At 62.9% G+C, this 57237-nt stretch carries 51 protein-coding genes and 1 tRNA gene (2 of these 52 running past the window's edge); 21 read left to right on the top strand and 31 right to left on the bottom strand.

The genetic code is table 11. From position 1 onward, the window contains the following. On the top strand, window positions 1-1381 hold the 3' portion of the coding sequence (locus AQ12_RS15280; RefSeq protein ID WP_193387988.1) for a 4-hydroxyphenylacetate 3-hydroxylase N-terminal domain-containing protein. 194 nt of this gene lie to the left of the window's left edge; the window shows 1381 of its 1575 coding nt (coding positions 195-1575); the start codon falls outside the window, past its left edge; its stop codon occupies window positions 1379-1381. Here the strand turns inward: AQ12_RS15280 and AQ12_RS15285 are convergent. The 3 genes from AQ12_RS15285 to AQ12_RS22210 form a co-directional block, all read right to left on the bottom strand. Then, window positions 1378-2526: a GGDEF domain-containing protein gene (locus AQ12_RS15285; RefSeq protein WP_048440782.1), complete on the bottom strand. Its 1149-nt coding sequence runs from the start codon at window positions 2524-2526 to the stop codon at window positions 1378-1380. The genes AQ12_RS15280 and AQ12_RS15285 overlap by 4 nt on opposite strands. Window positions 2527-2635: 109 nt before the next feature. Continuing rightward, window positions 2636-3016 (bottom strand): response regulator, encoded by a 381-nt coding sequence (locus tag AQ12_RS15290; RefSeq protein ID WP_238587732.1) that lies wholly within the window; start codon window positions 3014-3016, stop codon window positions 2636-2638. After that, on the bottom strand, window positions 2985-5708 hold the full coding sequence (locus AQ12_RS22210; protein WP_152682822.1) for a PAS domain S-box protein: 2724 nt from the start codon (window positions 5706-5708) through the stop codon (window positions 2985-2987). Before AQ12_RS22210 ends, AQ12_RS15290 begins: the two co-directional genes overlap by 32 nt. Before the next feature lie 210 nt (window positions 5709-5918). Between AQ12_RS22210 and AQ12_RS15300 the strand changes: the two genes are divergently transcribed. Continuing rightward, window positions 5919-7010, top strand: a complete 1092-nt coding sequence (locus AQ12_RS15300; RefSeq protein WP_152682823.1) for a histidine kinase — start codon at window positions 5919-5921, stop codon at window positions 7008-7010. A gap of 31 nt (window positions 7011-7041) precedes the next feature. Continuing rightward, entirely contained in the window at window positions 7042-7689 is a 648-nt protein-coding gene (locus AQ12_RS15305; protein WP_048440785.1) for a response regulator transcription factor, read from the top strand. Window positions 7690-7702: 13 nt separating this feature from the next. On the opposite strand, the gene AQ12_RS15310 is transcribed toward AQ12_RS15305, so the two are convergent. After that, window positions 7703-8842, bottom strand: a complete 1140-nt coding sequence (locus AQ12_RS15310; RefSeq protein ID WP_082151635.1) for a PQQ-dependent sugar dehydrogenase — start codon at window positions 8840-8842, stop codon at window positions 7703-7705. A 137-nt stretch (window positions 8843-8979) separates the two neighbouring features. Between AQ12_RS15310 and AQ12_RS15315 the strand changes: the two genes are divergently transcribed. From AQ12_RS15315 to soxA, 7 genes are all read left to right on the top strand, one after another. Next, window positions 8980-9555, top strand: coding sequence for a C40 family peptidase (locus AQ12_RS15315; protein ID WP_048440786.1), 576 nt, complete (start codon window positions 8980-8982; stop codon window positions 9553-9555). 99 nt (window positions 9556-9654) lie between these two features. Beyond that, window positions 9655-10158: a (2Fe-2S)-binding protein gene (locus AQ12_RS15320; RefSeq protein WP_048440911.1), complete on the top strand. Its 504-nt coding sequence runs from the start codon at window positions 9655-9657 to the stop codon at window positions 10156-10158. Then, window positions 10155-12347 carry a xanthine dehydrogenase family protein molybdopterin-binding subunit gene (locus tag AQ12_RS15325; protein WP_048440787.1) on the top strand — a complete coding sequence of 731 codons (2193 nt, stop codon included), beginning with the start codon at window positions 10155-10157 and terminating at the stop codon, window positions 12345-12347. The genes AQ12_RS15320 and AQ12_RS15325 overlap by 4 nt, the downstream gene beginning before the upstream one ends. 115 nt (window positions 12348-12462) lie before the next feature. Continuing rightward, a complete protein-coding gene (soxX, locus tag AQ12_RS15330) occupies window positions 12463-12807 on the top strand; it encodes a sulfur oxidation c-type cytochrome SoxX (RefSeq protein ID WP_082151636.1) in 345 nt (114 codons plus the stop codon). Window positions 12808-12814: 7 nt separating this feature from the next. Continuing rightward, window positions 12815-13279, top strand: coding sequence for a SoxY-related AACIE arm protein (locus AQ12_RS15335; RefSeq protein ID WP_048440788.1), 465 nt, complete (start codon window positions 12815-12817; stop codon window positions 13277-13279). Then, entirely contained in the window at window positions 13279-13599 is a 321-nt protein-coding gene (gene soxZ, locus AQ12_RS15340; protein ID WP_048440789.1) for a thiosulfate oxidation carrier complex protein SoxZ, read from the top strand. The genes AQ12_RS15335 and soxZ overlap by 1 nt, the downstream gene beginning before the upstream one ends. Then, window positions 13596-14369, top strand: a complete 774-nt coding sequence (gene soxA, locus AQ12_RS15345; protein WP_048440790.1) for a sulfur oxidation c-type cytochrome SoxA — start codon at window positions 13596-13598, stop codon at window positions 14367-14369. The genes soxZ and soxA overlap by 4 nt, the downstream gene beginning before the upstream one ends. Window positions 14370-14415: 46 nt before the next feature. Here soxA and lpdA read toward each other — a convergent pair whose 3' ends face one another. Genes lpdA through aceE form a run of 4 tightly spaced genes read right to left on the bottom strand, consistent with a single transcriptional unit; the run spans window position 14416 to window position 21366 of the window. Further along, window positions 14416-16272, bottom strand: a complete 1857-nt coding sequence (gene lpdA / locus AQ12_RS15350) for a dihydrolipoyl dehydrogenase (protein WP_048440791.1) — start codon at window positions 16270-16272, stop codon at window positions 14416-14418. A 10-nt stretch (window positions 16273-16282) separates the two neighbouring features. Next, complete coding sequence (locus AQ12_RS15355) at window positions 16283-16864, bottom strand: MFS transporter (RefSeq protein ID WP_048440792.1); 582 nt, start codon at window positions 16862-16864, stop codon at window positions 16283-16285. Between the two features lie 22 nt (window positions 16865-16886). After that, window positions 16887-18611: a dihydrolipoyllysine-residue acetyltransferase gene (aceF, locus tag AQ12_RS15360; protein ID WP_048440793.1), complete on the bottom strand. Its 1725-nt coding sequence runs from the start codon at window positions 18609-18611 to the stop codon at window positions 16887-16889. Between the two features lie 43 nt (window positions 18612-18654). Further along, window positions 18655-21366 carry a pyruvate dehydrogenase (acetyl-transferring), homodimeric type gene (gene aceE, locus AQ12_RS15365; protein WP_048440794.1) on the bottom strand — a complete coding sequence of 904 codons (2712 nt, stop codon included), beginning with the start codon at window positions 21364-21366 and terminating at the stop codon, window positions 18655-18657. A 279-nt stretch (window positions 21367-21645) separates the two neighbouring features. Here aceE and AQ12_RS15370 point away from each other — a divergent pair, with 279 nt between their 5' ends. From AQ12_RS15370 to AQ12_RS15390, 5 genes are all read left to right on the top strand, one after another. Beyond that, window positions 21646-24183, top strand: coding sequence for a PAS domain-containing sensor histidine kinase (locus AQ12_RS15370; protein WP_048440795.1), 2538 nt, complete (start codon window positions 21646-21648; stop codon window positions 24181-24183). Continuing rightward, complete coding sequence (locus AQ12_RS15375) at window positions 24180-24806, top strand: response regulator transcription factor (RefSeq protein ID WP_048440796.1); 627 nt, start codon at window positions 24180-24182, stop codon at window positions 24804-24806. Before AQ12_RS15370 ends, AQ12_RS15375 begins: the two co-directional genes overlap by 4 nt. A 69-nt stretch (window positions 24807-24875) precedes the next feature. Further along, window positions 24876-25733 carry a bifunctional methylenetetrahydrofolate dehydrogenase/methenyltetrahydrofolate cyclohydrolase FolD gene (gene folD, locus AQ12_RS15380; RefSeq protein ID WP_048440797.1) on the top strand — a complete coding sequence of 286 codons (858 nt, stop codon included), beginning with the start codon at window positions 24876-24878 and terminating at the stop codon, window positions 25731-25733. 30 nt (window positions 25734-25763) lie between these two features. Beyond that, the gene (locus tag AQ12_RS15385; protein WP_048440798.1) at window positions 25764-27809 is read left to right on the top strand and encodes a M3 family metallopeptidase; all 2046 of its coding nucleotides are present in this window, start codon (window positions 25764-25766) and stop codon (window positions 27807-27809) included. A 34-nt stretch (window positions 27810-27843) separates the two neighbouring features. Continuing rightward, a complete protein-coding gene (locus AQ12_RS15390) occupies window positions 27844-28542 on the top strand; it encodes a glutaredoxin family protein (RefSeq protein WP_082151624.1) in 699 nt (232 codons plus the stop codon). Window positions 28543-28545: 3 nt separating this feature from the next. Here AQ12_RS15390 and rpiA read toward each other — a convergent pair whose 3' ends face one another. Next, on the bottom strand, window positions 28546-29217 hold the full coding sequence (rpiA, locus tag AQ12_RS15395) for a ribose-5-phosphate isomerase RpiA (RefSeq protein WP_048440799.1): 672 nt from the start codon (window positions 29215-29217) through the stop codon (window positions 28546-28548). Window positions 29218-29250: 33 nt separating this feature from the next. Here rpiA and AQ12_RS15400 point away from each other — a divergent pair, with 33 nt between their 5' ends. After that, the gene (locus tag AQ12_RS15400) at window positions 29251-30309 is read left to right on the top strand and encodes a quinone-dependent dihydroorotate dehydrogenase (protein ID WP_048440800.1); all 1059 of its coding nucleotides are present in this window, start codon (window positions 29251-29253) and stop codon (window positions 30307-30309) included. Here the strand turns inward: AQ12_RS15400 and AQ12_RS15405 are convergent, their stop codons facing one another. From AQ12_RS15405 to dnaQ, 4 genes are all read right to left on the bottom strand, one after another. Continuing rightward, window positions 30310-32439, bottom strand: a complete 2130-nt coding sequence (locus AQ12_RS15405) for a TonB-dependent receptor (RefSeq protein WP_048440801.1) — start codon at window positions 32437-32439, stop codon at window positions 30310-30312. Next, window positions 32436-33554 (bottom strand): NAD(P)/FAD-dependent oxidoreductase, encoded by a 1119-nt coding sequence (locus AQ12_RS15410; protein ID WP_048440802.1) that lies wholly within the window; start codon window positions 33552-33554, stop codon window positions 32436-32438. Before AQ12_RS15410 ends, AQ12_RS15405 begins: the two co-directional genes overlap by 4 nt. A 115-nt stretch (window positions 33555-33669) precedes the next feature. Next, window positions 33670-33744, bottom strand: a tRNA-Val gene (locus AQ12_RS15415). A gap of 49 nt (window positions 33745-33793) precedes the next feature. Then, window positions 33794-34510 (bottom strand): DNA polymerase III subunit epsilon, encoded by a 717-nt coding sequence (dnaQ, locus tag AQ12_RS15420; protein WP_048440803.1) that lies wholly within the window; start codon window positions 34508-34510, stop codon window positions 33794-33796. 44 nt (window positions 34511-34554) lie between these two features. On the opposite strand from dnaQ, the gene AQ12_RS15425 reads away from it, so the two are divergent. Beyond that, on the top strand, window positions 34555-35310 hold the full coding sequence (locus AQ12_RS15425) for an SDR family NAD(P)-dependent oxidoreductase (RefSeq protein WP_048440804.1): 756 nt from the start codon (window positions 34555-34557) through the stop codon (window positions 35308-35310). A gap of 126 nt (window positions 35311-35436) precedes the next feature. Here AQ12_RS15425 and fdx read toward each other — a convergent pair whose 3' ends face one another. The 8 genes from fdx to AQ12_RS15465 form a co-directional block, all read right to left on the bottom strand. Then, window positions 35437-35775 (bottom strand): ISC system 2Fe-2S type ferredoxin, encoded by a 339-nt coding sequence (gene fdx, locus AQ12_RS15430; RefSeq protein WP_048440805.1) that lies wholly within the window; start codon window positions 35773-35775, stop codon window positions 35437-35439. Beyond that, window positions 35775-37634 carry a Fe-S protein assembly chaperone HscA gene (gene hscA / locus AQ12_RS15435; protein WP_048440806.1) on the bottom strand — a complete coding sequence of 620 codons (1860 nt, stop codon included), beginning with the start codon at window positions 37632-37634 and terminating at the stop codon, window positions 35775-35777. The genes fdx and hscA overlap by 1 nt, the downstream gene beginning before the upstream one ends. A 47-nt stretch (window positions 37635-37681) precedes the next feature. Continuing rightward, the gene (gene hscB, locus AQ12_RS15440; RefSeq protein ID WP_048440807.1) at window positions 37682-38200 is read right to left on the bottom strand and encodes a Fe-S protein assembly co-chaperone HscB; all 519 of its coding nucleotides are present in this window, start codon (window positions 38198-38200) and stop codon (window positions 37682-37684) included. Further along, window positions 38197-38520 (bottom strand): iron-sulfur cluster assembly protein IscA, encoded by a 324-nt coding sequence (iscA, locus tag AQ12_RS15445; protein WP_048440808.1) that lies wholly within the window; start codon window positions 38518-38520, stop codon window positions 38197-38199. The genes hscB and iscA overlap by 4 nt, the downstream gene beginning before the upstream one ends. A gap of 5 nt (window positions 38521-38525) precedes the next feature. Further along, window positions 38526-38912, bottom strand: a complete 387-nt coding sequence (gene iscU, locus AQ12_RS15450; RefSeq protein WP_048440809.1) for a Fe-S cluster assembly scaffold IscU — start codon at window positions 38910-38912, stop codon at window positions 38526-38528. 45 nt (window positions 38913-38957) lie between these two features. Then, the gene (locus AQ12_RS15455; RefSeq protein WP_048440810.1) at window positions 38958-40178 is read right to left on the bottom strand and encodes an IscS subfamily cysteine desulfurase; all 1221 of its coding nucleotides are present in this window, start codon (window positions 40176-40178) and stop codon (window positions 38958-38960) included. Between the two features lie 60 nt (window positions 40179-40238). Continuing rightward, a complete protein-coding gene (gene iscR, locus AQ12_RS15460) occupies window positions 40239-40775 on the bottom strand; it encodes a Fe-S cluster assembly transcriptional regulator IscR (RefSeq protein ID WP_048440811.1) in 537 nt (178 codons plus the stop codon). Between the two features lie 200 nt (window positions 40776-40975). Then, window positions 40976-41695 (bottom strand): FkbM family methyltransferase, encoded by a 720-nt coding sequence (locus tag AQ12_RS15465; protein WP_053076756.1) that lies wholly within the window; start codon window positions 41693-41695, stop codon window positions 40976-40978. Between the two features lie 33 nt (window positions 41696-41728). Between AQ12_RS15465 and AQ12_RS15470 the strand changes: the two genes are divergently transcribed. Further along, the gene (locus AQ12_RS15470; protein WP_161799037.1) at window positions 41729-42868 is read left to right on the top strand and encodes an acyltransferase; all 1140 of its coding nucleotides are present in this window, start codon (window positions 41729-41731) and stop codon (window positions 42866-42868) included. A gap of 17 nt (window positions 42869-42885) precedes the next feature. Here the strand turns inward: AQ12_RS15470 and uvrB are convergent, their stop codons facing one another. After that, window positions 42886-44985, bottom strand: a complete 2100-nt coding sequence (gene uvrB / locus AQ12_RS15475; RefSeq protein ID WP_048440814.1) for an excinuclease ABC subunit UvrB — start codon at window positions 44983-44985, stop codon at window positions 42886-42888. A gap of 147 nt (window positions 44986-45132) precedes the next feature. Here uvrB and AQ12_RS15480 point away from each other — a divergent pair, with 147 nt between their 5' ends. Beyond that, window positions 45133-46329 carry an amino acid aminotransferase gene (locus AQ12_RS15480; RefSeq protein WP_048440815.1) on the top strand — a complete coding sequence of 399 codons (1197 nt, stop codon included), beginning with the start codon at window positions 45133-45135 and terminating at the stop codon, window positions 46327-46329. 56 nt (window positions 46330-46385) lie between these two features. Here the strand turns inward: AQ12_RS15480 and ygiD are convergent, their stop codons facing one another. After that, window positions 46386-47177, bottom strand: a complete 792-nt coding sequence (ygiD, locus tag AQ12_RS15485; protein WP_048440816.1) for a 4,5-DOPA dioxygenase extradiol — start codon at window positions 47175-47177, stop codon at window positions 46386-46388. 135 nt (window positions 47178-47312) lie between these two features. Here ygiD and AQ12_RS15490 point away from each other — a divergent pair, with 135 nt between their 5' ends. Beyond that, window positions 47313-48677 (top strand): polyhydroxyalkanoate depolymerase, encoded by a 1365-nt coding sequence (locus AQ12_RS15490; RefSeq protein WP_082151626.1) that lies wholly within the window; start codon window positions 47313-47315, stop codon window positions 48675-48677. 24 nt (window positions 48678-48701) lie between these two features. Beyond that, window positions 48702-49301 carry an electron transport complex subunit RsxB gene (locus AQ12_RS15495; protein WP_048440817.1) on the top strand — a complete coding sequence of 200 codons (600 nt, stop codon included), beginning with the start codon at window positions 48702-48704 and terminating at the stop codon, window positions 49299-49301. On the opposite strand, the gene AQ12_RS15500 is transcribed toward AQ12_RS15495, so the two are convergent. The 8 genes from AQ12_RS15500 to AQ12_RS15535 all read right to left on the bottom strand — a co-directional run. After that, window positions 49298-49738, bottom strand: coding sequence for a cyclic nucleotide-binding/CBS domain-containing protein (locus AQ12_RS15500; protein WP_048440818.1), 441 nt, complete (start codon window positions 49736-49738; stop codon window positions 49298-49300). The genes AQ12_RS15495 and AQ12_RS15500 overlap by 4 nt on opposite strands. A 47-nt stretch (window positions 49739-49785) precedes the next feature. Beyond that, window positions 49786-50841, bottom strand: a complete 1056-nt coding sequence (locus tag AQ12_RS15505) for a 2-oxoacid:ferredoxin oxidoreductase subunit beta (RefSeq protein WP_048440819.1) — start codon at window positions 50839-50841, stop codon at window positions 49786-49788. Beyond that, entirely contained in the window at window positions 50838-52685 is a 1848-nt protein-coding gene (locus tag AQ12_RS15510) for a 2-oxoacid:acceptor oxidoreductase subunit alpha (RefSeq protein ID WP_048440820.1), read from the bottom strand. The genes AQ12_RS15505 and AQ12_RS15510 overlap by 4 nt, the downstream gene beginning before the upstream one ends. Continuing rightward, on the bottom strand, window positions 52682-54517 hold the full coding sequence (locus AQ12_RS15515; protein ID WP_048440821.1) for an FAD-dependent oxidoreductase: 1836 nt from the start codon (window positions 54515-54517) through the stop codon (window positions 52682-52684). The genes AQ12_RS15510 and AQ12_RS15515 overlap by 4 nt, the downstream gene beginning before the upstream one ends. Before the next feature lie 260 nt (window positions 54518-54777). After that, entirely contained in the window at window positions 54778-55107 is a 330-nt protein-coding gene (locus AQ12_RS15520; protein ID WP_048440822.1) for a hypothetical protein, read from the bottom strand. Then, window positions 55104-55814 carry a hypothetical protein gene (locus AQ12_RS15525; RefSeq protein ID WP_152682824.1) on the bottom strand — a complete coding sequence of 237 codons (711 nt, stop codon included), beginning with the start codon at window positions 55812-55814 and terminating at the stop codon, window positions 55104-55106. Before AQ12_RS15525 ends, AQ12_RS15520 begins: the two co-directional genes overlap by 4 nt. 228 nt (window positions 55815-56042) lie before the next feature. Continuing rightward, window positions 56043-56525 carry a VOC family protein gene (locus tag AQ12_RS15530; RefSeq protein ID WP_048440824.1) on the bottom strand — a complete coding sequence of 161 codons (483 nt, stop codon included), beginning with the start codon at window positions 56523-56525 and terminating at the stop codon, window positions 56043-56045. Then, on the bottom strand, window positions 56522-57237 hold the 3' portion of the coding sequence (locus tag AQ12_RS15535) for an alkaline phosphatase D family protein (protein WP_053076757.1). 349 nt of this gene lie beyond the right edge of the window; only the last 716 of its 1065 coding nucleotides appear in the window; its start codon lies beyond the right edge, outside the window; its stop codon occupies window positions 56522-56524. Before AQ12_RS15535 ends, AQ12_RS15530 begins: the two co-directional genes overlap by 4 nt.

Genomic DNA, 57237 nt, shown 5'->3' on the forward strand with positions numbered 1-57237 from the left:
CAAGCGCGTCAATCGCCTGAGCCACATCGACATGAGCGCCGGCGACCTGCTCAACAAGCTCGAAGCGGTGCGGCTTGTCTGCCAGGAGACCGGCTGCGCGCAGCGCTATCTCACCCACGATGCACTCAACGCGCTGGCCCAGGTCACCGCGCGCATCGACGACGCAAGGGGTGGCAAGGAACACACCGGCCGCTTTCTTGAATACCTGCATCGCGTGCAGGACCAGGACCTGACGATTGGCGTTGCCATGACCGACGCCAAGGGCGACCGGAGCCTGCGCCCCCACATGCAGGCCAACGCGGACAGCTACCTGCATGTGGTCGAGCGCAATGCCAAAGGCATCGTGATCTCGGGCACCAAGGCCATCGTCACCGGCGCGCCGTATGTCCACGAATTGCTCGTGATGCCCTGCCGCAACATGGGCAAGGAAGATGCCGACTTTGCCGTTTGCTGCTCAGTGCCTGTCGATGCGCCTGGGCTGACGATCGTCGCGCGGCCTGCGGGACGACCCGGTGAAAAGGTGGAGCACGGCGAGGCGCTCTTTTCGCGCAAGTACGGCCAGAGCACCGGCGTGTGCATCTTCGAGAACGTCTTCGTGCCTTGGGAAAACGTCTTCTACGCCGGCGAATGGGAGCACTCCGGTCATCTGACTTACAGCTACGCGACACATCACCGCCAGACCTGCATTGGAGCGCGTGCGGGGTTCGGTGATTTGCTGATCGGCGCCGGCGCCCTGATGTGCGAAGCCAACGGATTCGATCCGGGCGCCGAGTCGCATCTGCGCGAACAGATGGTCGAGCTCATCAAGATCACCGAAGGTTTCTATGCCTGCGGCGTCGCGGCCAGCGTGTATGGCAAGGCCGACGAATGGAGCGGCACGTTCATGCCTGACCCCGTGTTCTCCAACGTGGGCAAGCTGCTGCTGGCAACACAGATCTACGACATGCACCGCATCGCCCACTACGTGAGCGGCGGGCTGATCGTGACGCTGCCCGGCCCCGATGAAGACCACAACCCTGAAACCGGCGCAAAGCTGTCGGATGTGCTGCGCGCCAATCCGGCCGTGCCTTACGAAAAGCGCATTGAAACCGCCCGCTTCATCGAAGACCTGACAGCCGGCTACCAGGGCGGCTGGTACAGCGTGATCAGCCTGCACGGCGGCGGCTCGCCCGCGGCGATGAAACAGGAGATCTGGCGCAACTACCCGGTCGGCTCCAAGGTCGAACTGGTCGAACGCCTGCTCGACCGGGGTGTCGCCCACGATCCCAACCGCGCGATCACCCGCAACCGCCAACCGGGCAAGTGCTGCGACATGGGTTGCAGCGCGCCGGGCCAACCGGTGATGGTGGACTTGCCTGCGAAGGCTTCGCCCAAGGGCTAGCTTGCCAGGGAACTCATGGCACCGTCGATAGCCCTGAGCCCCACCGGCCGAGAGTGCCGCTCGCGCTCACGTTGCAGCCAGGTCTGTCGCCGCAGCTCTTGCGCGCCTGCGTCCACCAGCGTGCGTTGCACCTCGCGGTACAACTCATGCATCGACTCGATGTCCGGTCCCGAGCAGTCCAGCGCGAAGCTGGGCACCACCACGACTTCGTCATCGCCGGTGTCCAGCTCGATGCGGCTCGGATGGCCCAGCACCTTTGCGATGGCGGCAAGCGCCTTATCGCGGTTCATGCCGGGAAGCACGACGGTGAACTCGGTCGAACCGGTGCGGGCTGCCAGGCCACGGTCGGATGCCAGCGCCACAAACTTCTGCACGGCGCGCGCCATCATCCGGCGGGCAATGTCCGGGCTGTACAGGCTGCGCACCTCGACCAGGTCGCGGCAGTCGAACACCACGACGGCAAGCGGCTTGCCCGCCACGTTGCACTCATCGAGCATCTGGCTGCCATAGGCGAGCAGGCCCGACTTGTTGTAGAGCGACGTGACCGGATCAATGCGTCCGGCTTCAAGCAAATCATCGGGCCGGCGGAACTCCGCACCGAACCGCATGCCCAGCAGCAACGGGAAGATGCACAGGAACCCGATCTGCGCAAGGAACCCAGCCTCCATCAATCCAGAGCCCGCCAGCACGGCCGCCGCTGAGAGTTCGGCGATCGCCAGCAACACCAGTGCCCCAGCCCATACCGGCCGAAGCAGGAATGCATAGAGCAGGCACGGGACCCCGAGCCACATGAAGAAAGCGCCGCCGGGTCCGCCCACATGAGCCACGATCTGTGTATGCAGCACCCAGGCACCAGCCAGCAGCGCGGCGCCACGCAGAGCCATCACCCCATGCGAACGCGCCGGGTGGACCTCGGCCCACCACCCGATCAAGCCCGCATACAGCACCGAAAACCACAGGACGGGGACATCCGGGTACACGAACGTGGCCAGCCAGGCTGAATAGACCGCGATCGACCAGGCAATCCAGCGCTCCATTTGCCGCAACGAGTGAGAAACCCAGCCGCGCGGCATCGCTGCGGGCCCCGTTTCCCGGCGACCTGCCTGGCCTGCATGCTGCGGTGTTGTCACGAATTCGCTGTTCATCTTCTCGCCCCTGTCGCCCGCGGATGGGGCGTGCAAGGATGAGACCACGCGATGCGCAGCGCGACTTAGGGCAAACGCCGCAGTGGCGCTAGGAAAATTGCCTAGACACTTAAGGCCGGCCCGGCATCTCGTGAACGAGCATCCAGTAAACGTGCAGCCGCTGGACCTGCTCGATGAACCGCGTGAAGTCCACAGGCTTGCGCACGTAGCTGTTGGCGCCGCCTTCAAGGCTGGCGACGATGTCTTCTTCTTCGCTCGACGACGTGAGGATCACCACCGGCACGTAGCGCGTGCGGCTGTCGCCACGCACCCGCCTGAGCACGTCGATTCCGTTCGCGCGGGGCATCTTCAGGTCCAGCAGGATCAATGCCGGGACATCGTCCACGTCACGGCCGGCGTATTTGCCGGTGCCAAACAGGTAATCGATCGCCTCGATGCCGTCACCGGCCACGATGATTTCATTGCGGACGTGGTTTTCGGCCAGTGTCATCAGGGTCAGTTCCTGATGATCCGGGTTGTCCTCCACCAGCAGGATCCGGCTGTTTTTCATTTTGTTCTCCTGGGATCAACGTGAAACTGAACGTGGCCCCTTCGCCCGGCCTCGCCTGCGCCCACACGCGCCCGCCATGGCGAGTGACGATACGGTGCACGGTGGCAAGCCCGATGCCCGTTCCCTCGAAATCGCTGGACGCATGCAGGCGGTGAAACGCGTTGAACAGCTTGCCCGCATAGGCCATGTCGAATCCCGCGCCGTTGTCCGCCACAAAGACAATGCGCTCCCCCTCGGGCGAAAGGCGGCTTCCGACATGGATGCTCGGTGCGGCCGCGCGGCTGGTGAACTTCCACGCATTGCCGATGAGGTTTTCCAGCGCGATGGCCGCCAGGCGCGCATCGCCGACGCACAGGATGTCGTCGTCGATCTCAACCTGGACCTCACGCTGCGCAAAGCGATGTCGCAGCGCCTCGACAATTTGCCTTGCCTTGGGTGCGAGGTTCACCAGTTCCGCACGTATCTCCGTGCGCGTGACTCGCGCAAGTGACAACAGGTCGTCGATCAGCTCGCCCATGTGGCGGGTGTTCTCGCGGATGCGCTCCAGAAAGTGCCGGGCCTGTGCGTCCAGGTCATCGCTATGCTTTGCCAGCAAAGCCCTGCCGAATCCGTCAATCGCTGCCAGAGGCGCGCGCAGGTCGTGCGACACCGAATAGGCAAAGGACTCCAGTTCGCGATTGGCGACGTGAAGTTCGCGCGTTCGCTCCTGCACCCGGTGCTCCAGCGTCTCGTTGGCCCGCTCCAGCAGCATGTGGGCTTCCAGCAGCGTCGTCACGTCGTGGGCCAGCACCACCCGCGCAGGACGACCGTCGTAGTCGAGGATGTGCGAAGAAATTTCCACCCAGATCAGCTCGCCGCTCTTGAGCTGGTGGCGCCAGCCCCGCGCGCTGCTTCCTGAGGGCAGCCCCGCCAGACTGGAGCGCAACGCGGAAATGTCCTCGGACGGCCGTATCTGTTCGATGGTCATCGACAGAAACTCATCCCTGCTGTAGCCGTAGTGCGCCACTGCGGCGTCGTTCACCGTCAGGAAGCGCAGCGTTTCACGATCGAACACCCACATCGGATGCGGATTCGAATCGAACAGCAGGCGGTAGCGCGACTCGCTGTCGCGCAGCTCCTTCTCGGCGCGCCAGGCCCGGGTCACCTCGAAGAACACGAGCATGGCCCCGGCAGCACGGCCCTCGGGCCCCGGCAGCGGGCGGGCGCTGCCCTGCACCACCTTCTCTGCACCGCCGGACAGGGGCGCGCGAACGATACAGCGAAAGCGCTCCACGCTTTCGCCTCCCAGTGCTCGCGTCAGGGGCCGCTCTTCTTGCGTGACGCCAGACTCATCGACGTTGTACAGGCCCAGGTCGACGGGCGATGCGCGCGCGAAATCATTGCTCGCCGTGAGCGCGGCCAGTCCGCCCAGAATGCTGTGGGCCGCCCGATTGACATGGAGCAACCTGCCCTTGGGATCGACCACCAGCACACCTTCGGCCATGCCTTCGAACACCGATTCCAGCAGGTGACGCTGGTGCTCCATTTCGGCCATGGCCGCATCGCGCTGCAACGAGCGCTCGACCAGCCGCCGGGCCACGTCCGCAAAACGCCTGTCGAGCTGGTCCAGTTCGCGCAGCGGCATCCGTGCAGCCGGCAAGTCCAGCGGAAGCCGCTCCTGGGCCAGCGCGTCCACCCGGCCCAGCAGGTGACGCACCGGTCGCGCCAGCACGCGGTCGCCGAAAATCCACGCGAGTATCGCGGCGGTCAGTGCAATCAGGCTCAACGCCGCGACCTGCATCTGCAGACGCCCGGCCGCTGGCGCAAGGATCTGCGAGCGCGAGCTGATTCCCGCGACATAGAGCTTGTTGTCGCCAGCCCGGCCGATGGGCTGCAGCGCGTACAACCAGTCGCTGCCGTCACTGCCGGTGGCGATACGCGCATCCTGATGGCCGGCAGCGATCGCGCGCTGCAGGAAGCCCTCGGGAACCACGCTGCCCACGCTGGCGGCGCGTGCGCCATTGGAGGCCAGCACCCTGCCCCCTTCGTCAGTGACAAAAAGCGTGACTTCGGGGGTGAGCGAGAGCTTGCGAAGGTGCATGTCGGCTTGCCCCACATCCAGCGCAAGGTAGGTGACTCCGCGCAAGGTGCGGCCGTCATCGTCCCGATAAACCGGAAAGCCGAACGTCAGGATGGGCTTGCCGCTCGCACGGCTCAAGGTGAATTCGCCCACCGTGAAAAGGCCCGTCTCCACCGCGCGGCGGTAAAAAGGTCGATCGCTTGAATTGATGGCGCTCGCGGGCGCATTTCCGCGGCAGGTCAGGCGCCCCTGCTCGTCCAGCACGCCGAAATTGCCGTAACCCACCGGGTAGTGCTTCTGGAGCTTGCGCAGGTAATCGGAACACTCCTGCAGGCTGCCGCCAAACACAGGCGGCGAATAGGCGATGGCCGCGAGCATCTGTCGGGCGCCCTCCACCAGGCTTTCCTGGTGCGCGGCACCGAGATCGACGACCGATTGAAGGGTTGCCTGCGCGCGGGCCAGCCGCGCTTCCTGCTCGGCGAGCGAGGCCTGTACAACGACCGCGAATACCGGCGAGATCGCAATGAGCACCAAAAGCGTCAAAGCTGCGCGTAGGCCGAATGTACGTGTCACTCTTTTATTACTTTCCTGCCCTGTTTGACCGGTCTTTCGCGTTGACTGCGCGCGCACGGAAGTGATGGGTACTCCATGCGAAAAAAGCTGACGGCCTCACCCGGCAGTTTGGCGTGGCGGCAACCAATGTCAATGTGTGTATGACCTAAGACCAAGGTACCCACGCAGCACAGGGCCACAGTACACTGACCCGAAATTGCCGGGACCCGTGTGACACAAGAAGTAGTTCAACCCCCGACCATCCGGTTGCTCTGTGTGGAAGACAACCCGGACGACGTCGAGCTCATGGCCATCGCGCTCGAACGCGCGGACCCGCATCGGCGCTACCAGCTTCACCGCGTGGACGAAGCCGGCGGTTTCACCGATGCGCTGGCCCTGGATTTCGACGTGATCCTGTGCGACTTCAACATGCCGCGGTTTTCTCCGTATGCAGCCCTGCAGATCCTGATCGCGCGCCGCTGCCATACGCCGCTGGTGGTGGTCACGCGCGCCATCGGCGAAGATGCTGCGGTGCATGTGCTTCGTTGCGGTGCCAAGGATTACCTCACCAAGGACAAGCTGGGCACACTGCCCCAGATCATTGACCGTGTGATGACCGAGCGGCGCCGCCTGCAGGAACAGGAGCGCATGAGCGCCGAACTGGCTGCGGCCTACAGCCGCCTGAAGAAGCTGTCAGCGCGCCTGGTCGTTGCCCAGGAGCGCGAACGCAATCTCATCTCGCGTGAATTGCACGACCAGCTCGGGCAAACGCTGACCGGCATGGTCATCCACCTGCATGCCGCCGAAAAGACCGCCGACCCCGAAGCCGCCAAACGCTACACGGCCATCGCAATGGAGATGGCCCAGGGCGCTGTCCAGCAGGTCAAGACACTCTCGTTCGAGCTGCGGCCGGCGCAACTCGACCTGTTGGGGCTCGTCGCTGCGACCCAGTTCGCGGTGCAACGAATTGCAGAACCGGCAGGGCTCGCGTTCAAGGTGACCTCGCGCGGCGTTGAACCCGCCAGGCCCGGCGACTCGGCTGCCGTCGTACTGCGGCTGGTGCAGGAGGCGCTCAACAACGCGCTGCGCCATGCCAGCGCAACGCACATCGCAGTTCGCATCCGTTTTCTTGCCGACGATCGCATCGGTCTGCTCGTCATTGACGATGGCGTTGGCTTTGACAAGCATGAGCTGCTGGACGGCCGTGCGAGCGCACGAAACTTCGGCCTGCACGGCATGATCGAGCGAACCGAGCTGGCAGGCGGACGTTTGATGATCCGAACCGCGCCCGGCAAGGGCGTTGCGATACGCGCAGTGCTATAACAACAGCGCGACAAAAAGATTAGGGGAGTCGATGAAAAATCCTGCGACTACCAAGGCGATCCGAATCGTCCTGGCCGATGACCATGACCTCGTGCGATCGGGCATCAAGGCACTGCTCACCATGGTGGCCGGCGTCGAAGTCATCGCCGAAGCACGCGATGGGCAAGAGCTCATCACGCTGGTCGATGACCTGATGCCCGACATCGTGATGACAGACATTTCGATGCCCGGCATGGACGGCATCACCGCCATCTCAGAGATCCACGCCAGGCACCCGGAGGTTCGCCTGCTGGTGCTGTCGATGTACGACACCGTCGATTTCGTCAAGCGCGCGGTGGCCAATGGTGCCTGTGGCTACCTGATGAAAGATGCGCCGCCGTTCGAGCTCGAACAGGCGGTGCGCAGCGTGATGGCCACCGGCAGCTACTTCAGCCCATCCATCGCCCAGCGTTTGCTGCAGCCGTCCGAGCCCACCATCGACGATGAACTCACCCATCGCCAGATCGAAATCCTCAAGCTGATCGCGCAAGGGCGCGCATCCAAGGAAATCGCTTACGAGCTGGGCCTGTCACCCAAGACCGTGGACGTGCATCGCGCTCGCATCATGGAACGCCTGCACCTCAACGACATCGCAAGCCTCACACTCTACGCGGTGCGCAAGGGACTGATCAAGCCCTGAACTGCGTCGGCAGCTACGGCGCGAGCAGGCGAAGCAGCTTGCCGTCGCGTGCATCGGTCAAGAGGTAGATGAGGCCGTCCGGTCCTTGCCGTACATCGCGAACCCGGCCCAGGCCCTCGGCCGCCTTCTGCTCACGCACGACCTTGCCTCCAGCGATTTCCAGGCGGGCGACATGCCCGAACTTGAGCGAGCCGACCAGCAGGCTGCCCTTCATTGCAGCGCCATAGCGATCGCTCGTGACGAAGACCATGCCGGAAGGCGCAATCGAAGGCACCCAGTAGTGCAGCGGCTGCTCCATGCCGGCGCGCGCTGTAACGCCCTCGCCGATCTTGCCGCCGCCGTAGTTCTCCCCGTAGGTGATGACAGGCCAGCCGTAGTTGCGGCCGGGCTGCGGCAGGTTCACTTCATCGCCGCCTTGCGGCCCGTGCTCGTGCATCCAGAAGCTGCCGTCGGGCGCGAGCGTCGCGCCCTGCGAGTTGCGATGGCCGAAGCTGTAGATCTCGGGCAGTGCGCCGGCACGGCCGATGAATGGATTGCCGGGCGCCGGCGCACCCTCCTTGGTCAGCCGCAGCACCTTGCCGTGGTGGTTGTCCAGGGTCTGCGCATCGTCCTTGCGCGAGAACCGGTCGCCCAGGGTCAGGAAGAGCATCCCGGCGCGGTCCTCCACGATGCGGCAACCAAAGTGTGCGGTGCTCGCAAACTTCGGCTTCTGGCTGAAGATGACCTTCACGTCTTCGAGACGCGTCGAATCGGCCGATAGCCTGGCGCGCGCCAGCGCGGTGCTGTTGCCGCCACCGCCGGGCTCGGAAAAGCAAAAGAACAGCTGCCGGTTACCGGCAAAGCCCGAATCCAGCACGACATCGAGCAGTCCGCCCTGCCCGCCTGCGGCTACTTCAGGCACGCCTGCGAGCGGCGCGCCGACCTTGCCATCGGGCTGCACGACCCGCATGCGGCCGCCGCGTTCGGTCACCAGAAATCGCCCTTCAGGCAGGAACGCCACGGCCCACGGGTTTTCAAGGCCCTGGGCAACGGTTGCGGTCTTGAGTACCTGTGCCAAAGTACCACCGGAAGCTGCAAAGAAAAGCACTGCAAGAATGGAGGGAAAGACGGCCCGGGAAACCCATGCCCGACCTGTGCGTGTGACGTAGTTCATGACGGTCATTCTTGCCCAATCAGGTCCGAAACGGAGCCGACCGTTACAGCAACACACTTCTTGCCTATATAAATCAATGACTTGCGCGCATCACCTCACTTGACTTGTCAGGATTGACCCCTGTATCCTTGCGACCAATGCATAAATGGCTCATCCTTTCGCTCGCGGTCGCCTGCACTTGCGCCCAGGCCGCGCCGCACACGGCCGAAGATGAGGTCGGCCGCTTCATGGCCGACAAGGGACTGATCGAGAAGCTCGAAAAAGTCGGCCAGACCGTCTCCCACCACACCTCTGACCTGGTCATGACTGCCATGGGATTCCTGGGCGTGCCTTATCGCAGGGGCGGCAACGATGCCGATACCGGCTTTGATTGCAGCGGATTTGTCCGGTCCATGTATGAGCGCACCGTCGGCCTGGTTCTTCCGCGCCGCGCCAACGAGCAGGCCGCGGCCACCCAGACAATCGAGAAGCAGGACCTGCAACCCGGCGACCTGGTGTTCTTCAACACCATGAAGCGCACGTTCAGCCACGTCGGCATCTACGTCGGCGAAGGCAAGTTCATTCACTCACCCAAGCCAGGCGCGCAAGTGCGCGTTGAAGACATGGGTCAAAGCTACTGGAAGACGCGCTTCGATGGCGCGCGGCGCGTGATGGGCCTGGCGCCCGGCGCGCAGGTGGTGCAGCAGCAGCAGGCACGCCCGTCACCGCAATAAGGGCAACGCCAGTAGCCCGTTTTTCCACGTGGGTCTGCCCTCTGTGCAGCCTCTGCGCGAATTGCATACCATCGCCGGCTCAACAAGCTGGAGATGTGCGTGGCGAAACTCAATGTCAACGGAACCGTGCGTGAAGTCGATGCCGAGGGCGACACCCCCCTGCTCTGGGCACTGCGCGAGCAACTCGGCCTGACGGGCACCAAGTACGGCTGTGGCATTGCCGCGTGCGGCGCCTGCACGGTCCACATCGATGGCGTGCCCACCCGCAGTTGTGTGCGGCCTATTTCCACCATCGCGGCCACCGAGAAGATCGTCACCATCGAGGGTCTGTCCGCCGACGGCTCGCATCCCGTGCAGAAGGCCTGGGCGCAACTGGACGTTCCGCAATGCGGCTACTGTCAGTGCGGAATGATCATGTCAGCCGTCGCACTGCTGCGCGACAAGCCCAAACCCAGCGACCAGGACATCGACGACGCGATGAGCAACATCTGCCGGTGCGGCACCTACAACCGCATCCGCGCCGCGATCAAGGTGGTCGCCCAGGGCGGCAATACCCGCAGCGCCGCCCTCAACATCCAGCATGCCGACGGGAGCGTGACATGAACGGCGACCTCATGGGTGGCGCGGTTTCTCGCCGTGGATTCCTGCAGGTTTCGGCATCGGCCGGACTTGCCCTCGGCTTTCACATTCCATTGGCCGGCAGCGCACACGCACAGGCAGCCGCTCCGGAAATCAACGCCTGGGTGGTCGTCAAGCCGGACGACTCCGTGGTGATCCGTATCGCCCGGTCGGAGATGGGACAGGGCACGCTCACCGGTCTGGCCCAGCTGGTCGCCGAAGAACTCGACTGCAACTGGGCCCGGGTCACGACGGAGTACCCCACCCCCGGACAGAACCTGGCGCGTAACCGCGCCTGGGGCAACTTCTCGACCGGCGGCAGCCGCGGCATCCGCGAATCGCACGACTATGTGCGCAAGGGCGGCGCAGCGGCCCGCATGATGCTGGTGCAGGCTGCCGCCGATGAATGGAAGGTGCCGGTGTCGGAATGCAGGGCTGCGAGCGGCGTGATCACGCACCAGCCGTCGGGTCGCACCGTCACCTACGGCAAGGTGTCGGCAGCCGCCGGAAAGCTCACCGCGCCGGCCAACGTCACACTCAAGGATCCCAGGGACTGGAAGCTGGTGGGCAAGCGACTGGCTCGCCTGGACACCGTCGACAAGGTCACCGGCAAGCAGGTCTACGGCGCCGACCTGCAGTTGTCCGGCATGCTCAACGCGGCGATCAAGGATTGCCCGGTCTTTGGCGGCAAGGTGAAGTCGGTCAACGCAGCTGCCATCGAGAAGCGTCCCGGCGTGAAGAAGGTGCTGCGCGTGGGGGACAGCGCAGTCGCCGTGGTGGCCGATACCTGGTGGCGTGCAAAGACCGCGCTCGATGCCCTGCCGATCGAGTGGGACTTCGGGCCGAACGTGTCGGTCTCCAGCGCAACCACCGCCGCCATCCTGAAGGCGGGCCTGGATGCAAACGATGCCGTTGTTGGCAACAGCAACGGTGACGCCAGGGCTGCGCTGGCCGCATCCGCCCGCAGGATCGAGGCGGTCTATTCGTACCCGCACCAGAATCACGCAACGATGGAGCCGATGAATGCGACGGCCCGCTGGACGCCCGAGCGATGCGAGGTCTGGACGCCCACGCAAAACGGCGAGGCCGCGCTGGCGGCAGCCGCAGAAGCGGCCGGTCTTCCGGCGGCGAAATGCGAGGTCTACAAGCTGCATCTGGGCGGCGGCTTTGGCCGGCGCGGTGCCGTGCACGACTGGGTGCGCCAAGCGGTGGATATCGCAAAGCAGATGCCCGGTACGCCGGTCAAGCTGTTGTGGTCGCGTGAAGAAGACATGCTGCATGGCCGCTACCACCCGATCACCCAATGCAAGATGGTCGCCGGGCTGGACCCGCAAGGCAATGTGACGGCCCTGCACATGCGCATCTCGGGCCAGTCGATCCTCGCCGGTGTTGCGCCGCAGTCGATACAGGGCGGCCGGGATCCGGTTGTATTCCAGGGCCTGAACGCGCCCGGACCCGAGGCCTCGATCGGCTACAGCTTTCCCAATTTGCTCATCGACCACGCGATGCGCAACCCGCCCGTGCCGCCGGGCTTCTGGCGCGGGGTGAACCTCAACCAGAACGCCATCTATCTTGAAGGCTTCATCGACGAGATCGCCGCCGCCACCGGTCAGGACCCGCTGGCGTTGCGCCGCAAGCTGATGACAGCACATCCCAAGCATCTGGCTGTACTCAATGCGGTTGCTGAGCGGGTGAAATGGGGCTCACCCGCGCCCGATGTGAAGGGCCAGAAAGTCTTTCGCGGTCTGGCGCAGACGATGGGGTTCGGCAGCTATGTCGCCGCTTGCGCAGAAGTGTCGGTGAGTAATGACGGTGAACTCAAAGTCCACCGCATCGTCGCTGCCACCGATTGCGGCTACGCGGTCAATCCGCAGCAAATCGAAGCACAGGTCGAAGGTTCGTTCTCCTACGGGCTGTCGGCTGCGCTCTTCGGTGAATGCACGATGAAGGACGGCCGCATGGAGCAGGACAACTTCAGCACCTATCCGGTCGTTCAGATGCGCCACATGCCCGCGGTCGAAACGATCATCGTGCCGTCGGGCGGGTTCTGGGGCGGTGTCGGTGAGCCGACGATTGCCGTGGCAGCGCCTGCCGTGCTCAATGCGATCTATGCCGCGACCGGCAAGCGGATTCGCGACCTTCCGGTCAGCAAGCACAGCCTGAAGAAGGCTTGAGGCGACCGATTTGCGCAACCGGCATGGCTTGAGTGGCCTGAGTGGCTTGCATGCGAAAGCGGCAATCGTGCTGCTGAGCCTTTCATGCACGGCTGGCGCACAGGGAATTGCCGCGATGGCCGAGCCGCTGACGAATGTGCCCGGAGACGCCGCGCGCGGCAGGGCCATCGTTGCCAATCGAACGGTGGGCCTTTGCCTGCTGTGCCACAGCGCGCCGATTCCCGAACAGCCGTTCCAGGGCAATCTTGCGCCCGACCTTGCAGGGGCCGGTTCGCGCTCCACCGAAGCGCAATTGCGGTTGCGCCTGGTGGACTCCCGCCGCATCAATCCTTCGAGCATCATGCCCGCCTACCACCGCAACACAGGTCATGCGCGAGTGGGCTCCGCATGGCAGGGCAAGACCGTGCTCGAAGCCCAGCAGATCGAGGACGTGTTAGCGTACCTCCTCACCTTGCGCTGAAGCTTCGATGGCAAACGACACTCCCTTGAAACTGAACCGGCGAGAGCTGATGGCACTCGGCAGTCTGGCCATCGTCGTGCCCGACTCCCTCGCCCAGGGACGCGACGAGCTCGCAGCCGCGGTTGCCGACTACGCGCAGGGAGCTCCGATGCGAACGGGCCGCGTGAAACTCGTGATCGAAAAGCTGGTGGACAACGGCAATGCCGTACCGGTGACGGTGACAGTCGACAGTCCGATGAGCGCTGCCGATCGCGTCGTGGGCATCGCCATCTTCAACGAGAAAAATCCGCTGCGCGATGTGGCGCGCTTCAAGTTCGGACCCCGGGCGGGCAAAGCCGTGGTCTCGACCCGGATCCGGCTCGCCACCAGCCAGAGGCTGGTGGCTGTTGCCCGCATGAGCGATGGCTCGGTGTGGACAGACACCGCTGATGTGGTGGTTGTGCTGGCCGCCTGCATCGAAGGCGAAGGCTGATGGCGCGCACGCTCATCAATGTGCCCTCGGGCGTGCGGCAAGGAGATCTGATCGAGATCAAGGCCTTGATCGCGCATCCGATGGAAACAGGATTCAGACCCGGCGCTGACGGCAAGGTGCTGCCACGCGACATCATCCGCATCTTCACCTGCCACTACAACGGCGAAGAAGTTTTCGCAGCCGAACTGCACTCTGCGATTTCAGCGAACCCCTATCTCTCGTTCTTCATGACGGCTGCCGACTCCGGCACGCTCGAATTCAACTGGCAGGGCGACAACGGATTCCAGCAGACCGAGCGCCTTGCGTTGACAGTGGCATGACGCGTTCGATTGCATTGATCGTCGCCGCACTGCTGCTGGGTTGCGCAGCGCCCATGGCCGTGGTGAAGCCGGACAACCGAAAATCCGGGTTCGACAGCATGAGCGCATCCACGCAGGCCATGCAGCGCGACGACGCAGCCAATCCGGCGATGCTGTCGGTGCAGGATGGAAAGGCACTCTGGGGCCGCGCGCCGGCGGCGTCATCGAGAGCCTGCGCCAGTTGCCACGGCGACATCGCGTCGATGAAGGGTGTCGCAGCACGGTATCCCGCCTGGGATGAACTGTCCTCGCGCCCCGTCGATCTGGGCATGCGTATCAACGCCTGCCGTCAACGTCATCAAGGCTTGCCTTCGTGGCCGCGCGAACACGGGGATCTGCTTTCATTGGAAGCGGCAGTGGCGATGCAATCGCGCGGCATGTCGATCGCGCCCTCGAGTGACGAGCGGCTCTTACCCTTTCGCGCGCGCGGGGAGAAGCTGTTCAACCAGCGCATCGGGCAGCTTGACCTGTCGTGCATGCAGTGCCATGACCAGCTCGCCGGTGGCCGTCTGGCGGCCAGTGTGATCCCGCAGGGTCATGCCACCGGATATCCGATCTATCGGCTGGAATGGCAGGCAATGGGCTCGCTCGCAAGGCGCATCCGCGGGTGCATGACGGGGGTGAGGGCAGAGCCTCTGGCTGCGGACAGCGTGGAGCTGGTCGAGCTGGAACTGCACCTGGCCGCACGCGCTATGGGCATGGCGGTCGAGACGCCTGCGGTGAGGCCGTAGCGGCTTCGCGCGGGATGCCGGGTTCAGCCCGGCACCATCGCCCGGTCTACTTGCGCGGCGGCGGAACGTCCGTGCAGGTGCCGTGAGCAATCTCGGCTGCCATGCCGATGCTCTCGCCGAGCGTCGGGTGCGGATGGATCGTCTTGCCGATATCGATTTCGTCGGCGCCCATCTCGATGGCAAGCGCCACCTCGCCGATCATGTCGCCGGCATGCGTCCCCACAATGCCGCCGCCCAGGATTCGATGGGTCGATGCGTCGAACAGCAGCTTGGTGAAGCCCTCGTCGCGCGTGTTGGCGATCGCGCGACCGGAAGCCGTCCAGGGGAAGTGGCCCTTCTTGATCGCAATGCCTTGGGCCTTCGCCTGTTCTTCAGTGAGGCCGACCCATGCGACCTCGGGGTCGGTGTAGGCCACGCTGGGGATCACGCGCGCATTGAAAGCCGAGCGCTTGAGGTGCTCATCGCCGTTCATGTCGCCGCACGCGACTTCTGCTGCGACGTGCGCTTCATGCACGGCCTTGTGCGCCAGCATGGGCTGGCCGACGATGTCGCCGATGGCGAAGATGTGCGGCACGTTGGTTCGCATCTGGATATCGACGGGCACAAAGCCGCGATCGGTCACCGCAACGCCGGCCTTCTCTGCGCCGATCTTCTTGCCGTTCGGTGTGCGGCCCACGGCCTGCAGCACGATGTCGTAAACCTGCGGGTCCTTGGGCGCCTGCTCGCCTTCGAACTTCACCAGGATGCCTTCGGCGGTTGCTTCTGCACCCACGGTCTTTGTCTTGAGCATGATGTTGTCGAAGCGCGGCGTGTTCATCTTCTGCCACACCTTGACCAGGTCGCGATCTGCGCCCTGCATCAGGCCATCGAGCATTTCCACCACATCGAGCCGCGCGCCGAGGGTCGAGTACACCGTGCCCATTTCCAGGCCGATGATGCCGCCGCCCAGGATCAGCATGCGCTTGGGACTGCCCTGCAATTCCAGTGCGCCGGTGGAGTCCACCACGCGCGGGTCTTTCGGCATGAACGGCAGGTGCACAGCCTGCGAACCGGCGGCGATGATGCAGTACTTGAATTTGATCGTCTGCTTCTTGCCCGTTTTTTCCTGCCCGGTGCCGGTGGTTTCTTCGACCTGCAGGTGATGCGGGTCGATGAACTCGCCCAGGCCGCGCACGGTCGTGACCTTGCGCATCTTGGCCATGGCCGCGAGGCCGCCGGTCAGCTTGCCGACGACCTTGGCCTTGTGCGCGCGCAGCTTGTCGAGATCGACGGTGGGCTTGCCGTACGAGATGCCCAACGAATCGAAGTGGCTCACTTCATCCATGACAGCTGCGACGTGCAGCAATGCCTTGGACGGGATGCAACCGACGTTCAGGCACACGCCGCCCAGCGTTGCGTAGCGCTCGACGATGACGGTTTTCATGCCGAGGTCTGCGGCGCGAAATGCGGCGGAATAACCGCCCGGCCCAGCGCCCAGGACGAGCATGTCGCATTCGATGTCGGCGCCGCCGGAATACGAATTGGGAATGGGTGCGGGAACTCCCTCACCCCGACCCTCTCCCGCTGCGGGAGAGGGAGAGACAGCCGCAGTGGATCCAGAGGGACTTGCCCCCTCGCCCCTCTGGGGAGAGGGTTGGGGTGAGGGGCTTGCGGCCACACCCGCACTCTCGGACTCCAGCGTCAACAACACCGACCCTTGCGCCACCTTGTCCCCAATCTTCACCCGCAAGTCCTTGACGACCCCCGCGTGGGTCGAAGGGATTTCCATCGAAGCCTTGTCGCTCTCCACCGTCACGAGCGACTGCTCGGCCTTGATCGTGTCGCCGGGCTTCACCAGCAATTCAATCACCGCAACTTCAGAGAAGTCGCCGATATCCGGGACCTTGACTTCGACCAGGCTCATGGGAGCACCCTCATTTCATTTTTATCGTGAACACGTCGGCAGGCGCTGCGGAATTGCGATCGAATTCGCAGCCTGCAGCGATGCCGGCTTCGGCAACTTCTTTGGCCGTCCTGGCCTTGGCAAAAACCGCATGCATCGCACCGAGTGCGAAGCTGCGGCCTGAACCGATGCCCCAGAATTCCTTGAACTCGAACACTTCGCGGTAGCTGTACAGGCCGTAGATGCCGGTGCCATTGGCGATCACCACGCTGAACTGGCTCGACTCGTACGGATCGCTGTCTTCCTCTTTGGTTTGCAGGAAGAAGTTTTCTTTCAGGTACGGATGCAGTTTGGTGAACGTGTCGAAGACTTCATCCTTGCTTGCGAGCTTGAGCAGTTCCTTGGGCATCGAGTTGATGGCTTTGCGAAGCACAGGAAAGTGAGCGACCGTACCCGCCATGCCGATGTAGCTGGGGCCTTGCTCGCTCTCGACCTTGAAGATCTTGGTGTTGTCTTCAAACCTGTGGGCCAGGCGCGTGTCGCCAAACGTGACCAGCGTGTCCGCTGCGATGGCGACCTGCCCGGCCTTTCTCACCACTACTACTGTTGTCATTGACTCGCTTTCGGAAATTGCGTCACAGCATCGTGCGACGGAAGTCTCCGAGGATAGCGCCGAGATAGGCGTTAAAACGAGCTGCGGACGCGCCGTCGATCACGCGGTGGTCCCACGACAACGACAGTGGAAGCATGAGCTTGGGCACAAACTGTTTCCCATCCCACACCGGTTCCATCTGGCTCTTGCATACGCCCAGGATTGCAACCTCAGGCGCATTGATGATCGGCGTGAAATAACGTCCGCCGATGCCACCCAATGACGAGATCGTGAAGCATGCGCCGGACATGTCGGCAGGGCCGAGCTTGCCTTCGCGCGCCTTCTTGGCGAGCTCGCCCATCTCGGTGCTGATCTGGAACAGGCCCTTCTTGTCGGCGTCCTTGATGACCGGCACGACAAGACCGTTCGGGGTGTCCGCCGCGAATGCAATATTGAAGTACTGCTTGTAGACGAGCTGGTCGCCATCGAGCGAAGCGTTGAACTCGGGGAACTTCTTGAGCGCTGCAACGCAGGCCTTGATAAGGAAAGCGAGCATGGTGAGCTTGACGCCCGACTTCTCGTTTTCCTTGTTGAGCTGCACGCGGAACGCTTCAAGATCGGTGATGTCCGCGTCGTCATGGTTCGTGACGTGCGGGATCATCACCCAGTTGCGATGCAGGTTTGCGCCGCTGATCTTCTTGATGCGGCCCATGTCCTTGCGCTCGACCGGACCGAACTTGGCGAAGTCAACCTTGGGCCATGGCAACAGGCCGAGCGCCTCGCCGCCACCGCCTGCCGCTGCGGGTTTCGCGCCGACTGCCTTGGTGGTGGTCTCGCCTTTCATCACCGCGCGCGTGAATGCCTGGATATCTTCCTGCGTGATGCGGCTCTTGGGACCGGTGCCCTTGACTTCATCGAGCGGCACGCCGAGTTCGCGCGCGAACTTGCGCACGGAGGGGGATGCATGCGGCAGGTTGGCGGTGGGGGCTGTGGGTTCGTGCGGGGGCAATGCGGCGGTGGGGGGTGTGCGAACGCCCTCACCCCGGCCCTCTCCCGCTGCGGGAGAGGGAGAAACAGCCGCAGACACGGCCACCGGACTTGCTCCCTCGCCCCTCTGGGGAGAGGGCTGGGGTGAGGGGCTGGCAGCGCCGACTCCCTCCAGCATCCCAATCAGATCCCCCACATTCACTGTGTCCCCGATCTTGACCTTCAGCTCTTTCAAGATGCCCGCCGCAGACGACGGGATCTCCATCGAAGCCTTGTCGGACTCGACGGTGATCAGCGATTGCTCAGCCTTGATCGTGTCGCCGGGCTTGACCAGGATTTCGATGACAGCGACGTCCTTGAAGTCGCCGATATCGGGGACGCGGATTTCGGTGGTCTGTGGACGCACGCCCTCACCCCGGCCCTCTCCCGCAGAGGCGGGAGAGGGAGATGGAACCGCTGGTGCTTGCGTGCTTGCAGATGAGGAAGCTTCGCTCCCTCTCCCGCCCGCGGGAGAGGGCTGGGGTGAGGGTACAGCCCCGGCCCCATCAGCCTCCAGCACGATCAGCACACTCCCCTGCTTCACCTTGTCCCCGAGCTTGACCTTCAGCTCTTTCACGGTGCCCGCAGCCGACGACGGAATTTCCATCGAGGCCTTGTCGCTTTCCACCGTGACGAGCGATTGCTCGGCCTTGACCTTGTCTCCGGCCTTGACGAGGACTTCGATGACCGAAACCTCATCGAAGTCCCCGATGTCGGGGACTTTCACTTCAATCGTTGCCATGTTTTGTTGTCTCCGGTCTCTTGTCGTTCAAGCGGTTCAAGGGTCAAGCGTAAAGGGGATTCATCTTGTCGGCCTTGATGCCGTACTTCTTGATCGCTTCAGCGACCTTCGTAGCAGGCACGGTACCGTCTTCGCTCAATGCCTTGAGCGCGGCGACCACGACATAGTGGCGGTTGACTTCGAAGTGCTCGCGCAACTTGCTGCGGAAATCGCTGCGGCCGAAGCCGTCGGTGCCCAGCACCTTGTAGGTACGGCCCTTGGGCATGAACGGACGAATCTGCTCGGCGTAGGCCTTCATGTAGTCGGTGGACGCAACCACCGGACCGGCGTGCTTTTCAAGCTGCTGAGCGACAAACGACTTGCGTTGCGCGTCCAGCGGATGCAGCAGGTTGAAGCGCTCGCAGTCCTGGCCTTCACGCGTGAGTTCATTGAAGCTCGGGCAGCTCCAGACGTCGGCATCGATGCCCCACTCGGTGGCCAGCAGTTCCTGGGCCGCGATCGATTCGCGCAGGATGGTGCCGGAGCCCAGCAGCTGAACGCGCGGCGCGCCCTTGGTCTGGCCGCCGGGCTTGCACATGTACATGCCCTTGATGATCTGCTCTTCGGTGCCTTCCTGCAGGCCCGGCATCGGGTAGTTCTCGTTGAGCAGCGTCAGGTAGTAATAGACGTTGTCCTGCTTCTCGACCATGCGCGTCAGGCCGTGATGCATGATCACGCCGACTTCGTGGGCGAAGGTCGGGTCGTAGCTCACGCAATTGGGAATCGTGCCCGCCATGATGTGGCTGTGGCCGTCTTCGTGCTGCAGTCCTTCGCCGTTGAGCGTCGTGCGCCCCGACGTGCCGCCCAGCAGGAATCCACGCGCCTGCATGTCGCCGGCAGCCCAGCACAGGTCACCGACCCGCTGCAGTCCGAACATCGAGTAGTAGATGTAGAACGGCACCATGATGCGGTTGCTCGTGCTGTACGAGGTGGCCGCTGCAATCCAGCTGGCCATGCCGCCCGCTTCGTTGATGCCCTCTTGCAGGATCTGGCCGGCCTTGTCTTCCTTGTAGTAGGAGACCTGGTCCTTGTCCTGCGGCGTGTAGAGCTGGCCTGCCGGGTTGTAGATACCGATCTGGCGGAACAACCCTTCCATGCCGAAGGTGCGTGCTTCATCGACCAGGATGGGCACGGCGCGGGGGCCGAGTTCCTTGTCGCGCAAGAGCGCCGTGAGAAAGCGCACATAAGCCTGCGTCGTGCTGATCTCGCGGCCTTCGGCGGTTGGTTCCAGCACGGCCTTGAAAGCTTCGAGCGGCGGAACCTTCAGCTGCTCATCAGCCTTGGCGCGGCGCTTGGGCAGGTAGCCGCCGAGCGCCTTTCGACGTGCGTGCAGGTACTCCATCTCGGGCGTGTGATCGGCCGGCTTGTAAAACGGCACTTCGGCCAGTTGATCGTCCGGCACCGGGATGTTGAAACGGTCGCGGAATGCGCGGATGTCGTCGTCGGTGAGCTTCTTGGTCTGGTGCGCGGTGTTCTTGCCTTCGCCGCTCTTGCCCATGCCGAAACCCTTGACGGTCTTGATCAGCATCACGGTCGGCTGGCCCTTGTGGTTCACGGCCTTGTGATACGCCGCATACACCTTTTGCGGATCGTGGCCGCCGCGCTGCAGGCGCCAGATGTCCTCGTCGCTCATCTTGGAAACCATCTCCAGCGCCTTGGGGTGGCGGCCGAAGAAGTTCTTGCGCACGAACGCGCCGTCGTTGGCCTTCATGGCCTGGTAGTCGCCGTCCAGCGTGTCCATCATGATCTTGCGCAGCACGCCGTCCTTGTCACGCGCGAGCAGCGGATCCCAGTAGCTACCCCAGATCAGCTTGATGACGTTCCATCCTGCGCCCCGGAATTCGCCTTCGAGCTCCTGGATGATCTTGCCGTTGCCGCGCACCGGGCCGTCGAGCCGCTGCAGGTTGCAGTTGACGATGAAGATCAGGTTGTCCAGGCCCTCTCGCGCAGCCACGCCGATGGCGCCCAGCGATTCCACTTCGTCCATTTCGCCATCACCGCAAAACACCCAGACCTTGCGGTTTTCGGTGTTGGCGATGCCGCGTGCGTGCAGGTACTTGAGAAATCTCGCCTGGTAGATCGCCATCAGCGGTCCCAGGCCCATCGACACCGTCGGGAACTGCCAGAACTCGGGCATGAGCTTGGGGTGCGGGTAGCTGGAAATGCCCTTGCCATCGACCTCCTGGCGGAAGTTGAGCAGTTGCTCTTCGGTCAGACGGCCTTCGAGATAGGCGCGGGCATAGACACCGGGCGAGCTGTGGCCCTGGATGTAGAGGCAATCGCCACCATGATTTTCACTCTCGGCGTGCCAGAAGTGATTGAAGCCGGCGCCGAACATGGTTGCAACCGACGCGAATGAGCTGATGTGGCCGCCGAGGTCGCCGCCGTCTGCAGGATGCAGGCGGTTGGCCTTGACCACCATCGCCATCGCGTTCCAGCGCATGTAGGCGCGCAGGCGCTCTTCGATGTCGAGGTTGCCGGGGCAGCGCTCTTCGTCGTTGGTCTCGATGGTGTTGACGTAACCGGTGTTGGCGGAAAACGGCATGTCGATGCCCTCTTGCCGCGCCTGTTCGAGCAGTTGTTCGAGCAGGAAGTGGCCGCGTTCACGGCCCTCGGAAGCGATGACGGCCGATAGCGCGTCTATCCATTCACGGGTTTCCTGCGAATCGGCGTCGTTCGCGGCTGTGCCGAACAGATTGTCTGGTTGGGCTGACATGTCTTTTGTCTCCTTGTCGTTGTTCGCAATTTAGTACAGGGCCCCTATACCGTGACGAAGTGTGGCATAGTTTTTTTAACATTTCAAATGGCGCGTGATGATTTCATAATGCGATACACATGGCGGAGTCAGTTTGGGGCGCCGCGGCGGTCGAAAAACGGACTGTCGTTGCGGACTCGATCCGCAATCCATCTGTGATCAGACGCAGTCGCCGTCGCGCGGCGGATGCCGGGTCAAGCCCGGCATGACGGCAATTGCAAGCCCTACACTCAGAACCCCATGGATGAACCCCTGCCCGTCAACAACCTGAACGACCTTGTCGCCCAGCCGACCAAGTGGTGGCGCCAATGGTGGCGCCGCCAGACGCCGGTGCATCAGGACCGCTTCGCGATGCTTGCGCCGCTGGCCGCCGTGCTGCTGTTCCTGGCAGCCATCGTCTCTGCGTTCTGGTACCTGCGCCTCGAAGAAATGGACCGCGAGCAGGAAGCGGTCAAGCGCGATGTCGAGTACGCGCAGCAACGTGTGCGACTTCGCCTGCTGGAGCGGCAGGAACAGATGATGCGCATCGCGCGCGATATCTCGAACAAGGAAGTCGACGGCGAAGAATTCATGGGCCGCGCCGAGTCGATGGTGCTGCAGTACCCCGAATTGCAGGCACTGACCTGGATCGATGGGCGCCGCCGCGTCAAGGCCAGCTATGCAGCGCCCAGCGTGCCAAGCGCGCATGTGCGCAGCGCAGGCGACGTGTTGCGCGCCGGCGAAACCGAAAGCACCTACAGCCTGGCGCGCGACCTGCAGCAGCCCGTCTACTCGCAACCCGCAGCGGGCACCGAAGGCACCGGCCTGCTCCAGCTGCACATTCCACTGACGGACCAGGCCAAATTCGGCGGCGTGATCCTGGGTGAATATTCCATCGACGGCCTGTTGCGCTTTGGCGTGCCCGCCGATGTGTCGTCCAAGTACGCCGTTGCGCTGCTCGACGGCAAGAACCGCGTGCTCGCCGGCAGTTCCGTGCCGCCGCGCAACCCGGCAACGCAGTTGCTGCCGTGGGCTGCGCAACAAAACGAATATGAAGTGCCGGTCTCGCCCGTGGGCAACGGGCTCATCATCCGCGCGCAGGCGTACCGCACATCGCTGGGCGTGATCGGCAGCGGCCTGTTCTGGCTGGTCGGCGCGCTGAGCGTGATGACGGCCTGGATGCTGATTGGCAACTGGCGCCACACGCGAAGGCGCATGCAGGCGCAGCAGGCGCTGGTTGCCGAAACCAACTTTCGCCGCGCCATGGAAAACTCCATGCTCACCGGCATGCGCGCCCTCGACATGCAGGGCCGCATCACCTACGTGAATGCCGCGTTCTGCCAGATGACAGGGTGGAGCGAAGCCGAACTCGTGGGTCGAACGCCGCCCTTTCCCTATTGGCCCGACGCCGATCGCGAGCAGCTTGCCGCGCGCCTGGACGACGAACTGCAAGGCCGCACGACACCGGGCGGCTTCCAGGTGCGGGTCAAGCGCAAGGACGGCTCGGTCTTTGACGCCCGCCTGTATGTGTCGCCGCTGGTCGATGCCAAGGGCCACCAGACCGGCTGGATGACGTCGATGACCGACATCACCGAGCCCAACCGGATTCGCGAGCAGCTGTCGGCCTCTTACGAGCGCTTCACGACCGTGCTCGAAGCGCTCGATGCATCCGTATCGGTTGCGCCCCTGGGCAGCGAAGAGCTGCTCTTTGCCAACAAGCTCTACCGCCTGTGGTTTGGCGTGCAGACCGGCGGCCATCTGCAGATGGTCGCGCAGGCCGGCGTTCCCGAACATCCGCGCACCGATGAATCTGCCGATGAGGTCGATTCATTTGTCGGCCTGCCGACCGGCGCGCTCACCGCGGCGCAATCTGAAAACGCCGAAATCTTTGTGCCCGAACTGGGCAAGTGGCTTGAAGTTCGTTCGCGCTACCTGAACTGGGTGGACGGCCGCCTCGCGCAGATGGTGATCGCGACCGACATCACGCCGCGCCGCCATGCCGAAGAGCAATCGTCGGCGCAAGCCGAGCGGGCGCAATCGGCCAGCCGCCTGATCACCATGGGCGAGATGGCGTCCAGCGTCGCGCATGAACTGAACCAGCCGCTCACTGCCATCAACAACTATTGCAACGGCATGGTGTCGCGCATCAAGGGCAAGCAGATCAACGAAGACGACCTGCTGGCCGCCCTTGAAAAAACCGCGAAACAGGCGCAGCGCGCCGGACAGATCATCCAGCGCATCCGTTCGTTCGTGAAGCGCAGCGAGCCCAATCGCACGCTCTCGGATGTGACCACGATGGTGGGCGAGGCGGTGGAACTGGCCGAGATCGAATTGCGCAGGCGCAATGTCCGGCTGTCGCATTACGTCGCCGCGCGGCTGCCCAAGCTGATGGTCGATCCGATCCTGATCGAGCAGGTGCTGGTGAACCTGCTCAAGAACGCGGCCGAATCGATCGAGCATGCGCAGCGGCCCGTGTCGCGTCGCAGCGTCGAGTTGCGCGTGATCCCGAAGCATGTCGACAACCAGGGCGTGGTCGAGTTCTCCGTGCTCGACTCAGGAGCGGGCCTCGCACCCGAAGTCATGGATCGCCTGTACGAAGCCTTCTTCTCGACCAAGGTCGAAGGCATGGGCATCGGCCTGAATCTGTGCCGCACGATCGTGGAGTCGCACCAGGGCCGGATGCAGGCGGAGAACATCTACAATGGCACCGATGTCGCCGGGTGCCGTTTCTCCTTCTGGATACCGGTCTCGGGCGCTACAAATAGCATAGCTAACAAAGACGCTGGGGTGACTGCATGAGCTTGATTCCGAAGAAGGGCACCGTTTACGTTGTCGATGACGACGAAGCGGTTCGTGACTCGTTGCAGTGGCTGCTCGAAGGCAAGGACTACCGCGTTCGCTGCTTCGATTCCGCAGAGTCGTTCCTGTCGCGCTACGACCCGCGCGAAGTCGCCTGCCTCATCGTCGATATCCGCATGGGCGGCATGACCGGGCTGGAGTTGCAAGACCGCCTGCTCGAGCGCAAATCGCCCTTGCCTATCGTCTTCATCACCGGCCACGGCGATGTACCGATGGCGGTCAACACCATGAAAAAGGGCGCGATGGATTTCATCCAGAAGCCCTTCAAGGAAGATGACCTGGTGTCGCTGGTCGAGCGCATGCTCGAACATGCCAAGGGCGCGTTTGCCGAGTACCAGAGCGCCGCCAGCCGCGATGCGCTGCTGTCCAAACTCACATCGCGCGAGGCACAGGTGCTCGAGCGCATCGTCGCCGGCCGCCTGAACAAGCAGATCGCCGACGATCTGGGCATCAGCATCAAGACGGTGGAGGCGCACCGCGCCAACATCATGGAAAAGCTCAACGCCAACACCGTGGCGGACCTGCTCAAGATCGCCCTGGGTCAAAACGCACCCAAGGCCTGACGGCCCACCCCACGCCCCACTGCCTCCCCCAGCGAACCACCCGGTGGGCGTGCGCCCGCCCGACGACACATGACAGCTCAAATCATCGACGGCAAGGCCCTCGCCGCGCAGATCCGCTCCGAAGTCTCCGGCCGCACTGCCGCGCTCAAGGCCCGGGGCGTTGCGCCCGCGCTATCCATCATCCTCGTGGGCGAAGACCCGGCCTCGCAGGTCTACACAAGGCACAAGGTCAACGACAGCGCAGAAACCGGTCTGGCGGCCACGCTCGAGCGGTACCCCGCCGACATGACCGAAGTAGCTTTGCTCGCCCGCATCCGCGAGCTCAACGAAGACCCCGCCGTGCACGGCATCCTGGTGCAATTGCCGCTGCCCAAACATCTTGATTCGCAGAAGGTGATCGAGACCATCTCGCCTGCCAAGGATGTCGACGGCTTTCATGTGGCGAGCGCCGGTGCACTGATGGTGGGCCGCCCCGGCTTCTGGCCCTGCACGCCGCACGGCTGCATGAAGATGCTCGAATCGATCGGCTATGACCTGCGCGGCAAGAACGCCGTGGTGATCGGCCGCAGCAACATCGTCGGCAAACCCATGGCGATGATGCTGCTCGCGAAGAACGCCACCGTGACCATCTGCCACAGCGGCACCAAAGACCTTGGCTCGTTCACGCGCAACGCAGATGTTGTCGTGGCAGCCGTCGGCAAACGCAACATCCTGACCGCCGACATGGTCAAGCCTGGCGCGGTCGTCATCGACGTCGGCATGAACACGAACGACGAAGGCAAGCTCTGCGGCGACGTGGACTTCGCTGGTGTGAGCAAGGTCGCAGGCTGGATCACGCCTGTGCCCGGTGGGGTCGGGCCGATGACGCGCGCCATGCTGCTCGCCAACACACTCGAAGCGGCAGAGCGGTCAAGCCCTGCCCATTGAAAGCTGCTGTGATGACGCAAAATAAGCGTCATGAGCAATCCCCTTCTCGACTTCACCGACCTTCCGCTGTTCGACCAGGTCCAGCCGGAACACATCACACCCGCCATCGACTCGCTGCTGGCTGAGGCCAACACGGCGCTCGAAAAAGTCACGCAGCCCGACTTTCCCAGCGACTGGAACGCGATTGCGAAAGTGCTGGACGTCTCTACCGAGCGGCTGGGCCGCGCCTGGGGCGTGGTGGGCCATCTGAATGGCGTCGCCGACACCCCTGAGCTGCGTGCAGCCTACAACGAGGCGCTGCCCAAGGTCACCGAGTTCTGGACCCGCCTGGGCTCGGACGAGCGCCTGTACGCCAAGTACAAGGCGATCAGGCCCGAGTCGCTCAACGTGGAGCAGCGGCAAGCGCACAAGAACGCAGTGCGCAACTTTGTTCTCGGCGGCGCTGAACTCAGCGGCGCTGCAAAGGAGCGCTTTGCGGCCATCCAGGAACGGCAGGCGGAACTCAGCCAGAAGTTCAGCGAGAACGCCCTGGACGCCACCGACGCCTATGCCTACTACGCAACGCCTGACGAACTGGCCGGCGTCCCGGATGACGTCGTGCAAGGCGCCCGCGCAGCCGCAGAAGCCGAAGGCAAGGCAGGCTACAAGCTGACCCTGAAGATGCCCGTGTACCTGCCGGTGATGCAGTTCGCGCACAGCGGCGCACTGCGCGAGCGCATGTACCGCGCGTATGTCACGCGTGCCAGCGACCAGGGCGATGCGAAGTTCGACAACAGCGCCAACATCGCCGAAATCCTGGCGCTTCGCCAGGAAGAAGCAAAGCTGCTCGGCTACCAGAATTTCGGCGAAGTGTCGGTCGTACCCAAGATGGCCGATTCACCGAAACAGGTGATCGACTTCCTGCGCGATCTGGCCGGACGGGCCAAGCCCTACGCACAGCAGGACATCGCGGACATGCGCGCCTTTGCAGCGGACAAGCTCAATCTCAGCAACCCGCAGGCCTGGGACTGGCCCTACATCGGCGAGAAGCTCAAGGAAGCGCGCTATTCGTTCAGCGAGCAGGAGGTCAAGCAATACTTCACTGCGCCCAAGGTCCTGGCCGGGCTGTTCAAGATCGTCGAAACGCTCTTTGAAGTGACCCTGCGCCGCGATGTGGCACCCGTCTGGAATCCGGGCGTGGAGTTCTACCGTATCGAACGTGAGCGCCGGGACGGCGACCGGCTCTCGACCGAGCTCGTGGGCCAGTTCTATCTCGACCCTGCAGCGCGCACCGGCAAACGGGGCGGCGCATGGATGGACGATGTTCGCGCGCGCTGGCTGCGCCCCGACGACGGCAAGCTGCAGACGCCCGTCGCGCACCTCGTGTGCAACTTCGCGGAAGGCGTCGAAGGCAAGCCCGCCCTCCTCACCCACGACGACGTCATCACCCTCTTCCATGAATGCGGCCACGGCTTGCACCACATGCTCACGCAGGTCAACGAACGCGATGTCTCGGGCATCAGCGGCGTTGAATGGGATGCGGTGGAGCTACCCAGCCAGTTCATGGAGAACTTCTGCTGGGAGTGGGACGTGCTCAAGCACATGACCGCCCACGTGGACACGGGCGCCGCATTGCCGCGCGAGCTGTTCGACAAGATGCTCGCCGCCAAGAACTTCCAGAGCGGCCTGGGCACGCTGCGCCAGATCGAGTTCGCCCTTTTCGACATGCTGCTGCACACAGACCATGATCCGTCGCAAGACATCATGCCGCTGCTCAACCAGGTTCGCGATGAGGTCGCAGTCATCAAGCCGCCCCCTTTCAGCCGCACCGCACACACTTTCAGCCATATCTTTGCAGGTGGTTACGCGGCTGGCTACTACAGCTACAAATGGGCCGAGGTGCTCAGTGCCGACGCCTATGCCGCGTTCGAAGAGACAGCGGGTAAAAACGGCTTGCCCAGTATCGAAACCGGGCGAAAATACCGCGAGGCCATCCTTGAAGCTGGCGGCAGTCGTCCCGCGATGGAGTCATTCAAGGCATTCCGCGGGCGCGAGCCCACACTGGACGCGCTGCTGCGGCACCAGGGCATGGCCTGAAGACGTGAACAATCAATTGCAGGAGCATCAACCGATGGCCATCTTTGCCCGAGTCGCAACCATCGCATCCATCGCTGCCATCACATCGGGCGGCGTTGTGGGCCTGATCGGTGCCAGCGCGCTGCTGGCCGGCGATGCCAACGCGCAACAGATCTATCGCATCGTCGGGCCTGATGGCCGCGTGACGTTCTCCGACCAGCCACCGGCGCAGAGCGTCGCCAAACCGGGAGCTGCTGCGCCCGCTGCTGGCCAATCGCCCACAACTTCCGGTGCCAGCGGCGCGGCGACACCCTTGCCATTCGAACTGCGGCAGGTCGTGAGCCGTTACCCGGTGGTTCTCTATACCGGCGTCAACTGCGCACCCTGCGCCAGTGGCCGCGCGATGCTGTCAAGCCGCGGAATTCCGTTCACCGAACGCACGGTGACCACGCCGGACGATATCGAGGCGTACAGGCGTCTGGGCGGTGCGAACACGCTCCCTTTCCTGACGATCGGGGGGCAGCAGATCAAGGGCTACTCTGATTTCGAATGGGCGCAGTACCTGGACGCGGCCGGATACCCCAAGACTTCGGTGCTGCCATCCAGCTACAGGCCCGCGCCTGCCACGCCGCTCGTTGCCATCCAGCAGGCACCTGCCACTGCCGCTGCCACGGCGCCAGCGGCCAGTCCGGCGAACGCCTCGTCGCCGCCACCGCCGCCCGCTGAATCGAACCCCGCAGGGATCCGTTTCTGAGTTCTAGAACTCCAGCGTCCTGACCCCGGCGGCTGTGCCAAGCAGGCACACCGCCGCTTTCTGGTGGGCGAACACACCGACAGTCACGACGCCCGGCCACTGGTTCACCTCGCTCTCGAAGCCCAAGGGGTCGGTGATCTGCAGCCCTGAAACATCCAGGATGTGCTGGCCGTTGTCGGTGACCAGCGGTGCGCCGTCCTTCATGCGAATTTGCGCAGAGCCGCCCATCGCCTCGAACTGCTTGCGCAATCGCCGGGCTGCCATGGGAATCACTTCCACCGGCACCGGAAACGCGCCCAGCGCTGTCACCAGCTTGGACTCATCGGCGATGCAGATGAAGCGCGCCGACTGCGCGGCAACGATCTTTTCGCGCGTGAGGGCGGCACCACCGCCCTTGATCATGTGGCCCGCGTGATCGATCTCGTCGGCGCCGTCGATGTACACCGAAATCGTGTCGACCTCATTCGAATCGAAAACCGGTATGCCGAGCGCCTGAAGCCGCGCCGTCGATGCCGTTGAACTGGACACCGCGCCCTTGATGCTGCCTTTCATCGACGCCAGTGCATCGATGAACTTGTTGACGGTGGAGCCAGTGCCGACGCCCACGATCTCGCCGGGAACGACGTATTTCAGGGCTGCCTGGCCGACCAGGGCTTTGAGTTCATCTTGTGTCATGGAGGAAAATGGGCTGTTCCACCGGAATTATCCATGTCGCTGCTGCCCTACTCGCTTGCCCGCCCCTTCCTGTTCGGGCTCGACCCTGAAACCGCCCACGAACTCACGATGCATTCGCTGGCGAGCCTGCACGGCACGCCGCTGCAACTTGCGTTCTCCAATGGCATGGTCGATGACCCGGTGACGCTGGCGGGCCTGAAATTTCCCAATCGCGTCGGACTGGCCGCGGGCCTGGACAAGAACGCCCGTTGCATCGACGGGCTGGGTGCGATGGGCTTCGGCTTTGTCGAAGTCGGCACGGTGACACCGAAAGCGCAGCCGGGCAATCCGAAGCCGCGAATGTTCCGCCTGCCGAAAGCCAATGCGCTGATCAACCGCCTGGGCTTCAACAATGACGGGCTCGATGCTTTCATCGCCAATGTGCAGCGCTCGTCGTTCCGTGCCAAAGGCCGCATCCTGGGCCTGAACATCGGCAAGAACGCCGCGACGCCCATCGAGAACGCAACCTCCGATTACCTGATCTGCCTCGCAGGCGTGTATCCGCACGCCGACTACGTGACGGTCAACATCTCCAGCCCGAACACCAGTAACCTGCGCTCGCTGCAAAGCGATGAAGCCATCGACAGCCTGCTCGGTGCGATTGCAACTGAACGCACGAAGCTCGCGAAGCAGCATGGGCGCCGGGTGCCGATTTTCGTGAAGATCGCGCCGGACCTGGACCAGGCACAAGTCGAAGTGATAGCCGCAGCCTTGAAAAAGCACGGCATGGATGGCGTGGTCGCGACCAACACCACCATCAGCCGCGACGCCGTCAAGGGCCTGCCGCACGCTGAAGAAACCGGCGGCCTAAGCGGTTCGCCCGTGCTCGAAGCCAGCAACCGCGTGATCGGCCAGTTGCGGGCCGCGCTCGGCAAGGGCTTTCCGATCATCGGGGTGGGCGGCATCATGAGCGCGCAGGACGCAGTGTCCAAGATCCACGCCGGCGCGGACGTGGTGCAGATCTACACCGGTCTCATCTACAAGGGCCCTGACCTCGTGGCCGACTCGGCGCGCGCGATCAAGCGGCTGCGCCTGCCTGCGAAGACTGCCTGATCAGAACGCGTAGCTGCCGGTGAACTTGAGGGTGTAGTTGCGCCCCGGTGCGGGCTCGAAGAAGCGCGCATTGCCTTCGTTCACGATCACCGATCCGGCATAGCGGCGGTCCAGCAAATTGTCGATGCGCCCGACTGCAGCGAGCGACCATCCGCGGACATCGAAGACATAGCCCGCATGAACGGCCACGGTCGTGAATGCGGGCGCTGCGTCGCTGTTGGCGTCGTTCACGAACACGCGGCTTGAACGGCGAACCTCGGCGCCGGCTTGCCACCCTTTTGCAGGTTGCCATGCGATCTCGGCTGCGGTGACCGACTGCGCCGTGCCGGGGATGCGATTGCCCGCGGGGATGACAAGCGTGGGCACAGTGCAAGGCGCCGATGCGCACGTTGCAAATCCATCGCGATAACGCGCATCCAGCCAGGTCTGGGCCAGTCCGATGCGCCATGCAGGAGCCAGCGCGGCGGACCACGATGCTTCGAGTCCCCGTCGCCGGGTGTCGCCGGCATTCTGGAAGGTGCTGCGCCCGCCGCTGTTGGTCTGCGTGACGATTTCGCTTTGCGTGGTGGTGTTGAACGCGGCGACGCTCCACTGCGTGCTCAGCGAAGCGTCTTTTGCAGACCGGCCCTTGATACCCAGCTCGAAGTTATCGCTGCGTGACGGCCGCAGCGCGAAGTTCAGGCCGTTAGCGCCATTGGGCCGGTACGCGAGTTCGTTGAAGGTCGGCGTTTCGAATCCGCGCCCCGCGCCTGCGTAGAAATGCAGCTGCGGCGACATCTCGAACATCAGGCCGGCCACAGGCAGCGTTGCCGTGTAGCGCACCGCCCCGCTGTCGTTGCCATTTGGGCCGACCACATAGTTGTCATTGGAAGCAAAGCGGACACTGCTGCGACGCACGCCAGCCGTCAGGGCCCAGCGCGGCGCGAACTTCCAGACGGTCTGCAGATAGGGATCGAGATTGGAGACCTTGTTGTCTTCGTCTCGCCTCAGGGTACCCTGCACGCCGAGGGCTGCGCCACTGAAGTTCTGCCAGCCGCGCCGGCGTTCAGCCAGCGTGTCGTACGAGAGACCCGCTACAACCTCGATCTCGCCGGACGCGAGCTTTCCACGCGAGGTCCATCGCAAATCGGCACCCGCGTACTCGCGCTCCAGGCCGATCACGCCGCCGGGGTGCAACGGGCTGCCCTGCGTCGCCACCGGGATGGACTGGAACTGCACCGTGTCACGCTGGCCACCGTACACCATCCACCGAAGCCGGTTTGTGGCATCTATCCTGTGTTCGTGGACCAGGCCGATCTGGCTCTGGCGCACGGTCTTGCGCGTGTTGAACAATGTTGCCGACGCATCGGCTCCCTGCGGCATGGTCTGGAACTGTGCGCGTGTCAGGCCCAAGGGATCGTCGGCACGCATGTCCATCGAATTGGCGACGATCGTGAAATCGCTGCCCTCGGCGCGGCGGAAATCGAAACGGGCGTTAGCCACCGAACGCGATGCGCTGCTGTGGTCGCGCGAGCCGTCGGTAGAAAAGTGATTCGCACTGACCACATAGCCCAGGCGGCCCGACGAGCCGCTCACGCGCATACCTGGACGCATGAGGCCGTCGCTGCCGGAAACAAGACTCGCCGTCACCACGGCAGGACCCTCGCCGGGTTCGGTGAAGACCTGCATCACGCCGCCCGACGAATTGCCATACAGCACAGAAAACGGACCCCGCAGGATCTCGATACGCCCCGCGGACACCAGGTCGATGTGCGACAGCTGCCCTTGCCCATCGGGCATGGTCGCAGGAATGCCGTCCACATAAAGACGCACGCCGCGCACACCAAAGGTCGATCGCGCGCCGAAACCGCGAATTGACAGCTGCAGGTCCTGCGCGTAGTTCTGGCGGTCGCGCGCCGTGACGCCAGGCACCAGCCCTATGGCCTCCGAGATATTGACTTCGGGCCTGCCCGCTGCGCGAAGGCGCGAGCCGTCGATGACATCGACAGAAGCCGGGACATCAAACGGCGAAGCTTCCGTTCGCGTGGTGGTCACCGTCACAGGCGGAAGCGTTTGAACCTGCGACTGCGCAAAGGACGCTCCAGACAGGGCCACAGCGCCTGCAAGTGCTTCGAGCGCGATTCGATTCATGGCGTCGCCAACATTGCGGCCACATCCTGCGCAATGGCAAGCGCGCTGGTCAGGCCCGGCGACTCGATGCCGAACAGGTTGACCAGACCCGCCACGCCATGAACCCCAGGCCCATCGATGCGGAAATCGGGCGCCGCCTCACCCGGTCCATAGATCTTGGGTCGCACGCCGCTATAGCTGGGTTGCAGCGCGCCATCGGGCAGGCCCGGCCAATAGCGCCGCACTTCGGCATAGAACGAATCGGCGCGGCGGATATCGACTGCGTAGTCGATCGCATCGGGATCACGCGTGTCCAGCCATTCGAGGTCAGGGCCGAACTTGGCCTGTCCACCGAGGTCGAGCGTGAGATGCACGCCCAGCCACGCATCGGCGGGGGCCGGGTAGATGAGATGCGTGAAGGGTGCACGTCCTGCAAGCGAGTAGTAGCTGCCCTTGGCAAAGGTTTCTTGCGGTATGTGCTGCGGTGCGAGGCCCTCGAACCGCCGCGCAAGTGCGCATGCGTGCAGCGACGCGGCGTTGACGAGTAGCATCGTTTCGATCTCGCTGCCGTCGGCCATTCGAACCAGGTGGGGCTTGCCATCCTTGCCAAGCACTGCCGACTCCACCGGTGAACCCAGCGCGACCATGCCGCCCGCATTCTCCAGGTCGCCCTGCAGCGCGAGCATGAAGCCGTGGCTATCGACGATTCCTGTCGTGGGCGATGAGAGGGCCGCAACGCAATGCAGCGCAGGCTCCATGCCCCGTGCCTGCGCTTCATCGAGCCACTCGACCGGCACGCCGTTCTCGGCTGCACGTTGCTGCAATGTACGAAGTGCCGCAATTTGCGAATCACTGGTGGCCACGACCAGCTTGCCGCAATTGCTGTAGCTGACGCCGCGACTCTGGCAGAACTCATAGAGCAGGTCCTTGCCACGCACGCAGACGCTTGCCTTGGTGGATGCGGGTGCGTAATACAGGCCGGCGTGAATCACCTCGCTGTTGCGCGAACTCACGCCCTGACCAATGGCAGTCTGCGATTCCGCGACGATGACTTCGCGGCCCGCCAGTGCAAGCGCACGGCCAACGGCCAGGCCCACGGCGCCGGCTCCTATGACAAGGGCGTCGATGCGATCCATCAGGCGTCAGCGGGAAGATGGGCGAGCATGGTCTTCATGGCGCAATTGTGGCGCACGAAAACACAAAATCTGGCGTGGGTGGAGAGGGAAACGCGATTGGTGAGAGACCAATCGATGGTGGGCGGTGAGGGTGTCGAACCCCCGACCTATGCAGTGTGAATGCATCGCTCTACCGCTGAGCTAACCGCCCTGTCGCTGCACGTCGGCTACAAGGCCACTCGCTGCAGGAAAGCCTCGAATTATGCCATAGGCGCTGATGAGCCCAGCCGCCACAGCGTCTTGCCGCCGCTGGCCTTGTCCAGTTGAACCAGCACTTCTTCATGTGCGGTCGCTTCCTGGTCGGAGGCAAGCAGCACGGGCAAGGTGAAGATGGACAGATCGACGCGCGTATCGATGCCGCCCACCGGGCTCGTGTCCGCGATGTCGATGAGAAGCGCGTCCTGACCACGGGTCAGGTTGATATAAACGTCGGCCAGCAGTTCGGCATCGAGCAACGCGCCGTGCAAGGTACGGGTGGAGTTGTCCACGCCCAGACGGTCGCACAACGCATCTAGGCTGTTGCGCTTGCCGGGATACATCTCCTTGGCCATCGCCAGGGTGTCGGTGACCTGCGCGACATAGCTGCGAAATTTCGGCTTGCCGATGCGCTCGAGTTCCTTGTCCAGGAAGGACACGTCGAACGCCGCGTTGTGAATGATGATCTCGGCGCCTTCGAGGTACGCCATCAGCTCGTCGGCGACGGCGCCAAAGAGTGGCTTGTCGCGCAGGAACTCGTTGCTGATGCCGTGGACCTTGAGTGCGTCTTCGTGGCTGTCGCGCTCGGGATTCAGGTAGAAATGTTTGTTGTTGCCGGTGAGCTTGCGGCTGACAAGCTCTACACAGCCCACTTCGATGATACGGTCGCCGCCCTCTGCGGAAAGGCCTGTTGTTTCAGTGTCAAGAACGATCTGGCGCATGGGCGGATTATGCTTGAGCACCCAAGCCAACCTGCGCAAAACCCATGTTCGACCTCACTGGAAAAATCGCGATCGTCACCGGCGGCAACGGCGGCATCGGGCTGGGCATGGCGCAGGGGCTGGCCCTGGCCGGAGCGCACGTGGTGATCGTCGGGCGCGACGCGTCCAAATCCGCAGCTGCGGTGGGCACCCTGACCGCCAAGGGCCTGCGGGCCGACGCCGTTGAAGCCGATGTCACCGATGAAGCCGCCGTGCAGGCCATGGTCGGTGAGGTGCTGCGGCGGCACAACGCACTGCACATCCTCGTCAACAACGCAGGCATCAACATCCGCAAGGCTGCACACGAATTGACGCTGCAGGACTGGAGCGCTGTGATGGACACCAATCTCACCAGCGCATTCATTTGCTCACGCGCTGCGCACGCGCCGATGAAGTCAGCAGGCGGCGGCAAGGTCATCAACATCGGATCGATGCTGTCGATTTTTGGCGCGCCCTATGCGCCGGCTTATGGTGCGAGCAAAGGCGCCGTCGTGCAGTTCACCCGCTCGATCGCCACCGCATGGGCTGCGGACAACATTCAATGCAATGCAGTGCTGCCGGGGTGGATCGACACGGAACTCACGCGCAAGGCGCGCAGCGATGTGCCAGGGTTGAATGAACGTGTACTCGGCAGGACGCCTGCAGGCCGCTGGGGCGCGCCGGCAGACCTGGCAGGGATCGCGGTGTTTCTGGCGAGCAGCGCGTCGGATTTCGTGACCGGGACTGCGATACCGGTAGATGGCGGTTACTCGATCTCGTAGGTGCGCCAGAGATCGGGCAGCTGCCGGATTCATGGATTGCGGGTCAAGCCCGCAATGACAGCCGGTGTGGTGTCATGCCGGACCTGATCCGGCATCCACCGCGCAGCGGCAACTGCGCCCGATCTCTCAGTGATTCTCTTTCGCGTGGTTGATCGAATATTTGGGGATATCGATCACCACATCCTGCTGCTTGAGGATCGCCTGGCATGACAGGCGCGAATTGGGTTCCAGACCCCATGCGCGGTCGAGCATGTCTTCTTCGTCTTCCTGCATCTCGCTGAGCGAATTGAAGCCTTCACGAACGATCACGTGGCAGGTCGTGCAGGCGCAGACCAGGTCGCACGCGTGTTCGATCGGGATATTGTTGTCCAGCAGCGCTTCTGCAATTGAAGTGCCCGCAGGGGCGCTGATTTCAGCGCCGCCCGGGCAGTACTCGGCATGGGGAAGTATCTTGATGATGGGCACTACAGAGTCTCCACGTTCTTGCCTGACAGCGCCTTCTGGATGCTGTGGTTCATGCGTTCGGCTGCGAAGGATTCGGTTGCCTTGGCGAGCGCTTGCGTGGCGGCCTCGATCACGGCGGCCTCGTCGCTTTGCGCAGCGATCTGGCGCAGTTGCTCCATCAACGCAGCGATCTCATCGCGTTCCTGCGCGGGCAGCAGATCGCCATCCGCATCAAGTGCGCTGTGCGTGGCGATCAACATGCGGTCGGCCTCCACGCGCGCCTCGGCGAGGGCCCTGGCCTTGATGTCCTGCTCGGCGGTGGTGAAGCTCTCCTGCAGCATCCTTGCGATCTGGTCATCGGACAGGCCGTACGAAGGCTTCACGTCGATGCTGGCCTCCACACCGCTCATCTGCTCTTTGGCGCTCACACTCAGGAGGCCATCGGCATCGACGGTGAACGTCACGCGAATGCGAGCCGCCCCCGCAGCCATCGGCGGAATTCCGCGCAGCTCGAACCGGGCCAGGCTGCGGCAATCCTGAACCAGGTCGCGCTCGCCCTGCACCACATGCAGCGCAAGGGCCGTCTGGCCGTCCTTGTAGGTCGTGAAGTCCTGGGCCTTGGCTGTCGGAATGGTTTCGTTGCGCGGCACGATGCGCTCGACCAGGCCGCCCATCGTCTCGATGCCCAGCGACAGCGGGATCACGTCGAGCAACAACAAGTCGCCTGCCGAATCATTGCCTGCCAGCTGGTTCGCCTGGATGGCAGCGCCAAGCGCGACGACTTCATCGGGGTTGAGGTTGGTCAACGGCGGACGGCCGAAAAACTCGCCGACGGCTCGCTGCACCTGCGGCATGCGCGTGGAGCCGCCGACCATCACGACGCCCTGCACTTCATCCTTGCCCAGCTTCGCATCGCGCAGCGCCTTGCGCACGGCGGACATGGTTCGCGCCGTGAGCTCGGCGGTCGCTGCATCGAATTCCTGGCGGCTTGCGGTGAATTCCTTTTTGTCGTTGCCGAGCATGACTTGCACCGATGCCAATGCATCCGATGTGAGCCGCTCCTTCAACGTGCGCGCGCCCATCTTGATCGCCGCCTTGTCACCCGCGCTGACCGCCTGCAGACCAGCCGCCTGCAGGATCAGGTCAGCCAGCACGCTGTCGTAGTCGTCGCCTCCCAGCGCCGAATCGCCGCCAGTGGCGATGACTTCAAACACGCCGCGTGCAAGACGGAGGATGGAAATGTCAAACGTTCCGCCGCCCAGGTCGTACACCGCATAGATACCTTCGCTGGCGTTGTCCAGCCCGTAGGCAATGGCCGCAGCCGTCGGCTCGTTGATCAGGCGCAGCACGTTGATGCCGGCGAGCTTGGCCGCATCCTTGGTCGCCTGTCGCTGGGCCTCGTCGAAGTACGCGGGCACCGTGATCACGGCGCCGTACAGGTCATCGTTGAAAGTGTCTTCAGCGCGATAACGCAGCGTGGCCAGGATTTCGGCGCTGATCTCCACAGGCGACTTCTCGCCTGCTCGGGTCTGTAGCGTGACCATGCCGGGACGGTCGAGAAATTCGTAGGGCAACTTGCCGCGCCCGGCAATATCGGCAAGGCCACGACCCATCATTCGCTTGGCAGAGGCAATCGTGTTGTGCGGATCTTCGGCCTGCGCGGCCTGGGCGTCATGGCCGATCTGGCGGCCGCCGCCTTCAAGGTACCGCACCACCGATGGCAGCAGCACCCTGCCCTGGTCATCGGGCAGGCATTCGGCGACGCCGCTGCGAACTGCGGCAACGAGTGAATGGGTGGTGCCAAGGTCGATGCCGACCGCGATGCGCCGCTGGTGCGGATCGGGCGTCTGGCCGGGTTCAGAAATCTGCAGGAGTGCCATAGAGGAAAGCGCGTAAGTCGGGCGTGTCAACGCCGCAGGAGAAGTCGCTATTGTCCCAGTTGCTCGTAGCGGGCCTGCACGTCCTGCCCGAATCGCTCAACAAACATAAGGCCTCTCACCTGCTGGGCGGCGGCTTTGGCATTGCCTTCGTGGTCAAGCAGCCTGGCGATACGCGCAAGGGTCTCATTGCGAGAGGTGTTCAAGCGTTTGTCGAGCACGTCGAGCGCCGCTTCATCGCCCGCCTCATCCAGCGATTCGCGCAACTCCATCTGCTCCATCAGGAACTCGGCGGGCATCGCTGTGTTGCTTTCGGCTTCGATGGGCGCGCCGCGCATTTCGCAGAGGTACGCGGCGCGCTTGAGCGGGTCTTTCAGGCGCTGGTAGGCCTCGTTGATTCGCACCGACCACTGCATCGCCACGCGTTGCGCAGCAGCGCCCTGGGCCGCAAAACGGTCGGGGTGCGCTTCACGCTGGAGTTCTTTCCATCGCGCATCGATGGCGGTGCGGTCCTGCTCGAACTGCTCGGGCAGGCCGAAGAGCTCGAAATCGTTGGCCTGGAGATTCACACCCGAAACGATTCCCCGCAGCCGCAGCGGTCGCGCTCGTTGGGGTTGTTGAACTTGAAGCCTTCGTTGAGGCCCTCACGCACGAAGTCGAGCTGGGTGCCGTCGATGTACGCGAGGCTCTTGGGATCAATCAGCACTTTCACACCGTGGTCTTCAAACACGATGTCTTCGGGCGCGACTTCGTCCACGTATTCGAGCTTGTAGGCCAGGCCCGAACAACCGGTGGTCTTGACGCCAAGGCGCACACCCACGCCCTTGCCCCGTTTGCCGAGGTAGCGTGAGACGTGGCGCGCTGCTGCTTCTGTGAGGGAGATGGCCACGGTGATTAGTTCAGGTGCTTTTTCTTGTAATCCGCGACCGCTGCCTTGATGGCGTCTTCGGCCAGGATGGAGCAGTGAATCTTCACCGGCGGCAGTGCGAGTTCCTGTGCAATCTCGCTGTTCTTCAGCGCTGCGGCCTGGTCCAGGGTCTTGCCCTTGACCCACTCGGTCACCAGCGAGCTCGACGCAATGGCAGAGCCGCAACCGTAGGTCTTGAAGCGCGCGTCTTCGATGACTCCGGTCTGCGGGTTCACCTTGATCTGCAACTTCATCACGTCACCGCAGGCGGGCGCACCCACCATGCCGGTGCCAACCGATTCATCGCCCTTGTCGAAGGAGCCGACGTTGCGGGGGTTCTCGTAGTGATCAACGACTTTTTCAGAATAGGCCATGGTTCAAATCTCCGGTACTTCTGTACTTCTGCACTACTGCACTAATTAGTGCGCGGTCCACTGGATGGTCGAGATGTCGATGCCATCCTGGTACATCTCCCACAAGGGGCTCAACTCGCGCAGGCGCGCAACGTTTTGCCGGATGGTGGAGATGGCATAGTCGATTTCTTCTTCGGTCGTGAATCGGCCGATGGTCATGCGAAGGCTGCTGTGCGCAAGCTCATCGCTTCGGCCCAGGGCGCGCAGCACATAGCTGGGTTCAAGCGACGCCGATGTGCACGCCGAACCGGACGAAACCGCCAGACCCTTGATGCCCATGATGAGCGACTCACCCTCGACGAAGTTGAAGCTGATGTTCAGGTTCTGGGCGACGCGGTGATCCATGTTGCCGTTGATGAACACCTGCTCCACATCCTTCAGCCCGTCGAGCAGCCGCTGCTGCAATGCACGCGCCTTCTCGTTGTCCTGCGCCATTTCAAGCCGGGCCAGACGGAACGCCTCGCCCATGCCGACGATCTGGTGCGTCGGGAGCGTGCCCGAACGCATGCCGCGCTCGTGTCCGCCACCGTGCATCTGCGCCTCGATCCGAACGCGGGGCTTGCGGCACACATACAGCGCGCCGATGCCCTTGGGCCCGTATGTCTTGTGCGAAGCCAGGCTCATCAGGTCGACAGGGAGCTTTTTCACATCGATCTCGACCTTGCCGGTGGCCTGCGCTGCGTCCACATGGAACACGATGCCCTTCTCACGGCACAGCGCGCCGATCGCTGCGATGTCCTGGATGACGCCGATTTCGTTGTTCACGAACATGACGCTGAGCAAGATGGTGTCGGGACGCATCGCGGCCTTGAGCACGTCGAAATCGAGCATGCCGTCTTCCTTGACGTCGAGGTAGGTGACCTCGAAGCCCTGGCGTTCCAGCTCGCGCATCGTGTCCAGAACAGCCTTGTGCTCGGTCTTGACTGTGATCAGGTGCTTGCCGCGCGTCTTGTAGAACTGGGCGGCACCCTTGATCGCGAGATTGTTCGACTCGGTTGCGCCGGAAGTCCAGACGATTTCGCGTGGATCAGCCCCGATCAGGTCTGCCACATCGCCACGCGCTTTTTCGACAGCTGCCTCGGCTTCCCAGCCCCACGCATGGCTGCGTGATGCCGGGTTGCCGAAGTGCTCTCGCAACCAGGGAATCATCGCGTCCACGACGCGGGGATCGACTGGCGTTGTTGCGCCGTAGTCCAAATAGATCGGAAAGTGCGGGGTCATGTCCATGCTGGCTGCTGCTGGCTGAAACTGTCGAACGGGCTTGGGACTGGATTGCCTGATCCGCGATCAGGACTTGGCAAACGAATTGCCAAGCGCGAACACGGAATTGGGCGCATTCACGCGAATCGGCTTGACCACAGGCTGCGCAGAAATCGCGCGCTTGACGGCCGGCTTGTCTTCGATCGTGATGCCCTTGGCGAGCTGGTCTTCCACCAGCTTCTGGAGCGTGACCGAGTCAAGAAACTCGACCATGCGCTGGTTGAGCTGCGACCACAGTTCGTGAGTCATGCAGCGCCCGCCATCACCCTGGCAGTTTTCCTTGCCGCCACACTGGGTGGCATCGATGGGCTCATCGACCGACACGATGATGTCAGCCACGGTGATGTTGGCTGCCTTGCGGCCCAGCGTGTAACCGCCGCCCGGTCCGCGCGTGGACTCCACCAGTTCATGGCGGCGCAGCTTGCCGAAAAGCTGCTCAAGGTATGAAAGTGAAATCTGCTGGCGCTGGCTGATGGCAGCCAGGGTCACGGGACCATTGTTCTGGCGCAGGGCCAGGTCGATCATTGCGGTGACCGCAAAGCGGCCTTTGGTTGTGAGACGCATCTGGAAGCTCCTTAATGCCTGTCTTTCGTAACGCTTGCCAGCGAGTCAATCGCCGCAAGTCCGTCTCCGCCCTCATCGGGTGCTGTTTGTTCTTGAGTATTTCCGTCAAGTATAACAGAAGACCCCCTGTCGGGCTCGGGTAATCCCCAAGTCAGGGCTGTGGGAACGATCGATCGGCCGATCAGTTCCTGACGGATGAGCTAGGTAGCGACGACCTCATACTGGCCATCGGTTCTGCCATCTCGCCGCAAGACCGTGCTGTAGCCCAGCGCATGCAGGAACTCAAGGCACTGGGCCTGCTGTTGGTAGCCGTGCGTCGACAGTAAAAGCTTGGGCCTGTGCGCGGACAGCAGCCCCCTTGCGCCCGCCAGGGCGAGGCTCTCCGCACCTTCGATATCCATCTTGATGACCTGTGGCACCGGGATGGCACCTGACGCAAGCAGCCCGTCGAGCGTGACGACCGGCACGCTGCGCCCGCCTGTCCCCAGGCGGCCTTGCGACGGCGACTGACCATCTTCGAAGGACGCAGTTCCAACGCGATCGGCCACTGCAGCTTCGATGAGTTGCACGTTCGACACCTTGTTCAAGGCGAGGTTGCGCAAGAGCAACTGCGCGTTCTCTGAAACTGGCTCGAACGCAACGACCTTCCCGGCCGGACCCACCAAAGTGGCGCCGAGTAGCGAGAAGAATCCCACGTTTGCGCCGACGTCCAGAAATACGTCCCCCGCCGAAAGGCTGTCAACCAGCAGGCGCTGCAGTTCCGACTCATAAATTCCCAGCCAGCACCCGTGCGTCCCCGAAGTCGATAACCATCGCTTGCCCGCCAGCGGACCGCTCAGCACCGGCATCGGGCGAAGCGCGGGCACCAGTTTCAATGGCAGTCGGACCAACTTGCGGGCGAGCACGGAGGGGCTTTGCATCGGGCGAGTATGCTGCATTCCCCAAGGATTTCGATGCCGCCAACCGCACCCCAGAACGTCGCCCCGTCACCTGACCGATTTGCAAGCGTGGACAGCCTGCGCGGCGTATGCGCAGTCCTTGTCGCACTGGGTCATTGGGGCACTCGTTCCCATTACACGGCAGGCCCCTTCTTCGCCCAGACCTTTCTGCTTGTGGATTTCTTCTTTGTGCTGAGTGGGTTCGTCCTGGCGTGGAGCTACGACGGGCGGCTGCACTCCCCCGCCGACTGGCGCAGCTTTGCCATCCTGCGAATCGGGCGACTTTGGCCCCTGCATGCAACGATGCTGGGCGCGTTCATTGCGCTGGAGACGTTTCAGTTCTGGTTCTATCCCTTCCTGTTTCCGCGGCCGGCCTTCGGCCCCACCGCGCCGCTCGATGCAATTGCAACCAATCTGTTCCTGCTGCACGCCACGCCACTGGACCCACGGGCGGTCTGGAACGTCCCGAGCTGGAGCGTCAGCTCCGAGTTATGGACTTGCCTTGCATTCGCCACCTTGTGCGTCCTGCGGTGGGACAGCTCCCTCACGCTCACCCTGCTGGGGATCGGCGCAGCCCTCGTCTTCTATTTCAAGCCCGGGCCGAACGATTTGCAAGCTGTTTTCTTCTGGATGATTGCCAGGGCCTCTGCAGGATTTTTCATGGGCGTGCTTTGCGCTCGCGCGATGCGGCGCTTCGGGCGTTTGAAGCTATCGGCCTTGGCTGCAACATGCATGGAAGCAGCGACGATCACCGCGATCGGCTTGCTGCTGGGATTGTCGGCAGGATGGACGCCCCTGATCGTCGTCCTGTCAGCCGCGTGCGTCTGGATGTTCGCGCATGAGCGCGGCATGTTGAGCAGGCTGTTGCGTTGGGCGCCCCTGATCTGGATCGGCACACTTTCGTACTCGATCTACCTGGTGCATTTCATCGTCCCTGCGCTAATGCACGTTGCCGCAAACTTCATCGCTGGCAGGACGGGATACGACTGGCGAACCAGCGACGGACGCTACGGGCGCGATCCGTTGGAGTCGGCCTTGCTCATCGCGGCGTTCCTGATCCTGACGATCGTCCTGAGCGTGATCACCCATCGCATGGTGGAAGCGCCATCGCGCAATTTTTCGAGGCGACTCGCACGCAGGGTCGCCCCGCAATAGGCGACGCGTCGGCCCGCTCAGGCAGCGCCGCGCGAGATCGGCAACACGTTGTCGTGCACCACCGCCCCGAACGCCTGCTCCTTCAACAGCGCCAGCTGGTCGCGCACGCGCGCCGCCTTTTCGAATTCCAGGTTGCGCGCATGTTCAAGCATCTGCTTTTCGAGCCGCTTGATCTCTTTGGCAATGTCTTTTTCGGACATGTCCTGGGTCATCGCGCGTTGTAGCTCCTGCTTTTCGTTTTCGCGTTCGGTCTTTGCGCTGTACACGCCGTCTATCAGGTCGCGCACTTCCTTCCTGATGCTGCGCGGGGTGATGCCATGCAGCTCGTTGTGCGCCATCTGTTTGGTACGCCTGCGATTGGTTTCGCCGATCGCCTTTTCCATCGACGCAGTCATCTTGTCGGCGTACAGGATCGCCTTGCCATTGAGGTTTCGCGCAGCGCGGCCAATGGTCTGGATGAGAGACCGCTCCGCGCGCAGGAAGCCCTCCTTGTCCGCATCGAGAATGGCAACGAGCGATACCTCGGGAATATCCAGGCCCTCGCGCAACAGGTTGATGCCCACCAGCACATCGAACTGCCCCAGTCGAAGATCACGCAGGATTTCAACCCGCTCCACCGTGTCGATATCGCTGTGCAGGTAGCGCACCTTCACGCCGTTGTCGGACAGGTAATCGGTGAGCTGCTCGGCCATTCGCTTGGTCAGCGTCGTGATCAGCACGCGCTCGTTCTTCTCGACCCGCAAGCGGATTTCCTGCAGCACGTCATCGACCTGGTGCGTCGCCGGACGCACTTCGACCACCGGATCGATGAGGCCAGTCGGGCGAACCAGTTGCTCGACGACCTGCCCTGCATGCTCCATTTCATAAGCAGCTGGCGTCGCCGACACAAAGATGACCTGGTGCATCCGTGTCTCGAATTCCTCGAACTTGAGCGGCCGGTTATCCAGCGCGGACGGCAGGCGAAATCCGTATTCGACCAGTGTCGTCTTGCGCGAGCGGTCGCCGCTGTACATCGCGCCGAGTTGCCCGATCATCTGGTGGCTCTCGTCCAGGAACATCAGCGAATCTTTGGGCAGGTAATCGGTCAGCGTCGACGGCGGTGCGCCGGGCGGCGCGCCAGACAGGTGCCGCGTGTAGTTCTCGATGCCCTTGCAATGGCCGATTTCGCTGAGCATCTCCAGGTCGAACCGGGTGCGCTGCTCGATTCGTTGCGCCTCGACCAGCTTGCCATCGGCGACGAATTGCTTGACGCGCTGGTCCAGTTCGAGCTTGATCGACTCGACGGCGCCAATCACCTTCTCGCGCGGGGTGACGTAGTGGCTGGACGGATAGACGGTGAATCGCGGCACCTTCTGGCGGATGCGACCCGTGAGCGGATCGAACAGCTGCAACGACTCGATCTCGTCGTCGAAAAGTTCGATGCGGATGGCCAGTTCGGAATGCTCCGCCGGGAAGATATCGATGGTGTCACCGCGCACGCGAAACGTCCCGCGAGAAAAGTCCTGCTCGTTGCGGTTGTACTGCATGCGGATCAACTGCGAGATGACGTCGCGCTGCCCGATCTTGTCGCCCACCCGCGTGATGAAACGCATCTTGGTGTAGTCCTCGGGCGCGCCGATTCCGTAGATCGCGCTCACCGTCGCCACGATCACCACGTCGCGCCGCTCCAGCACGCTCTTGGTGGCCGAAAGCCGCATCTGTTCGATGTGCTCGTTGATCGAGCTGTCTTTCTCGATGAACAGGTCGCGCTGCGGCACATAGGCCTCAGGCTGGTAGTAGTCGTAGTAGCTCACGAAGTACTCGATCGCGTTCTTGGGGAAGAACTCGCGGAACTCGCTGTAGAGCTGCGCGGCCAGCGTCTTGTTCGGCGCGAACACGATGGCCGGTTTGCCAAGGCGCGCAATCACGTTGGCCATGGTGAATGTCTTGCCGGAACCGGTCACGCCCAGGAGCGTCTGGAAGACTTCTCCGTCGCGCACGCCTTCCACCAGTTTGTCGATGGCGGCAGGCTGGTCGCCGGCCGGCGGATACGGCATGAACAGCTCGAACGGCGAGTCGGGAAAGCTGATGAACTCACCCTGTTTGGGTGCGTCGGTCACTTCGATGATTTCTGTCATAGGTCGGGGGGCGGTACTTCGATTCGGGGAAAGGCGGCTACGCGGGATCGGGTGTTGGGTCAACGGTAAAATCACCGGGCAACCGGACAGCGTACCGCAACCATGTCCCGCTGTGCTACTGACAACTCTCCAGCTACAAGGATCTCCATGTCTCTCTTCACCGCCGTCGAAATGGCACCGCGCGACCCGATCCTGGGTCTCAACGAGCAGTTCAACGCCGACACCAACCCGAACAAAGTCAACCTCGGTGTGGGGGTGTACTACGACGACAACGGCAAGCTGCCCCTGCTCGATTGCGTGAAGGCTGCCGAAAAGCAGATGATGGAAGACCCCAAGGCCCGCGGCTACCTGCCGATCGACGGCATCGCCGCTTACGACTCTGCCGTGAAGAGCCTTGTATTTGGGGCCGATAGCGAGCCCGTCAAGTCCGGCCGCGTGGCAACCATTCAGGCGATTGGCGGCACCGGCGGACTGAAGATCGGCGCCGACTTCCTGAAGAAGCTCAATCCGAGTGCCAAGGTCCTCATCAGCGACCCGAGCTGGGAAAACCACCGCGCCCTCTTCGCTCAGGCCGGTTTCACCGTCGAAACCTACCCGTACTACGACGCAGCCAAGCGCGGCGTGAACTTCGAAGGCATGCTTGCCGCGCTCAATTCCGCGCCCGAAGGCACCGTCGTCGTGCTGCACGCGTGCTGCCACAACCCGACCGGCTACGACATCACGCCAGCCCAATGGGACCAGGTGATTGCCGCGACCAAGGCTCGCAACCTCGTGCCCTTCCTGGACATGGCCTATCAGGGCTTCGGCCACGGCATCGAGGAAGACGGCGCAGTCATCGGCAAGTTCGTCGCGTCGGGCCAGAACATCTTTGTCTCGACTTCGTTTTCCAAGAGCTTCAGCCTGTACGGCGAGCGCGTCGGCGCGCTGTCGGTGCTGTGCCAGGACAAGGAAGAATGCGGCCGCGTCCTGTCGCAGCTCAAGATCATGATCCGCACCAACTACAGCAACCCGCCTATCCACGGCGGCCAGGTGGTGGCCATGGTGCTCAACACGCCTGAGCTGCGTGCGCTGTGGGAAAAAGAGTTGGCCGCCATGCGCACGCGCATCAAGCAGATGCGTGTGTCTCTCGTCGAAAAGCTCAAGGCGGCTGGCGTGAAGCAGGACATGAGCTTCATCACGCAGCAGATCGGCATGTTCAGCTACTCGGGGCTGACCAAGGACCAGATGGTGCGCCTGCGCAACGAGTTCGGCGTGTACGGCACCGATACCGGCCGCATGTGCGTCGCTGCGATGAACAGCCAGAACGTCGATTACGTCTGCGCGTCGATCGCGAAGGTTCTGTAGGCCCTGTCATGCCGGGCTGGACCCGGCTTCCACCGCGAAGCGGCGACTGCATGGGTTTACCCCCAGATCGCGCTGCGCATCGAGATCGAACCCAGCTGGAACTCTTCGTTGAAGAACTTCACGGGTTCGCCCTCCTTCGCCGCGCCCGCCGCGTAGAGCAGCGGCAGGTAGTGGTCGTAGGTGGGATGCGCAAGCTGCGCGACATTTCCCATCTCCTCGAATCGGGCCAGCCCCGCCTTGTCGCCGGCCTCCAGCTGTTTGGCGATGCGCTGGTCGAACTCGATGGCCCAATCGTACGCATCGCCGCCGGTCGAATCCCACTTCACGGCGCGCAGGTTATGCACGATGTTGCCGCTGCCGACAATCAGCACGCCCTTGTCGCGCAAGGCCTGCAACTGCTCCCCCATCGCCAGGTGCTCTGCTGCGGGCCGCGAGTAATCCATGCTCAGCTGAATCACGGGAATGCTGGCGTCGGGAAACATCGGCTTGAGAACCGACCATGCGCCGTGGTCCAGACCCCACTTCTGATCCACCCCAACGGGCGGCTCTTCGAAATGGTCACTGATGGCCTGCGCCAGCTTTGGCGAGCCCGGCGCCGGGTACTGCTGGTCAAACAGCGCTTGCGGAAACCCGCCGAAGTCGTGAATGGTGCGCGGCTCGTCCATACCCGTCACCCACCAGCCGCGCGTGAGCCAATGCGCGGAGATGCAGAGAATCTGCGTGGGCATCGGCCGCGAGCGCCCGAACTCTGCGCCCAGCGCCTGCCAGCTGCGCCGGAACGAGTTGTCCTCGATTGCGTTCATGGGGCTTCCATGGCCGAGAAAAAGCACCGGCATGCGTTCAGTCATATCTAAAGTTCTCACTTGTCAGCTGATCAACAGGATTGGGGCTCTAAGCTTGCGTCTCTATTGGTGATTTACGCGATACGCGCACACCGTACGGGTGCTATATTGCACTGCAACAATTGAGATAAGGCCAACTCCATGCTTTACCAGATCTACGAAGGCCAACGCACCTTGATGGAGCCGTTTGCCGATTTTGCGCAGGCCGCTTCCAAGTTGTACAGCAATCCGCTGTCGCTCTTCGGGCAGAACCCGCTGGCACAGCGCATGTCCGCCAGCTATGACCTGATGTACCGGCTCTGGAAAGATTACGAGAAGCCTGAGTTCGGCATCACCAACGTCAACATCGACGGCACCAAGGTAGCGATCCAGGAGCGCGTCGAGATGGACAAGCCCTTCTGCGAACTGCGCCGCTTCAAGCGTTTCAGCGACGACCCGGCCACCCTGAACAAGCTCAAGGGCCAGCCTGCCGTCCTCATCGTCGCCCCGCTTTCCGGACACTACGCCACCTTGCTGCGCGACACGGTCACGGAGATGCTCAAGGACCACAAGGTCTACATCACCGACTGGAAGAACGCGCGCACCGTGCCGCTTGAGGCCGGCGAATTCCACCTCGACGATTACGTGGGCTACGTGCAGGACTTCATCCGTCGCCTGCAACAGACCTACGGCAACTGCCACGTCATCAGCGTCTGCCAGCCCACCGTGCCGGTGCTGGCGGCCGTATCGTTGATGGCCTCGCGTGGTGAAGTCACCCCCCTGACGATGACCATGATGGGCGGCCCCATTGACGCGCGCAAGTCGCCCACTGCGGTGAACAACCTGGCGATGAACAAGGGCTACGACTGGTTCGAGAACAATGTGATCTACCGCGTTCCGACCAATTTCGCTGGCGCCGGACGCCGCGTGTATCCGGGCTTCCTGCAGCACACCGGTTTTGTCGCGATGAACCCCGATCGCCACCTGACGAGTCACTACGACTACTTCAAGAACCTGATCAAGGGCGACGATGCCAGCACCGAAGCGCACCGCAAGTTCTATGACGAGTACAACGCCGTCCTCGACATGGACGCCGACTACTACCTCGAAACGATCCGCATCGTGTTCCAGGAATTCGCGCTGGTGAACGGCACCTGGGACGTGATCAGCGAAACCGGTGACCTGGAGCGCGTCAAGCCCGAAGACATCACGACGACCGCCCACTTCACGATCGAAGGCGAGCTCGACGACATCTCCGGCTCCGGCCAGACCGAAGCCGCTCACGACCTTTGCTTCAACGTGCCCAAGGCGCGCCAGAAGCACCTCGAAGTCAAGGGTGCGGGCCACTACGGCATCTTCAGCGGCCGCCGCTGGCGCGACCAGGTGTACCCGCAGGTGCGCGATTTCATTCGCCAGTTTGATGACGGTCCTCGCCTGCCGATCACCATGGAAAAGGGTGGCGATTCCAACATCGCTGCTGCTGCGCCTGCGAAAAAGAAGACGCGCCGCGAAACCTCGCGCGCCTGATTGCAGGGGCTCGTGCGCCAGGTCATGAGCCCGCTCGCCGAGCGAATTCACGCTGCACTGCCCCAGACGCAGTGCACGCGTTGCGGCTATCCCGATTGCGCGGGCTACGCGCAGGCCATCGCGGCAGGCGAAGCCGAAATCAACCAATGTCCACCCGGTGGCGCCGAAGGCGTTTCCCGGCTAGCAGCGATCACCGGTCGCTCGCCCCTCCCACTGAACCCCGTCAACGGCATCGAAGGCCCGCGCACCCTCGCCGTCATCGACGAAGCCTGGTGCATTGGCTGCACCTTGTGCCTGGATGCATGCCCCACCGATGCCATCCTGGGCAGCAACAAGCTGATGCATACGGTGATCGAGCCGTATTGCTCGGGATGCGAATTGTGCGTGCCGGTGTGTCCGGTCGATTGCATTGCGCTAGAGAACGTGACCGGGCAATCAACCGGATGGCAGGCATGGTCACAGGACAAGGCGGATGAGGCGCTAGGTCGCTACACGCAACGCACGGCTCGCCTCGCCCGCGCAAAGACTGAGCACCCCGTGGTCGAAGACACAGCCCTTGCCGATGCCGACAAGAAGCGTGCGGTCATCGAAGCGGCACTTGCCAGGGCCCGCGCACGGTCCTAACCCAGCGCGTCGTTGATCTGCTCATTGAACTCTGCCACCGATTGCGCGCCGCCAATCTCTCGCGGCAACGCGTCCCGAATCGAGAACACGCCAAGAATCCGGTGATCTGCGGTCACGATGGGCAAGTGGCGAAAACCTCGCTCCAGCATGATGAGCACCGCGTCCGAGACGCGCATCTGCGGCGGCACACAAATCGGATGGTGCGTCATCACCTCTCGCACGCTGGTCGATTCCGGATCGAGCGCCCTGGCCAGAACCCGGGTCATGAGGTCGCGCTCGGTGACGATGCCCAGCAGCGAGTCGGGCGGCTCGATCACCAGCACGCTGCCGCAATTGGCCCGGGTCATCACACCCGCAGCGTCACGAACGCTGGCCTGCGGATTCAGGCTCACCACCCGCTTGGGTGAGATGGACTGGAAGACGGTGCGTTCAGCCATGGCGCGAACTCCTCGTATCAACCAGCGATATTGCGCCGCAGACGGCGCTAGCGCAAGGACGCGTTCAGCTTGTCAAGCTTGCCCGTGCCGGGACACAGATCGGCGACACCCAGGGCGTTCAAAGGTGTCGCTGTGACATTCATCGACGTGTGCAGGTCGGTTGCCAGCGGATCCACGTAGAGCAAACCGGTGAGCACTTCGCCGCGCGAGTGGTGCTGCTGCATGTAAGCCATGGCGGCGTAGCGGTCGGTCGCGTCGTAGCCCTCATGCAGGCTGCGAAGCCGCAGCAGCGAGCCGTCGTGCTGGCGCACATCGACCACCTCACCCGGCGCGGCTTGCACGGTGATCTCGTCCCGCTGCGAGATGAAGTCGATGCGACTGACCGACTCGTTGTGTTCGCGGATGTAGTCGTAGCTCTTGGTGCTGCCGGGGTGGTTGTTGAACGCAACGCAGGGGCTGATCACATCGATGAACGCCGCGCCGCCGTGCGCCATCGCGCCCTTGATGAGCGGCACGAGTTGCTCCTTGTTGCCGGAGAAGCCGCGCCCCACATAGGTCGCGCCGAGCTGCAACGCCATCGCCACCAGGTCGATGGCGCTGTCGCTGTTCACCACACCCTTCTTGCTTTTGGATCCCTGGTCGGCGGTGGCCGAGAACTGGCCCTTGGTCAGCCCGTACACGCCATTGTTCTCGACGATGTAGGCCATGCGCACACCGCGGCGCATCGCATGGGCAAACTGGCCCAGGCCAATGGAGGCCGAGTCTCCGTCACCCGACACGCCCAGGTACAGCAAGTCGCGATTGGCCAGGTTCGCGCCGGTCAGCACAGAAGGCATCCGTCCATGCACGGTATTGAAGCCGTGGGAAGCACCCAGGAAATAATCCGGCGTCTTGGAGCTGCAGCCGATGCCCGACAGCTTGGCGATGCGGTGCGGCTGCACGTCCAGCTCCCAGCAGGCCTGGATGATCGCCGCCGAGATCGAGTCGTGCCCGCAGCCCGCGCAAAGCGTGGATATCTTTCCTTCGTAATCGCGCCGCGTGTAGCCGACCTTGTTGGTCTCCAACGATGGGTGATGCAGCCGTGGCTTGGTGATGTAGGTCATGCGCTCTCTTTCTTCGCCTGGGCAACTGGCTGCTCAGCGGCAGCACGCACGTGATGAGTGATCGCTGCGGTGATGAACCGCGCGGTGATCGGCGTGCCGTCGAAGTGCAGCACGCGAATGAGTTTGGCCGGATCGATGTCGAATTCGTTGACCAGCAACGACCGCAACTGCGCATCGCGGTTTTGCTCGACGACGAACACCTTGTCGTGGTCGGCAATGAATTGCGCGACGCTTTGCGGAAACGGAAACGCCTTCAGCCGCATTGCATCGAGATGGATGTCGGCGGCATCCAGCACCTCCAGCGCCTCGTGCATCGAAGGGCTGGTGGAGCCGAAATAGATCACGCCCAGGTTGGTCTTTTGCTTCGCAGGGTGCAGCTCCGGCTGCGGCACCTGCGTGGCAGCAGTCGCGAACTTCTTGAGCAGGCGCTCCACGTTGTAGATGTAGTCCGGCCCGCGCTCCGAGTACCGAGCGTAGGCGTCACGGGTCGTTCCGCGAGTGAAGTAGCTGCCCTTGGTCGGGTGCGTGCCGGGCAGCGTGCGCCACGGAATGCCGTCGCCATCGACATCCTTGTAGCGGCCGAAGTCCATGCCCGCTTCCAGCTGCTCGGCGGTCATCACCTTGCCCCGGTCATAGCTGCGGCTGTCGTCCCACGCGAAGGGTTTGCACAGGCGCTGGTTCATGCCGATGTCCAGGTCGGTCATCATGAACACCGGTGTCTGCAAGCGATCTGCGAGGTCGAGCGCGCAGGCCGCGTGTTCGAAACACTCATGCGGGTCCTGCGGAAACAGCAGCACATGCTTGGTATCGCCATGCGATGCATAGGCGCACGAAAGAATGTCGGCCTGCTGCGTGCGCGTGGGCATGCCGGTCGAAGGGCCGCCGCGCTGCACATTGATGATGGTGACGGGGATCTCGGCGAAGTACGCCAGGCCGATGAACTCCGTCATCAAGGACACACCCGGTCCCGACGTGGCCGTGAAGGCCCGCGCCCCATTCCATCCTGCGCCCACCACCATGCCGATGGAAGCGATCTCGTCTTCGGCCTGCACGATGGCGAACTTGTTTTGCCCGGTAGCCGGGTCGACACGAAACTTCGCACAGTATTTCTGGAAAGCCTCGGCCACCGACGACGAAGGCGTGATCGGATACCAGGCCGCGACCGTCGCGCCGCCGTACACACAACCGAGAGCTGCCGCAGTGTTGCCATCGACGAAGATCTGGTCGCCCACGCGATCAGCCCGCTTCACGCGCAAGCCGATCGGCCCCTGCAGATGCTCCTTCGCAAAATCGCGCCCCAGATGCAGCGCCTGCACGTTGGATGCCAGCAGCTTTTCCTTGCCCTTGTACTGCTCACCGAAGAGCTTCTCGATCACCTCGGCTTCGATCTCCAGCAGCACCGACAGCGCACCGACATACACGATGTTCTTGAACAGCTGCCTTTGCCTCGGGTCGGTATAGACCGCGTTGCAGATCTCGGTGAGCGGCATGCCTAGCACATGAATGTCATCGCGAAATTTCGACGGCGGCATCGGGCGCGTGCTGTCGTAGAAAAGATACCCGCCCGGCTCCAGCTCCGCGACGTCGGCATCCCATGTCTGCGGATTCATCGCAACCATCATGTCGATGCCGCCTCGCCGGCCCAGGTAGCCCTTCTCGCAGACGCGCACCTCATACCAGGTCGGCAGGCCCTGGATGTTGCTCGGGAAGATGTTGCGCGGGCTCACCGGCACACCCATTCGAAGGATCGCCTTGGCAAACAGCTCGTTCGCGCTGGCAGAGCCCGAGCCGTTGACGTTGGCGAACTTGATGACGAAATCGTTGACGGATTCGAGGCGCTTCATGACGCGGCTCCCACAGTGACATCTCTATTGACCGCATCACGCGCTCCTTGACCCGCCGGGGTGGTCTTGAGCAAAAACTTCTGCATGTCCCAGGCCCCCGTCGGGCAGCGCTCGGCGCACAGGCCGCAGTGCAGGCACACGTCTTCGTCCTTGACCATCACGCGCCCTGTTTTCAGTTCGCCCGACACGTACAGGTCCTGCGCGAGGTTGAGTGCAGGCGCCTTCAGCCGGTGCCTCAAATCTTCTTCTTCCCCATTGGCGGTGAAGGTGATGCAGTCCATCGGGCAGATATCCACGCAGGCATCGCACTCGATGCACGCGGGCTCAGTGAACACCGTCTGCACATCGCAGTTCAAGCACCGGTGCGCTTCCTTGAATGCGGTCGCCACGTCGAAGCCGAGTTCGACTTCCACCTTGATGCTGGCGAGCGCGATTTCGGCCTTCTGCCAAGGCACCTTGAAACGCAAATCGTTGGACGTGTCGTTGTCGTAGCTCCACTCATGGATGCCCATCTTCTGCGACATCAGGTTGGTCATCGGGTCGGGCCGGATCGCCACATCCTCGCCGTGCAGCAGCCGGTCGATTGACACCGCAGCCTCGTGACCATGCGCCACAGCGGTGATGATGTTCTTCGGGCCATAGGCCGAGTCACCACCGAAAAAGACATTCGCCACCGTGGACTGGAACGTGTCCTTGCGCAGCTTGGGCAGTCCCCATTCGTCAAACTCGATGCCGCTATCGCGTTCGATCCAGGGGAAAGCGTTCTCCTGTCCCACGGCGACCAGCACCTCGTCGCACTCGAAGAATGCATCGGGCTCGCCGGTCGCAACCAGCTTGCGTTTGCCTTTGGCGTCGTACTGCGCCTTCACGATCTCGAAGGTCATGCCCTTGAGCACGCCGTCTTCATGAATGAACGCCTTGGGTACATGGAAGTTGATGAACGGAATGCCCTCATGCATCGCGTCTTCCTTCTCCCAGGGCGACGCCTTCATCTCGTCGAAGCCGCTGCGCACGATGACCTTGACGTCTTCGCCGCCCAGCCGCCGCGCCGAGCGGCAGCAGTCCATCGCCGTATTGCCGCCACCCAGCACGATCACGCGCTTGCCGATCTTGCTGATGTGTCCAAACGACACCGACGACAGCCAGTCGATCCCGATGTGAATCTGCGCCGCGGCTTCCTTGCGGCCGGGCAGCTCCAGGTCGCGCCCGCGCGGGGCACCGCAGCCCACGAAAATCGCGTCGTAGCCTTCACCCATCAGCGCCTTCATCGACGCGACGCGCTCACCACCACGAAAGTTCACGCCCAGGTCCAGGATGTAGCCGGTCTCTTCGTCGATTACCGATTCGGGCAGACGAAACCTCGGAATCTGCGTTCGGATGAAACCACCCGCCTTGGGGTCGCTGTCGAACACGGTGACCTCATAGCCCAACGGTGCGAGGTCGCGCGCGACCGTGAGCGATGCAGGCCCCGCGCCTATGCATGCAATGCGCTTGCCGTTCTTCGCCGCGACCTTGGGCATGCGCCCGGTCACGTCATCTTTCATGTCGGCGGTGACGCGCTTGAGACGGCAGATCGCGACGGGCTCGGGCGCGGCAGCATTGGCTTCCTCCACCCGCCCTCGACGACAGGCGGGTTCGCAGGGCCTGTCGCACGTTCGCCCCAGGATGCCGGGGAAGACGTTGGACACCCAGTTGATCATGTAGGCGTCGCTGTAGCGGCCCTGCGCGATCATGCGGATGTATTCGGGGACCGGCGTGTGAGCCGGACATGCATATTGACAGTCCACAACTTTGTGGAAGTACGCCGGATCGGCGATATCGGTACGCTGCAAAGCTTGTCTCCCGGAAGCTAGGCCCCCTTCGGCCAGTCTAGGCGAGCCGCAGCGCAACAAACACTCAGGGATTGCCCTGAAATGATCTCAGATATCTTTAAATAATTACTGGCCAAAAGCTTTGGTTACGCGGGAATGTGTGGCGGGAGGCAGGAAACCACGCAGCACAAACTCGCTGCGGCCGACACACCGATCATGGTGGGCTGCCACCACGGCTCGTCGCCTCTCGGGTGTGTACGCCCGGATTGGCAAGGTGCCGTTCATTCCAACGATCCTGCCATGTCGACCCACCCCCATTCCAGCGACAACCGCCGAAGACGAGAGGCCGATGGCGCCCAGATAAAAACCGGCATGCGAGACGTTTCGACCGGAGCTTGCCAATAGCTGCAGACCGGCCATCCTGAGCAGTTCGAACGGCTGGTCGATGCGATGCCATCAAAGCGGTTCGCCCCCGGCACGTGGATGACGACGGTGGGCGCCGAGTCTGGCGCGTTGGCCTGCATTTCCGTCTCGCCGCCTGGAACTTCACGCACCAGTGGTTCACTGACAGTCGTGAAACTCGTGCGAACGGGGCGCAGGCTTGGCTTCATGGTTGCTCAGTCACGGCGGCGGCAAAAGCGTTGCCCACCAAAGACCCGCGACCGCTCACATCTTCTGCTTCCGATTTGCCGCTCTGCTGCCTACCCTGCTCGAATGCGTAGCGTGTTGATCGGTGTAATTTCCGCGACTGTTCTGAGGCTTCCTCCAAGCGATTTTCCAAAAGGAAGGTGGCGAGCCATATTGAGTACTCAATACGCCCTCCGAGGCACCCAAGCACACTTCCCAGCGCCGTCACTACGCTGCCAACTGTCATCGTGGCAACAAAGGGGGTCGAATCTCGGAACTTCATCTCCTCATAGGTAAGGAAGCCACCCAACGCGGTACCTACGACAGCCACTGCCGTGACACCAGCGCTAGCAAAGACAAGGCCGGATCGGGGCAGCTTGCGCAGGCAGCCCAACTTGACTCGATCCTGCAGGTCAGGTTGATAGGGCTGGCCCGTCGCCGACAAGTCCGCAAAGCCGGGAACCTTCATGACGAGAGCACGATCGAGAGGCGATACCTTCATCAAGGACACAAGGTCTGCGAGGGTCAGGTACTTCGTGACGTGAAGCCGCTCGTCGTCAGCAGCCTTGGCCCATGAAGCTTTCAATGGCAGGCGCTTTGGCGCTGCGTGGATCGTGACCGCGACATCAGCGTGTTCCTGGTTCACTTCCGGGGCAGCCACACCAAGTGGCAATGGCGCCAGATCACTCAAAGGCTGCGGAAGTCTCGATCTGTCGAATCGCAACGATCGATCGGCGTCAGGCTGTGGAGGCAAGAGGCTTGCCACTTCACCCTCAGCCGGGACTATGCGCAGGTGCGCACGTGGTGCGTTATTGGAGACACAGTTTAGATACATGGCGTGTGCTTTCGATCGCTGCAAAATTGCAGCGCCCTCGTAGGTGGCACACCAACAAAAAGGGTTCCGCTGGGAGTCTTTCGTCTACCCGGCTGACGCAGCGAGCCGCGCAAACGCTTGCACCACCTCAGCCGGTGCCTGCACGAGTTCGATGAGAACGCCTTCGCCACCGATCGGACTCTCGTCATTGCCTTTCGGATGCACGAAGCAGATGTCGAAACCCGCTGCGCCTTTGCGGATGCCACCCGGCGCGAATCGCACGCCGTTCGATGAGAGCCACTCAACCGCCTTGGGCAAATCGTCGATCCACAGGCCGACGTGATTGAGCGGCGTCTGGTGCACCGCAGGTTTCTTGTCGGGGTCGATGGGCTGCATCAAATCGACTTCGACCTTAAACGGCCCCACGCCGATGGCGCAGATGTCTTCATCGACGTTTTCACGCTCACTGCGAAACGTGCCGGTGACCTGCAAGCCGAACATGTCGACCCACAGGTGTTGCAGTTTTAGTTTGTCAGTGCCACCGATGGCGATCTGCTGTATGCCCAGAACCTTGAACGGACGCGTCATGCGGGAACCCTCATTTCGTCAAAAGCCACTCGGTGCTTGCGTTGTGACACGCCCTTGATATTGCGCAGCGACAGATCGACTGCGCGCGCCTGCCAATCGACTTCGACCATGCCGTAATGGACTTCGGTCAACAGCTCGCCGATGCGATTCGGCCCCGCCTCCCTGGCATCTTTCCACGGATGCGTCAGGCCGCTGGAGGTGACCTCGTAAAGCGGATACGGCACGGCTTGCGTCTCGCGGTACATCGCGCCAAAGTGCCTGTCGCCCGACAGAAAGATCACGCCGTTGGCCCGCGTGCTTCCAATGAGTCGATACAGGCGCTGGCGCTCCAGCGGCAAATTGCCCCACCGCTCCCAGCCGTGGCCTTCGGCAACAACCTGTATTCCCGAATAGATCAGGCGCACTTCGGCGGGCTTGCGCAGTTGCTCCTCCAACCATGCCCACTGCACATCGCCCAGCATCGTCTTGGCAGGGTCAGCGTCGGGGACATAGCGCTCCTTGCCCGGCGCACCGCGCTGATCGGTCACTTTGAACGGTGAACGGAACCAGCGCGGGTCCGGGACGATGACCTGTACGCGGCGGCCCGCATCCCCAAAGATACGTGAGTCGTAGATACCGCCACGCGAGCGCCGCGCGTCATTCGCCGGTACCTGGAAGAAGTCGAGGAAGGCGGCCTTCGATTCATTCTTGAATTTGAAGTCGGCCCCGCCGT

This window comes from Caenimonas sp. SL110, from assembly GCF_001044395.1.
GTDB lineage: Bacteria > Pseudomonadota > Gammaproteobacteria > Burkholderiales > Burkholderiaceae_C > Ramlibacter.

What these genes read in the sequence shown, in the direction of transcription:
- AQ12_RS15285 (WP_048440782.1), bottom strand. Translation starts at nt 2,526, where the DNA reads ATGAACAGCGAATTCGTGACAACACCGCAGCATGCAGGCCAGGCAGGT.
- AQ12_RS15290 (WP_238587732.1), bottom strand. Translation starts at nt 3,016, where the DNA reads ATGACACTGGCCGAAAACCACGTCCGCAATGAAATCATCGTGGCCGGT.
- AQ12_RS15305 (WP_048440785.1), top strand. Translation starts at nt 7,042, where the DNA reads ATGAAAAATCCTGCGACTACCAAGGCGATCCGAATCGTCCTGGCCGAT.
- AQ12_RS15310 (WP_082151635.1), bottom strand. Translation starts at nt 8,842, where the DNA reads ATGAACTACGTCACACGCACAGGTCGGGCATGGGTTTCCCGGGCCGTC.
- AQ12_RS15315 (WP_048440786.1), top strand. Translation starts at nt 8,980, where the DNA reads ATGCATAAATGGCTCATCCTTTCGCTCGCGGTCGCCTGCACTTGCGCC.
- AQ12_RS15325 (WP_048440787.1), top strand. Translation starts at nt 10,155, where the DNA reads ATGAACGGCGACCTCATGGGTGGCGCGGTTTCTCGCCGTGGATTCCTG.
- soxX (WP_082151636.1), top strand. Translation starts at nt 12,463, where the DNA reads ATGGCCGAGCCGCTGACGAATGTGCCCGGAGACGCCGCGCGCGGCAGG.
- AQ12_RS15335 (WP_048440788.1), top strand. Translation starts at nt 12,815, where the DNA reads ATGGCAAACGACACTCCCTTGAAACTGAACCGGCGAGAGCTGATGGCA.
- soxZ (WP_048440789.1), top strand. Translation starts at nt 13,279, where the DNA reads ATGGCGCGCACGCTCATCAATGTGCCCTCGGGCGTGCGGCAAGGAGAT.
- soxA (WP_048440790.1), top strand. Translation starts at nt 13,596, where the DNA reads ATGACGCGTTCGATTGCATTGATCGTCGCCGCACTGCTGCTGGGTTGC.
- lpdA (WP_048440791.1), bottom strand. Translation starts at nt 16,272, where the DNA reads ATGAGCCTGGTCGAAGTCAAGGTCCCGGATATCGGCGACTTCTCTGAA.
- AQ12_RS15355 (WP_048440792.1), bottom strand. Translation starts at nt 16,864, where the DNA reads ATGACAACAGTAGTAGTGGTGAGAAAGGCCGGGCAGGTCGCCATCGCA.
- aceF (WP_048440793.1), bottom strand. Translation starts at nt 18,611, where the DNA reads ATGGCAACGATTGAAGTGAAAGTCCCCGACATCGGGGACTTCGATGAG.
- aceE (WP_048440794.1), bottom strand. Translation starts at nt 21,366, where the DNA reads ATGTCAGCCCAACCAGACAATCTGTTCGGCACAGCCGCGAACGACGCC.
- AQ12_RS15370 (WP_048440795.1), top strand. Translation starts at nt 21,646, where the DNA reads ATGGATGAACCCCTGCCCGTCAACAACCTGAACGACCTTGTCGCCCAG.
- AQ12_RS15375 (WP_048440796.1), top strand. Translation starts at nt 24,180, where the DNA reads ATGAGCTTGATTCCGAAGAAGGGCACCGTTTACGTTGTCGATGACGAC.
- folD (WP_048440797.1), top strand. Translation starts at nt 24,876, where the DNA reads ATGACAGCTCAAATCATCGACGGCAAGGCCCTCGCCGCGCAGATCCGC.
- AQ12_RS15385 (WP_048440798.1), top strand. Translation starts at nt 25,764, where the DNA reads ATGAGCAATCCCCTTCTCGACTTCACCGACCTTCCGCTGTTCGACCAG.
- AQ12_RS15390 (WP_082151624.1), top strand. Translation starts at nt 27,844, where the DNA reads ATGGCCATCTTTGCCCGAGTCGCAACCATCGCATCCATCGCTGCCATC.
- rpiA (WP_048440799.1), bottom strand. Translation starts at nt 29,217, where the DNA reads ATGACACAAGATGAACTCAAAGCCCTGGTCGGCCAGGCAGCCCTGAAA.
- AQ12_RS15400 (WP_048440800.1), top strand. Translation starts at nt 29,251, where the DNA reads ATGTCGCTGCTGCCCTACTCGCTTGCCCGCCCCTTCCTGTTCGGGCTC.
- AQ12_RS15405 (WP_048440801.1), bottom strand. Translation starts at nt 32,439, where the DNA reads ATGAATCGAATCGCGCTCGAAGCACTTGCAGGCGCTGTGGCCCTGTCT.
- AQ12_RS15410 (WP_048440802.1), bottom strand. Translation starts at nt 33,554, where the DNA reads ATGGATCGCATCGACGCCCTTGTCATAGGAGCCGGCGCCGTGGGCCTG.
- dnaQ (WP_048440803.1), bottom strand. Translation starts at nt 34,510, where the DNA reads ATGCGCCAGATCGTTCTTGACACTGAAACAACAGGCCTTTCCGCAGAG.
- AQ12_RS15425 (WP_048440804.1), top strand. Translation starts at nt 34,555, where the DNA reads ATGTTCGACCTCACTGGAAAAATCGCGATCGTCACCGGCGGCAACGGC.
- hscA (WP_048440806.1), bottom strand. Translation starts at nt 37,634, where the DNA reads ATGGCACTCCTGCAGATTTCTGAACCCGGCCAGACGCCCGATCCGCAC.
- iscU (WP_048440809.1), bottom strand. Translation starts at nt 38,912, where the DNA reads ATGGCCTATTCTGAAAAAGTCGTTGATCACTACGAGAACCCCCGCAAC.
- AQ12_RS15455 (WP_048440810.1), bottom strand. Translation starts at nt 40,178, where the DNA reads ATGGACATGACCCCGCACTTTCCGATCTATTTGGACTACGGCGCAACA.
- iscR (WP_048440811.1), bottom strand. Translation starts at nt 40,775, where the DNA reads ATGCGTCTCACAACCAAAGGCCGCTTTGCGGTCACCGCAATGATCGAC.
- AQ12_RS15465 (WP_053076756.1), bottom strand. Translation starts at nt 41,695, where the DNA reads ATGCAAAGCCCCTCCGTGCTCGCCCGCAAGTTGGTCCGACTGCCATTG.
- AQ12_RS15470 (WP_161799037.1), top strand. Translation starts at nt 41,729, where the DNA reads ATGCCGCCAACCGCACCCCAGAACGTCGCCCCGTCACCTGACCGATTT.
- uvrB (WP_048440814.1), bottom strand. Translation starts at nt 44,985, where the DNA reads ATGACAGAAATCATCGAAGTGACCGACGCACCCAAACAGGGTGAGTTC.
- AQ12_RS15480 (WP_048440815.1), top strand. Translation starts at nt 45,133, where the DNA reads ATGTCTCTCTTCACCGCCGTCGAAATGGCACCGCGCGACCCGATCCTG.
- ygiD (WP_048440816.1), bottom strand. Translation starts at nt 47,177, where the DNA reads ATGACTGAACGCATGCCGGTGCTTTTTCTCGGCCATGGAAGCCCCATG.
- AQ12_RS15490 (WP_082151626.1), top strand. Translation starts at nt 47,313, where the DNA reads ATGCTTTACCAGATCTACGAAGGCCAACGCACCTTGATGGAGCCGTTT.
- AQ12_RS15495 (WP_048440817.1), top strand. Translation starts at nt 48,702, where the DNA reads ATGAGCCCGCTCGCCGAGCGAATTCACGCTGCACTGCCCCAGACGCAG.
- AQ12_RS15500 (WP_048440818.1), bottom strand. Translation starts at nt 49,738, where the DNA reads ATGGCTGAACGCACCGTCTTCCAGTCCATCTCACCCAAGCGGGTGGTG.
- AQ12_RS15505 (WP_048440819.1), bottom strand. Translation starts at nt 50,841, where the DNA reads ATGACCTACATCACCAAGCCACGGCTGCATCACCCATCGTTGGAGACC.
- AQ12_RS15510 (WP_048440820.1), bottom strand. Translation starts at nt 52,685, where the DNA reads ATGAAGCGCCTCGAATCCGTCAACGATTTCGTCATCAAGTTCGCCAAC.
- AQ12_RS15520 (WP_048440822.1), bottom strand. Translation starts at nt 55,107, where the DNA reads ATGAAGCCAAGCCTGCGCCCCGTTCGCACGAGTTTCACGACTGTCAGT.
- AQ12_RS15530 (WP_048440824.1), bottom strand. Translation starts at nt 56,525, where the DNA reads ATGACGCGTCCGTTCAAGGTTCTGGGCATACAGCAGATCGCCATCGGT.